This is a genomic window from Streptomyces sp. NPDC056600, from assembly GCF_042792855.1.
GTDB lineage: Bacteria > Actinomycetota > Actinomycetes > Streptomycetales > Streptomycetaceae > Streptomyces.
The window spans coordinates 1-56,262 of the sequence record NZ_JBHTVQ010000007.1 but is presented as its reverse complement, the minus strand read 5'-3'; the positions used below and the strand labels follow the sequence as shown (position 1 = coordinate 56,262).

The 56,262-nt window shown below is 72.5% G+C and carries 50 protein-coding genes, 1 other RNA gene and 2 pseudogenes; 26 read left to right on the top strand and 27 right to left on the bottom strand.

Translation table 11 applies throughout. The features are described from left to right. Positions 1-28: 28 nt before the first annotated feature. Positions 29-598: an NADPH-dependent FMN reductase gene (ssuE, locus tag ACFRAV_RS05820; protein WP_382551945.1), complete on the bottom strand. Its 570-nt coding sequence runs from the start codon at positions 596-598 to the stop codon at positions 29-31. A 490-nt stretch (positions 599-1,088) separates the two neighbouring features. On the opposite strand from ssuE, the gene ACFRAV_RS05815 reads away from it, so the two are divergent. Continuing rightward, positions 1,089-2,180 (top strand): magnesium and cobalt transport protein CorA, encoded by a 1,092-nt coding sequence (locus tag ACFRAV_RS05815; RefSeq protein ID WP_382551943.1) that lies wholly within the window; start codon positions 1,089-1,091, stop codon positions 2,178-2,180. Between the two features lie 57 nt (positions 2,181-2,237). Next, positions 2,238-3,890, top strand: coding sequence for a flavin-containing monooxygenase (locus tag ACFRAV_RS05810; RefSeq protein WP_382551941.1), 1,653 nt, complete (start codon positions 2,238-2,240; stop codon positions 3,888-3,890). Positions 3,891-4,027: 137 nt separating this feature from the next. On the opposite strand, the gene ACFRAV_RS05805 is transcribed toward ACFRAV_RS05810, so the two are convergent. Further along, a complete protein-coding gene (locus tag ACFRAV_RS05805) occupies positions 4,028-4,576 on the bottom strand; it encodes a DUF1360 domain-containing protein (protein ID WP_382551938.1) in 549 nt (182 codons plus the stop codon). Positions 4,577-4,697: 121 nt separating this feature from the next. Beyond that, positions 4,698-5,576 carry an SDR family oxidoreductase gene (locus ACFRAV_RS05800; RefSeq protein ID WP_382551936.1) on the bottom strand — a complete coding sequence of 293 codons (879 nt, stop codon included), beginning with the start codon at positions 5,574-5,576 and terminating at the stop codon, positions 4,698-4,700. Positions 5,577-5,822: 246 nt separating this feature from the next. Here ACFRAV_RS05800 and ACFRAV_RS05795 point away from each other — a divergent pair, with 246 nt between their 5' ends. Further along, positions 5,823-6,527 carry a DUF2267 domain-containing protein gene (locus tag ACFRAV_RS05795; protein ID WP_382551934.1) on the top strand — a complete coding sequence of 235 codons (705 nt, stop codon included), beginning with the start codon at positions 5,823-5,825 and terminating at the stop codon, positions 6,525-6,527. A gap of 172 nt (positions 6,528-6,699) precedes the next feature. After that, positions 6,700-8,220, top strand: coding sequence for an MFS transporter (locus tag ACFRAV_RS05790; RefSeq protein ID WP_382551932.1), 1,521 nt, complete (start codon positions 6,700-6,702; stop codon positions 8,218-8,220). A 98-nt stretch (positions 8,221-8,318) separates the two neighbouring features. Here ACFRAV_RS05790 and ACFRAV_RS05785 read toward each other — a convergent pair whose 3' ends face one another. After that, on the bottom strand, positions 8,319-10,652 hold the full coding sequence (locus ACFRAV_RS05785) for a M4 family metallopeptidase (protein ID WP_382552125.1): 2,334 nt from the start codon (positions 10,650-10,652) through the stop codon (positions 8,319-8,321). Positions 10,653-10,984: 332 nt separating this feature from the next. On the opposite strand from ACFRAV_RS05785, the gene ACFRAV_RS05780 reads away from it, so the two are divergent. Then, positions 10,985-11,773 carry a hypothetical protein gene (locus ACFRAV_RS05780; protein WP_382551930.1) on the top strand — a complete coding sequence of 263 codons (789 nt, stop codon included), beginning with the start codon at positions 10,985-10,987 and terminating at the stop codon, positions 11,771-11,773. A 24-nt stretch (positions 11,774-11,797) separates the two neighbouring features. Here ACFRAV_RS05780 and ACFRAV_RS05775 read toward each other — a convergent pair whose 3' ends face one another. Beyond that, positions 11,798-13,495, bottom strand: a complete 1,698-nt coding sequence (locus ACFRAV_RS05775) for a thiamine pyrophosphate-binding protein (protein ID WP_382551928.1) — start codon at positions 13,493-13,495, stop codon at positions 11,798-11,800. Next, on the bottom strand, positions 13,492-14,460 hold the full coding sequence (gene speB / locus ACFRAV_RS05770; protein ID WP_382551926.1) for an agmatinase: 969 nt from the start codon (positions 14,458-14,460) through the stop codon (positions 13,492-13,494). Before speB ends, ACFRAV_RS05775 begins: the two co-directional genes overlap by 4 nt. A gap of 163 nt (positions 14,461-14,623) precedes the next feature. On the opposite strand from speB, the gene ACFRAV_RS05765 reads away from it, so the two are divergent. From ACFRAV_RS05765 to ACFRAV_RS05755, 3 genes are all read left to right on the top strand, one after another. Continuing rightward, a complete protein-coding gene (locus ACFRAV_RS05765; RefSeq protein WP_382551924.1) occupies positions 14,624-16,294 on the top strand; it encodes a PucR family transcriptional regulator ligand-binding domain-containing protein in 1,671 nt (556 codons plus the stop codon). Positions 16,295-16,806: 512 nt separating this feature from the next. Beyond that, positions 16,807-18,420: a sensor histidine kinase gene (locus tag ACFRAV_RS05760; RefSeq protein WP_382551922.1), complete on the top strand. Its 1,614-nt coding sequence runs from the start codon at positions 16,807-16,809 to the stop codon at positions 18,418-18,420. A gap of 22 nt (positions 18,421-18,442) precedes the next feature. Next, positions 18,443-18,784 carry a DUF742 domain-containing protein gene (locus tag ACFRAV_RS05755; RefSeq protein ID WP_382551920.1) on the top strand — a complete coding sequence of 114 codons (342 nt, stop codon included), beginning with the start codon at positions 18,443-18,445 and terminating at the stop codon, positions 18,782-18,784. Positions 18,785-18,818: 34 nt separating this feature from the next. Here the strand turns inward: ACFRAV_RS05755 and ACFRAV_RS05750 are convergent, their stop codons facing one another. The 3 genes from ACFRAV_RS05750 to ACFRAV_RS05740 all read right to left on the bottom strand — a co-directional run bounded on the left by ACFRAV_RS05750 (position 18,819) and on the right by ACFRAV_RS05740 (position 20,980). Further along, positions 18,819-19,547: a hypothetical protein gene (locus tag ACFRAV_RS05750; protein WP_382551919.1), complete on the bottom strand. Its 729-nt coding sequence runs from the start codon at positions 19,545-19,547 to the stop codon at positions 18,819-18,821. A gap of 207 nt (positions 19,548-19,754) precedes the next feature. Continuing rightward, on the bottom strand, positions 19,755-20,366 hold the full coding sequence (locus ACFRAV_RS05745) for a GNAT family N-acetyltransferase (protein WP_382551918.1): 612 nt from the start codon (positions 20,364-20,366) through the stop codon (positions 19,755-19,757). Continuing rightward, positions 20,363-20,980: an HDIG domain-containing metalloprotein gene (locus ACFRAV_RS05740; RefSeq protein WP_382551917.1), complete on the bottom strand. Its 618-nt coding sequence runs from the start codon at positions 20,978-20,980 to the stop codon at positions 20,363-20,365. Before ACFRAV_RS05740 ends, ACFRAV_RS05745 begins: the two co-directional genes overlap by 4 nt. Positions 20,981-21,181: 201 nt before the next feature. On the opposite strand from ACFRAV_RS05740, the gene ACFRAV_RS05735 reads away from it, so the two are divergent. Beyond that, positions 21,182-21,313 carry a hypothetical protein gene (locus tag ACFRAV_RS05735; protein WP_382551915.1) on the top strand — a complete coding sequence of 44 codons (132 nt, stop codon included), beginning with the start codon at positions 21,182-21,184 and terminating at the stop codon, positions 21,311-21,313. A 324-nt stretch (positions 21,314-21,637) separates the two neighbouring features. Here ACFRAV_RS05735 and ACFRAV_RS05730 read toward each other — a convergent pair whose 3' ends face one another. Beyond that, positions 21,638-22,066 (bottom strand): response regulator, encoded by a 429-nt coding sequence (locus tag ACFRAV_RS05730; RefSeq protein ID WP_382551914.1) that lies wholly within the window; start codon positions 22,064-22,066, stop codon positions 21,638-21,640. A gap of 3 nt (positions 22,067-22,069) precedes the next feature. Further along, on the bottom strand, positions 22,070-22,396 hold the full coding sequence (locus tag ACFRAV_RS05725) for a hypothetical protein (RefSeq protein ID WP_382551912.1): 327 nt from the start codon (positions 22,394-22,396) through the stop codon (positions 22,070-22,072). Positions 22,397-22,567: 171 nt separating this feature from the next. On the opposite strand from ACFRAV_RS05725, the gene ACFRAV_RS05720 reads away from it, so the two are divergent. The 3 genes and pseudogenes from ACFRAV_RS05720 to ACFRAV_RS05710 all read left to right on the top strand — a co-directional run. Next, positions 22,568-24,145, top strand: a complete 1,578-nt coding sequence (locus tag ACFRAV_RS05720) for an ATP-binding protein (RefSeq protein ID WP_382551910.1) — start codon at positions 22,568-22,570, stop codon at positions 24,143-24,145. Next, positions 24,142-25,320 carry a PP2C family protein-serine/threonine phosphatase gene (locus tag ACFRAV_RS05715; RefSeq protein ID WP_382551908.1) on the top strand — a complete coding sequence of 393 codons (1,179 nt, stop codon included), beginning with the start codon at positions 24,142-24,144 and terminating at the stop codon, positions 25,318-25,320. The genes ACFRAV_RS05720 and ACFRAV_RS05715 overlap by 4 nt, the downstream gene beginning before the upstream one ends. A gap of 196 nt (positions 25,321-25,516) precedes the next feature. Beyond that, positions 25,517-25,726: pseudogene (locus ACFRAV_RS05710) on the top strand (iron chelate uptake ABC transporter family permease subunit); the annotation flags it as partial. A gap of 72 nt (positions 25,727-25,798) precedes the next feature. Here the strand turns inward: ACFRAV_RS05710 and ACFRAV_RS05705 are convergent. Further along, positions 25,799-26,296 carry a hypothetical protein gene (locus ACFRAV_RS05705; RefSeq protein ID WP_382551907.1) on the bottom strand — a complete coding sequence of 166 codons (498 nt, stop codon included), beginning with the start codon at positions 26,294-26,296 and terminating at the stop codon, positions 25,799-25,801. A gap of 67 nt (positions 26,297-26,363) precedes the next feature. Between ACFRAV_RS05705 and ACFRAV_RS05700 the strand changes: the two are divergent. The 3 genes and pseudogenes from ACFRAV_RS05700 to ACFRAV_RS05690 all read left to right on the top strand — a co-directional run. Continuing rightward, positions 26,364-27,101: pseudogene (locus ACFRAV_RS05700) on the top strand (tRNA (adenosine(37)-N6)-threonylcarbamoyltransferase complex transferase subunit TsaD); the annotation flags it as partial. A gap of 49 nt (positions 27,102-27,150) precedes the next feature. After that, on the top strand, positions 27,151-27,660 hold the full coding sequence (locus ACFRAV_RS05695) for an SUKH-4 family immunity protein (RefSeq protein WP_382551905.1): 510 nt from the start codon (positions 27,151-27,153) through the stop codon (positions 27,658-27,660). 330 nt (positions 27,661-27,990) lie between these two features. Then, positions 27,991-30,426, top strand: a complete 2,436-nt coding sequence (locus tag ACFRAV_RS05690) for a glycosyl hydrolase family 8 (RefSeq protein ID WP_382551903.1) — start codon at positions 27,991-27,993, stop codon at positions 30,424-30,426. 152 nt (positions 30,427-30,578) lie between these two features. Here ACFRAV_RS05690 and ACFRAV_RS05685 read toward each other — a convergent pair whose 3' ends face one another. Both ACFRAV_RS05685 and ACFRAV_RS05680 read right to left on the bottom strand, forming a co-directional pair. After that, the gene (locus ACFRAV_RS05685) at positions 30,579-30,917 is read right to left on the bottom strand and encodes a thioredoxin family protein (protein WP_382551901.1); all 339 of its coding nucleotides are present in this window, start codon (positions 30,915-30,917) and stop codon (positions 30,579-30,581) included. 115 nt (positions 30,918-31,032) lie between these two features. Further along, on the bottom strand, positions 31,033-32,175 hold the full coding sequence (locus tag ACFRAV_RS05680) for a PucR family transcriptional regulator (protein ID WP_382551899.1): 1,143 nt from the start codon (positions 32,173-32,175) through the stop codon (positions 31,033-31,035). Positions 32,176-32,260: 85 nt separating this feature from the next. Here ACFRAV_RS05680 and ACFRAV_RS05675 point away from each other — a divergent pair, with 85 nt between their 5' ends. Together ACFRAV_RS05675 and ACFRAV_RS05670 are read left to right on the top strand one after the other, a co-directional pair. Further along, positions 32,261-33,316 (top strand): ferredoxin reductase, encoded by a 1,056-nt coding sequence (locus ACFRAV_RS05675; RefSeq protein WP_382551897.1) that lies wholly within the window; start codon positions 32,261-32,263, stop codon positions 33,314-33,316. Positions 33,317-33,323: 7 nt separating this feature from the next. Then, on the top strand, positions 33,324-34,442 hold the full coding sequence (locus tag ACFRAV_RS05670) for a fatty acid desaturase family protein (RefSeq protein ID WP_382551895.1): 1,119 nt from the start codon (positions 33,324-33,326) through the stop codon (positions 34,440-34,442). 113 nt (positions 34,443-34,555) lie between these two features. Here the strand turns inward: ACFRAV_RS05670 and ACFRAV_RS05665 are convergent, their stop codons facing one another. The 4 genes from ACFRAV_RS05665 to ACFRAV_RS05650 form a co-directional block, all read right to left on the bottom strand. Continuing rightward, entirely contained in the window at positions 34,556-35,320 is a 765-nt protein-coding gene (locus tag ACFRAV_RS05665; RefSeq protein WP_382551893.1) for an RNA ligase family protein, read from the bottom strand. Between the two features lie 599 nt (positions 35,321-35,919). Beyond that, positions 35,920-37,227, bottom strand: coding sequence for an MFS transporter (locus tag ACFRAV_RS05660; protein WP_382551892.1), 1,308 nt, complete (start codon positions 37,225-37,227; stop codon positions 35,920-35,922). Beyond that, positions 37,224-37,802: an ArsR/SmtB family transcription factor gene (locus ACFRAV_RS05655; RefSeq protein ID WP_382551891.1), complete on the bottom strand. Its 579-nt coding sequence runs from the start codon at positions 37,800-37,802 to the stop codon at positions 37,224-37,226. Before ACFRAV_RS05655 ends, ACFRAV_RS05660 begins: the two co-directional genes overlap by 4 nt. A gap of 196 nt (positions 37,803-37,998) precedes the next feature. After that, a complete protein-coding gene (locus ACFRAV_RS05650) occupies positions 37,999-39,669 on the bottom strand; it encodes a TlrC/CarA/OleB/SrmB family ABC-F type ribosomal protection protein (protein ID WP_382551890.1) in 1,671 nt (556 codons plus the stop codon). Between the two features lie 454 nt (positions 39,670-40,123). On the opposite strand from ACFRAV_RS05650, the gene ACFRAV_RS05645 reads away from it, so the two are divergent. The 3 genes from ACFRAV_RS05645 to ACFRAV_RS05635 all read left to right on the top strand — a co-directional run bounded on the left by ACFRAV_RS05645 (position 40,124) and on the right by ACFRAV_RS05635 (position 42,203). Continuing rightward, positions 40,124-40,876: a class I SAM-dependent methyltransferase gene (locus ACFRAV_RS05645; RefSeq protein ID WP_382551889.1), complete on the top strand. Its 753-nt coding sequence runs from the start codon at positions 40,124-40,126 to the stop codon at positions 40,874-40,876. A 62-nt stretch (positions 40,877-40,938) separates the two neighbouring features. Further along, on the top strand, positions 40,939-41,298 hold the full coding sequence (locus tag ACFRAV_RS05640; protein WP_382551887.1) for a MazG-like family protein: 360 nt from the start codon (positions 40,939-40,941) through the stop codon (positions 41,296-41,298). 65 nt (positions 41,299-41,363) lie between these two features. Next, positions 41,364-42,203 (top strand): PIG-L deacetylase family protein, encoded by an 840-nt coding sequence (locus ACFRAV_RS05635; RefSeq protein WP_382551885.1) that lies wholly within the window; start codon positions 41,364-41,366, stop codon positions 42,201-42,203. A gap of 39 nt (positions 42,204-42,242) precedes the next feature. Here ACFRAV_RS05635 and ACFRAV_RS05630 read toward each other — a convergent pair whose 3' ends face one another. Next, entirely contained in the window at positions 42,243-44,333 is a 2,091-nt protein-coding gene (locus ACFRAV_RS05630) for a SpoIIE family protein phosphatase (protein ID WP_382551883.1), read from the bottom strand. Positions 44,334-44,458: 125 nt separating this feature from the next. Continuing rightward, complete coding sequence (thrC, locus tag ACFRAV_RS05625) at positions 44,459-45,523, bottom strand: threonine synthase (RefSeq protein WP_382551882.1); 1,065 nt, start codon at positions 45,521-45,523, stop codon at positions 44,459-44,461. Positions 45,524-45,588: 65 nt separating this feature from the next. On the opposite strand from thrC, the gene ACFRAV_RS05620 reads away from it, so the two are divergent. Continuing rightward, on the top strand, positions 45,589-46,416 hold the full coding sequence (locus ACFRAV_RS05620; RefSeq protein ID WP_382551880.1) for a MurR/RpiR family transcriptional regulator: 828 nt from the start codon (positions 45,589-45,591) through the stop codon (positions 46,414-46,416). Between the two features lie 34 nt (positions 46,417-46,450). Here the strand turns inward: ACFRAV_RS05620 and ACFRAV_RS05615 are convergent, their stop codons facing one another. Continuing rightward, positions 46,451-47,140 carry a class I SAM-dependent methyltransferase gene (locus ACFRAV_RS05615; RefSeq protein WP_382551878.1) on the bottom strand — a complete coding sequence of 230 codons (690 nt, stop codon included), beginning with the start codon at positions 47,138-47,140 and terminating at the stop codon, positions 46,451-46,453. A gap of 340 nt (positions 47,141-47,480) precedes the next feature. On the opposite strand from ACFRAV_RS05615, the gene ACFRAV_RS05610 reads away from it, so the two are divergent. From ACFRAV_RS05610 to ACFRAV_RS05595, 4 genes are all read left to right on the top strand, one after another. Beyond that, on the top strand, positions 47,481-47,999 hold the full coding sequence (locus ACFRAV_RS05610) for a toxin-antitoxin system HicB family antitoxin (protein ID WP_382551876.1): 519 nt from the start codon (positions 47,481-47,483) through the stop codon (positions 47,997-47,999). Positions 48,000-48,096: 97 nt separating this feature from the next. Further along, positions 48,097-48,936 carry a DUF4097 domain-containing protein gene (locus ACFRAV_RS05605; protein WP_382551874.1) on the top strand — a complete coding sequence of 280 codons (840 nt, stop codon included), beginning with the start codon at positions 48,097-48,099 and terminating at the stop codon, positions 48,934-48,936. A gap of 186 nt (positions 48,937-49,122) precedes the next feature. Then, a complete protein-coding gene (locus ACFRAV_RS05600) occupies positions 49,123-50,145 on the top strand; it encodes an ATP-binding cassette domain-containing protein (RefSeq protein ID WP_382551872.1) in 1,023 nt (340 codons plus the stop codon). Further along, positions 50,142-50,939, top strand: a complete 798-nt coding sequence (locus ACFRAV_RS05595; RefSeq protein ID WP_382551870.1) for an ABC transporter permease — start codon at positions 50,142-50,144, stop codon at positions 50,937-50,939. Before ACFRAV_RS05600 ends, ACFRAV_RS05595 begins: the two co-directional genes overlap by 4 nt. A 64-nt stretch (positions 50,940-51,003) precedes the next feature. Here ACFRAV_RS05595 and ACFRAV_RS05590 read toward each other — a convergent pair whose 3' ends face one another. From ACFRAV_RS05590 to ftsE, 6 genes are all read right to left on the bottom strand, one after another. Beyond that, positions 51,004-51,591 carry a Uma2 family endonuclease gene (locus tag ACFRAV_RS05590; protein ID WP_382551868.1) on the bottom strand — a complete coding sequence of 196 codons (588 nt, stop codon included), beginning with the start codon at positions 51,589-51,591 and terminating at the stop codon, positions 51,004-51,006. A 173-nt stretch (positions 51,592-51,764) separates the two neighbouring features. Beyond that, positions 51,765-52,166, bottom strand: a transfer-messenger RNA (tmRNA) gene (gene ssrA, locus ACFRAV_RS05585). A 126-nt stretch (positions 52,167-52,292) separates the two neighbouring features. Further along, on the bottom strand, positions 52,293-52,772 hold the full coding sequence (gene smpB / locus ACFRAV_RS05580; protein WP_351117725.1) for an SsrA-binding protein SmpB: 480 nt from the start codon (positions 52,770-52,772) through the stop codon (positions 52,293-52,295). A 19-nt stretch (positions 52,773-52,791) separates the two neighbouring features. Beyond that, entirely contained in the window at positions 52,792-53,985 is a 1,194-nt protein-coding gene (locus ACFRAV_RS05575) for a S41 family peptidase (protein ID WP_382551866.1), read from the bottom strand. A gap of 68 nt (positions 53,986-54,053) precedes the next feature. Continuing rightward, positions 54,054-54,971, bottom strand: a complete 918-nt coding sequence (ftsX, locus tag ACFRAV_RS05570) for a permease-like cell division protein FtsX (protein ID WP_351117700.1) — start codon at positions 54,969-54,971, stop codon at positions 54,054-54,056. Positions 54,972-55,002: 31 nt separating this feature from the next. Beyond that, entirely contained in the window at positions 55,003-55,692 is a 690-nt protein-coding gene (gene ftsE / locus ACFRAV_RS05565; RefSeq protein WP_351117699.1) for a cell division ATP-binding protein FtsE, read from the bottom strand. Positions 55,693-55,971: 279 nt separating this feature from the next. On the opposite strand from ftsE, the gene ACFRAV_RS05560 reads away from it, so the two are divergent. Then, a complete protein-coding gene (locus ACFRAV_RS05560; RefSeq protein WP_351117698.1) occupies positions 55,972-56,154 on the top strand; it encodes a hypothetical protein in 183 nt (60 codons plus the stop codon). Positions 56,155-56,262: the final 108 nt, after the last annotated feature.

The window sequence follows — 56,262 nt, the reverse complement described above, 5'->3', positions numbered from 1 at the left end:
GGAGCGGTCGGGGTGGCGGGGAGGCGGTTCACGCGGCGACGGCGCGGACGACGGTGCTGCGTCGGACGCGGTCGGTGAGGGCGGCGGAGAACTGGTCCACCACGCCCTCCAGGGCGCCTGCGGCGGGTTCGGCGACGGTCACCGTGCCGTCGTCGGCCACGGTGATGTCCTTGTCGAGGGTGAACCAGCCCTGGACGATGTGGCTTGCGCCCATGGAGCTCAGCACCGGGCGGAGGGCGTAGTCGATGGCGAGCACGTGTGCGGTGGACCCACCGGTGGCGAGCGGCAGCACCGTCTTGCCGGCCAGCGCGTACTGCGGGAGCAGGTCGAGGAGCGACTTGAGCAGCCCGGAGTAGGCGGCCTTGTAGACCGGCGTGCCGATCACCAGTCCGTCCGCCTCGGCGACCAGGGCCGTCGCCCGGGCGATCGCGGGGTGGCCGAAGTCCGCGCCGAGCAGCGCGTCGGCGGGCAGGGTGCGGACGTCCAGGGGGACGACCTGATGCCCCTGTGCGGTCAGGCGGGCGTCGAGGTGGCGCAGCAGGCGCGCGGTGCGGGAGGTCGGGGACGGGCTGCCGGAGAGGGAGAGGACGGTGGCCATGAGGCGGTCTCCTGGTACGGGAGGTGGGCTGCGGCGGTGGACTGCGGGCGCGGCGGGTCACGCCCCGCGCACACGGCGTCTCCCCCGTCCCTGCACGGCGGCCGGAGAGGGCCGGCTCAGGGACGAGGACGCCTGGTGGAAGGACGGACGAGGGCCCGGCGGGAAAGGCGGGCAGGGACGCCGGACGTGGGGCGCGAGCCGGGGGCCGACGGGTCGTCAGCTGTCCGACGGCTGCGCACCGTGCGGCGGGAAGGGAGGGAGCGACCGGGAAGGAACCGGTGTCAGGCCACGCGACACAGCGCTGCGGCGACACGGACCAGGTCGACGCAGCGGCGGCAGGTGAGAATCTGGCGCGGCATGTCCCGATGCAAGCACGGCGCTTTCGCGGCCGTCAACGCCGTGGCCGCCATGCGAGACGCCACCAGGCCGGCGGGCGAGGCACAATGAGCAGCGCTGAAGGCGTAGTAGGGCGAAGGAGCGTGGCCCCAACATGTCCATGGTCGGCAACCTGCGCAAGGTGGCGCGGCTGGCGCGGCGTACGCGCCGGGTGGATCTCAACCATCCCGCTCGCTCACCCCTGGGATCGACGGTGGTGAACTGCGTCGTCTACCGCGACGGTGTCCGGCAGGACGGAGCGGCGGGCGTGCGCGAGGCGGTGCGGCTCGCGGCCAAGCACCGTGACGGCTTCGTGTGGCTGGGGCTGCACGAGCCGACCGCCGAGCAGTTCACCGACGTGGCGGAGCTGTTCGGGCTGCACCCGCTGGCGGTGGAGGACGCGGTCCACGCCCATCAGCGGCCCAAGGTGGAGACCTACGGCGACGTGCTGTTCTCCGTCTTCAAGACGGTCACCTACGTCGAGCACGCCGAACTGACCGCGACCAGCGAGGTGGTGGACACCGGCGAGATCATGGTCTTCACCGGGCCGCGTTTCGTGGTCACCGTCCGCCACGGCAGCCACGGCTCGCTGGGCCCGCTGCGCGAGCAGCTGGAGTCGCAGCCGCGGCTGCTGGCCGAGGGCCCCTCGGCGGTGCTGCACGCGATCGCGGACCATGTCGTCGACGAGTTCCTGACGGTGGCGGCGGCCGTGCAGGACGACATCGACGCGGTGGAGACCCAGGTCTTCTCCCCCGCCGACCGCACCGCCGATCCCGGCCGCATCTACCAGCTCAAGCGCGAGGTGCTGGAGTTCAAGCGGGCCGCGGTGCCGCTGGCGCAGCCGCTGGCCCGGCTGGCGACGGAGCCGTCCGCGCCGGTCACCGAGGAGATACGGGCCTACTTCCGTGACGTCTCCGACCACCTGGCCCGCGTCACCGAGCAGATAACCGCCTCCGACGCGCTGCTGGACTCCGTGCTGCAGGCCCACCTGGCGCAGGTGACCGTGGCGCAGAACGAGGACATGCGGAAGATCACCGCGTGGGCCGCGATCATCGCCGTCCCGACGATGGTCTGCGGCGTGTACGGCATGAACTTCGAGCACATGCCCGAGCTGGGCTGGCGGTACGGGTACGCCTACGCGATCGGCCTGATCGTGGTCGCCTGCTTCTTCATCCACCGCGGGTTCAAGCGCAACGGCTGGTTGTGACGGCCCTTTTGCCGCATAGTCGGAGCACCTTGATCGGAGCGGGAGTGGAGTGACGCTGTGAGCCGAACCGAGACGCCCCTCGAGCAACTGGACGTCCTCGTCGTCGGGGCCGGCCTGTCCGGCATCGGCGCGGGGCGGTACCTGCGGACCGAGCACCCGGCGAAGTCCTTCGCCGTCCTGGAGGCCCGCGGCGCCTCGGGCGGCACCTGGGACCTCTTCCGGTACCCGGGCGTCCGCTCGGACTCCGACCTCCACACCTTCGGCTACGAGTTCAAGCCGTGGCGGGACCGGCAGGCCATCGCCGACGCGCCGCGCATCCTGGCCTACCTGCGCGAGACGGCGACGGAGAACGGTCTCGACGCCCACATCCGCTACCACCACCGGGTGGCCGCGCTCTCCTGGTCGAGCGAGGAGGCGCGCTGGCTGGCCGAGGTGGAGCGCACCGACACCGGTGAGCGCCTCCGGCTGAGCGCCCGCTGGGTGTTCTGCGCCAGCGGCTACTACCGCTACGACCGGGGTCACACCCCGCGCTTCGAGGGCCTGGAGGACTTCCGGGGCACCGTGGTGCACCCGCAGCGGTGGCCCGAGGACCTGGACCACGCCGGCCGTCGGGTGGTGGTGATCGGCAGCGGCGCGACCGCCGTCACCCTGGTCCCGGCGCTGGCGGAGACGGCCTCGCACGTCACCATGCTCCAGCGGACGCCGACGTACGTCATGCCGGTGCCCCGTGAGGACGCGATCGCCGCCGCGCTGAGCAAGTGGTGCGGCGAGGAACGCGGTTACGCCCTCACCCGCCGCAAGAACATCGCGCAGCAGCGCGCCATCTGGTCGTTCGCCCAGCGGTTCCCGAGGACCGCGCGGAAGCTGATCCGGTGGATCAACACCAAGCAGCTGCCCGAGGGTTATCCGGTCGACGAGCACTTCAACCCGCCGTACGACCCGTGGGACCAGCGGCTGTGCGCGGTGCCGGACGGGGACCTGTTCAAGGCGATCGGCCGGGGCGCCGCCGAGGTGGTCACCGACCGGATCGCCCGGTTCACCGAGCGGGGCGTCCTGCTCGAGTCGGGCCGGGAGCTGGAGGCGGACATCGTGGTCACCGCCACCGGCCTCACCGTGCAGGCACTGGGCGGCGTCGCGCTGACCGTCGACGGCGAGCCCGTCCAGCTGTCCAGGACCGTCGCCTACAAGGGCATGATGCTCTCCGGTGTGCCGAACCTGGTGATGGCCATCGGATACACCAACTCGTCCTGGACGCTGAAGATCGGCCTGCTGTGCGAGCACTTCTGCCGCCTGCTGTCCCACCTGGACGCCCACGGCTACGACGCGGCCTGTCCCGAGCCGGGCGACCCGGCCATGCCCACCCGGCCCTTCCTGGACTTCGCGGCGGGCTACATCCTGCGGGCGGTGGACCAACTGCCCCGCCAGGGGAACCGGATGCCGTGGCTGACGTCGATGAGCTACCACTCCGACGTCAAGCTGCTCCGCTCCGACGACGTGACCGACCCCGAACTGCGCCTGTTCCGGGCGTCGAAGCCGGGTGGCGCGGCCGCACCGGGCGAGGCCGCCGAGCCGGCCGGGGCGGACGCACCGTACGAGACCGCCACGCAGGGCGGGACCGACGCACCGGACACCTCGGCCGCACCGCACGGGACGACGGTGCCGGGCGCCGCGGAGCCGCTCACACGTCCCGTCGCCGGGCGAGAGGAGTGACCCCGGCCGCCGCCACCCGACGCGGTCGCCGTCCGAGCTGGACGCCCGCGACCGGGTGCGGCCGGTGACCGTCGCCTACGAGGCGGGGCTGGTGGCGCCGTCGGAGTGAGGGGCGGGAGCGGCGCGGGCCGTCCGTCTCAGTCCTCGCCAGTGGCCTTGCGCACCAGGGCGGCGTAGCCGAGCTGGAGGGCGTCGGCGCCGGCCAGCGCGGTCAGGGCGCCCATGGCGGTGCGGGTGGCGCGCGGGGCCAGCAGCAGTCCGGCGGTCAGGCTGGAGGTCACCCAGACGCTGGTGCAGAACGGGCAGGTCATCAGCTCGCCGACGGTTTCCCGGCCGCTCTCCGGGCGGGCCTCCTCGTGCAGTTCGGCGGGGCCTTCCGGGCCGACGTACCGGGTGAACGGCGCGCGCAGCGGGCTGGTCACCGCGGCCTTGCTGAGGAGCCGGCTGAGCCGGAAGGTGGCCACCGAGGTGAGCGCCACGTCCCAGGGGTCGGGGCGCTCGGGGAGCGGGCGTCCGCGGAGCCGGACGGCGGTGGCCCAGGCCGCGGTGTACGCGCCGAAGGCCGTCATCGCCGCCAGGTAGCCGCCCAGCGGCCGGTCCCCGCCGTCGGCGTACGCGCCGTGGGTGCGGTGGAGCGCCGCCCGCACGCGCTGTGCGAGGCCGCCGCCTTCGGGGGTGTGTGCCATGTTCCGTGTCCGCTCTTGTCCGTGCCGTGTGGTGCGGTGTCCGGTTTCCGCCGAACAGCGTCCGTTTCGGTACCTGTGCCCGCCCGCCCCGACGGCACGCCTGCGGGGCGGGCGGCTGCGGCTACGGCAGCGGGGTGCCGCCGGTGGCGTTGACGATCTCGCCGGTGATGAACGAGGCGTCCTCGGAGGCCAGGAAGACGTACGCGGGCGCCATCTCGGCGGGCTGGGCCGGACGTCCGAGCGGCGACTGCTTGCCGAACTCGCTGGTGTCCGGCATGGTCGCCGGGATCAGCGGGGTCCACACCGGGCCGGGGGCGACGGCGTTGACGCGCACGCCGCGCTCGGCCAGCATCTGCGCCATCCCCTGCGTGAAGTTGACGATGGCCGCCTTGGTCATCGCGTAGTCGAGCAGGTGCGGGCTGGGCTGGTAGCCCTGCACGGAGCTGGTGTTGACGATCGAGCCGCCCTCCTGGATGTGCGGCAGGGCGAACTTCGACAGCCAGAACATGCCGTAGAGGTTGGTGCGCATCACCCTGTCGAACTGCTCGGTGGTGATCGCCTCGATGCCGTCCGGCTGCGACATCTGGTAGGCGGCGTTGTTGACCAGGACGTCGATCCGGCCGAACTCCTCCACCGCCCGGTCGATCAGGGCGCGGCAGGCGGCCTCCTCGCGGATGTCGCAGGAGACGGCGACCGCGCGCCGTCCGGCGTCCTCCACCAGCCGGGCGGTCTCCCGGGCGTCTTCCTTCTCCTCCTCGAGGTACGTGAAGAGCACGTCGGCCCCCTCGCGGGCGAAGGCCAGCGCGACGGCCCGGCCGATGCCGGAGTCGCCGCCGGTGATCACCGCCTTGCGCCCCTCCAGCTTCCCGCTGCCCTTGTAGGACTCCTCGCCGTGGTCGGGCGGCGGGTCCATGGGCGCGGTCCGGCCGGGGTGCGGCTGGTCCTGGGAGGAGAACTCGGGGGTGGGGTGCTTCTCGCCCGGGTGCTGGGGCTGGTTCACGTCGGTGACTCTCCTTGTCGGGCCGTGTGCTCTCTGCGAGGGTTCGACCGGGAACGACGGCGGTTCGACCGGTTCGGCCCCGGTGTCGACCCAGCCCGAGGTACCCGCGCGCCGACCGCCTACACCGCACCGCCCGTGGTCCCCGCGGTCCGGGCGCCGCTCGAGGCCCCGTCGCGCATCCTCGGCGAAACCGCTGGGTACTCGGCCCGGCGACCCCCGCCCCCAGCATCCGCCGCGGGAGACGACATGATCACTCACCGACGCCTGGTCGAGGACGCCGCCGCACGCACCCGCCTGCCCTCCGAGCGGGCGGGCCGCGCGGTCAAGGTGACGCTCGCGGTCCTCGCCCTCCATCTCGACGTGCCGACGCGGCAACGGCTGAGGCAGGCGGTGCCCGGTCCCGACCGGGACGCCGCCTACGCGACCGTCCCCCGCTCCGGCGGTACGGTCACCGACTTCTACGGCGAGGTCGCGGCCCATCTGCCGGCGGCGCCGGAGCAGGGCCGCCGCGTGGCGCGCGCGGTGCTGTCGCTGATCGCCCGCGACGACCCCGCCCTGGCACGTCACCTGGTGGAAAACCTGCCGCCCGGCTTCGCGGAGGCGTTCACCGCACCCGACGCCCATCCCGAGCGGCTGCCCGGCGAGGACGCCCCGCTCACCGACCGCGAACTGCGCGACGCGCTGCGCCGCCGCCCGTCGTGGAGCGGGGACGGCCACCGTCTCACCCGCACCGTCGGGCTGCCCCGCGACCGTGTCCCGCCGCTGCTGCACCAGGTGGAGAGCGACGCCCGGCAACTGCACCGCCGGGTCGGCCACTCGCTCTCGGAGGACGGCATCACCTTCACCGTGCGCACCCGTTCGGTGGACGCCGTCACCACCGCCGACCTGGAGCTGGCCGACCGGATCGACGCCGCGGTCGTCGCGGTGGGCTCCGGCGGACGCCCCGGCTGAGGGGCCCGCGCCACCCGGCCGACGGCCCCGGAGAAGGGAACCGGCGGGGGAAACGCGGGGCGGAACCGGTGCGGCGCACCGGTGACCCGCCCCGTTGCGGGCAGATTGTCCGGTGCGGGCAGTCGTACGGAACCCGCCGTCGCGGCCGCCGTCCTGGTGAGAGGAGCACTTCGTGACATCGTCGACGTCGGCGTCCGGCGGACGGTCCCCGGCCGGGAGGGAGACCGGGGAGGGCCGGGACCCGAACCGGTGGCGGGCCCTGTGGGTCACGCTGGTGGCCGGGTTCATGAGCCTGCTGGACGTGACGATCGTCGCCGTGGCCCTGCCGACCATCCAGCGCGACCTGGGCGCGACCCCGGCTGAGGTGCAGTGGGTGGTGTCGGGGTACGCGCTGACCTTCGCCCTCGCCCTGGTCACCGCCGGCCGCCTGGGCGACGCGCTCAACCGGCGGCGGATCTTCCTGTTGGCGCTGAGCGCCTTCGTGCTGTGCAGCGCCCTCGCCGGGGCGGCCCCGAGCAGCGGCTGGCTGGTGGTCGCCCGGCTCGCGCAGGGGCTGGCGGCGGGCTGCATGGCCCCGCAGAACTCGGCGCTGATCCAGCAGATGTTCCGCGGCCCCGAACGCGGCCGCGCCTTCGGCTTCTTCGGCGCCACGGTCGGCATCTCCAGCGCGGTGGGTCCCATCACCGGAGGACTGATCCTGGCGCTGGCCTCCGGCGGCGAGGGCTGGCGGTGGATCTTCTACGTCAACGTCCCGATCGGCGTCGTCGCCGTGCTGCTCGGCCGGCGGCTGCTCCCGCGCACCCGCCCGACCGGCAAGGGGCAGGTCGACGTCCCGGGCGTGCTGCTGCTCGGCGCGGGCGTGCTGGCCGTCATGCTGCCGCTGGTGCAGGCCGAGGCCGGCGGGCTGGGCCGGCTGTGGTGGCTGTTCCTGGTCGGGGCGGCGCTGCTCGGCGTCTTCACCCTCTGGCAGCGCCGGCTCCTGGCCCGCGGCGCCCAACCGCTGCTGGACCTGCGGCTGTTCACCCAGACCCGCGGGTACGCGGTCGGCGCGGCGGTGGGCACGCTGTACTTCGTCGGCTTCAGCGGGGTCTGGCTGGTGTTCGCGCTCTTCTTCCAGCACGGTCTGGACTACTCCCCGCTCCGGTCGGGCCTGGCCGTGACTCCCTTCGCGGTCGGTTCGGCGGGAGCGGCGGTGGTGTCCGGGCGTCTGGTGGACCGGCTGGGCAGGCTGCTGACGGTCTGCGGGCTCAGCGCGGTGATCGTCGGCATGAGCGCCACGGCGCTGCTGCTGCGGTTCGCGCCGGAGTCCTCGGCGACCTGGCTCGCGGCCCCGGCCCTCTTCGTGGCCGGCATGGGCAGCGGTTCCGTCATCTCGCCCAACATCACGATGACCCTGCGCGACGTCCCGGTGCGCATGGCCGGAGCGGCGGGCGGCGCGCTGCAGACCGGCCAGCGGCTGGGCGCGGCGGTGGGCACGGCGGCGCTGCCGGGCCTGTTCTACCTGGTACTGGCCGGCCGGGACGACAACTTCCGCAACGCGCTGGCCATCGCGCTCGGCGCCGCGCTGCTCGGCATGACGGCGGCACTCGCGCTGGCGGTGGCCGACTGGCGCCGCGACCGGCGGGACCGCCGGGACCGGTCCGGCGCCTCCGGTGAGGCTGTGGGGGCGCCGGTCCGCTCCGGCCGGGCGTGAGGCCGGTGCGGGGCGCACACAGGAGCGCGGGCCACCCCGGGGAGGGGCGGCCCGCGCCGCGCGTCACTCCCGGCCCGAGGGCCGGGGGCGGGCGGTGACTAGCTCACGTTCAGAGCGGTGTCGTCGATCACGAAGCTCGTCTGCAGCGTGGTGTCCTCCACGCCGTTGAACTTCAGGGCGACGGTCTGACCGGCCAGCGAGGACAGGTCGAAGGACTTCTGGACGTACCCGGTGGCCGCGTTCAGGTTGCTGTAGCTGGCCAGGGTGGTCGAACCGGCGGTGACCGTCAGCTTGTCGTACGCCGAGGAGGTGGTGGTCTCCGCGGTGTCGATGTGCAGCCAGAAGCTGAGGGTGGCCTTGCAGCCGGCGGGGATGGTCACCGACTGCGAGAGCGTGTCGGTGTGCGAGGAGCCGTAGCCGTCCAGCCAGGCCTTGTAGGAGCCGCCGTGCGCCGCCTGGCCGGTGTCGGTGGTGATGACGCCGCTGCTGGCGGTCCAGGTGGTGTTGCCCGACTCGAAGCCGGGGTTGCCCAGCAGCTGCTTGGCGGTGCAGGTGCTGCTGCCGGCCGGGTTCACGGTCCAGGTGAACGAGGCGGTGCCGGTCTGCGCGGCGCTGTCCTTGACCGTGACGACGGTGCTGTAGGTGCCCGCCGTGGTCGGCGTGCCGGAGATCAGACCGGTGGAGGCGTTGATGGTCAGCCCGGCCGGCAGCCCGGTGGCGCTGTAGGTGAGCGCGCCGGCGTTGCTGCTGCTCGCGCTGATCTGCAGGCTGGTGGCGGTGCCGACGGTGGCCGTGCGGCTGCCCGGGTTGGTGACGGTGACGCCGTTGCCCGGCACGGTCGCGTGGGCGCCGACGCCGATGCCCGCGAAGGCGTTGGCCACACCGGCGTACTGCGCGGAGTTCGCGCCGTACAGGGCGGTGGCCGCGTTGAGCGCCGCGGTGCGGGCGCCCGCGTAGTTGGTGCTGGACGTCATGTAGGTCGTCAGCGCCTTGTACCAGATCTGCAGGGCGGCCGCGCGGCCGATGCCCTGGACGGCGATGCCGTCGCTGGTGGGGCTGTTGTACGTGACGCCGTTGATCGTCTTGGTGCCGCTGCCCTCGGAGAGCAGGTAGAACATGTGGTTCGCGGGACCCGAGGAGTAGTGGACGTCGATGCTGCCGATGCCCGAGTACCAGGAGTCCTTGGAGCCACCGTCCTTGCTCGGCTTGTCCATGTAGCGCAGCGGGGTGCCGTCGCCGTTGATGTCGATCTTCTCGCCGACCATGTAGTCGCCGACGTCGGTGGAGTTGCCCGCGGCGAACTCGGCACCGGCCGCGAAGATGTCCGAGGTGGCCTCGTTGAGGCCGCCGGACTCGCCGCTGTAGGTGAGGTTGGCGGTCGCCGAGGTGACGCCGTGGCTCATCTCGTGGGCGGCCACGTCCAGCGAGGTCAGCGGGTGGGTGTTGCCCGAGCCGTCGCCGTAGGTCATGCAGAAGCAGCTGTCGTCCCAGAAGGCGTTGACGTACGCGCTGCCGTAGTGGACCCGCGAGTAGGCGCCCTGGCCGTTGTTCTCGATGCCGCTGCGGTTGAACGTGTTCTTGAAGAAGTCCCAGGTCACCGCGGCGCCGTAGGCGGCGTCGACGGCGGCGGTCTGGTCGGTCGACGAGCTGGAGGCGGTGCCGGTGCCCCAGGTGTCGTCGGCGTCGGTGAACAGGGTGCCGGTGCCGGAGGTGGCGCGGGCCAGGTTGTACGTCTTGTGGCCGCCGCGGGTGCCGTCCGTCAGCTGGTAGGTGGACCCGGAGAGCGTGGTGCCCAGGGTGACCGTGCCGCTGTAGAGGCTCTTGCCGGTGCCGGTCTTGATGTCCTCGGACTCGTGCAGCTTCTCGCCGGTCAGGGCGTCGGTGACGACGCGCAGACGGCTGGGGGTGCCGTCGTGCTGGAAGCCCTCGACGAGGGTCTCCCACGCCAGACGCGGGGTGCCCGAGCCGGCCCAGACGACCTTGCGGGTGTTGTCGGCCGCCGGCGTGGCGTTGCCGTCGTGCGCCTTGGCGGCCTTGACCGCCTTGGTCTCGGCGGCGCTCTTCGCGACCTTCTCGGTGGTGTCCACCGCGATGGCGCGCTTGTTGTTGAACGTGGCGTTCAGCCCGTCGCCCTTGCCGGACTCCGGGGCGTCGTGCACGACGAGGTCGCCGCCGAGGACCGGCAGACCGGCGTAGGTCCGCTCGTAACGGGTGTGCGTCGTCCCGTCGTTGTCCTGGACGACGTCCTTGACGAGCAGCTTCTCCTTGCCGCCGAGCTTGAGCTTCTTGGCGTGGCCGTCCGCCTTGGTCTCGGCGGACTTGATCAGCGCGGTGCGCTCGGAGGCCGTGATGTCGGCGGCGAGTCCGCCGGTGCGCAGCTGGGCGGCCTTGGGGGCGGCGTCCGGCTGGGCGGCGGCCGGGAGGGCGGGCATTCCGACGGCGACCAGCGCCGCCGCGGCCAGCAGGCCGGTGGAGGCGGCCCGTCGGCGGAGGGTTGTGTGTCTCACGCGGTGTCCTGTCCGTTCGCGGCCACTGTGGCGGCCGGGGGGCTAGCCGGGCGGGCGGTGGACCGCCGGTGACCGGCAGGGGTAACGGTCAGGGGTGAGGATGGCAGCGTTGACTCGGCCATGTCACGAGTGCAGAGGGTCCCGGGCACCGCTTCGAGGGATAACCCTCGGTGGACAGGGGGGACATGCGCGTACGAATCAGCCCCGGCCCCCCCGGCGCCCCCTCGGTGACCACGACCACCCCCTACGCTGCGGGCATGACGCAGCGCCCGGAGTTCGCCGCCACCGCCGGACGGCTGCTGGAGTACCGCGGGCTGCGCCCGGCCCGGCTGGCCGCACGGGCCGGGGTGGACGAGCGTGAGATCACGGCCCTGCTCGCCGGCAGCGCCCCCGAAGGGGAACTGCTGCGCCGGTTGGCGGGCCCGCTGCGGCTGCACGCCGTCGACCTGTTCGTCCTCGCCGGACTGCCGGTCCCCGGTGACCTGGCGCCGCTGAGTTGCGACGCGGGTCAGTGGGCGGCGTCCCTGGTGATGCACGGGGTGCACCTCGCGGCCGAGGAGAGGCGTGAACTCCTGGACACGGTCCGCTCGTTGCCGCAGGAGGCCCGGCCCGGCCCGCGGTTCGCACCGCCGGGGATCGCCCCGCGCGCGGACCTGCCGGGCGGCCGGGTGGTCCGCATGTTCCGGTACCGCAACCTCGGCTGGTCCCACCTGGCGAAGGTCATGGCGGTGGTCACCCCGACGTACCTCTCGGCCTCCACCTACGGCGTGATCGGGGACGGCCGCAAGGAGCTCACGCCGCGCCTGGTCACGGACTTCGCCGCGCTGCTGGGGATGGAGGCCGTGGAGCTCGCGGGCCTGGTGGGCGTCGTCCTGGCCGAGGCCCCGCCGCCGGCCCCGGAGGCCGTGGACGCCGCGGCGCTGCTGTGGGAGGCACGGCGCCTGTCGGTCGCCCAGGCGCGGCGGGCCGCCGAACTGGCCCTGGCCATGCGCGGGGAGGACACCGGGTACTGCCTGACGAATCTCCGGGCCCGTCGCACGGGCTGACGCCGCCCGCTCCCGAACCGGACGTCAGCTCTCCAGGTGGGTCGGCGCGAACATGCGCAGGGTCGCCGGGAGCACCACCACCGAGGGGCCCGGTGTGGCGAGCGCCTCGGACAGGTCGGCCCTCAGCTGCTCAGGGCCGGTCCGGACGGCGGGGACCCCGAAGGACTCGGCCAGGGCGACGAAGTCGGGCCCCGCGAGTTCCGTCCCGTGCGGCTCGCCGTAGGCGTCGGTCATGTACTCGCGGAGGATGCCGTACCCGCCGTCATCGACGATCAGCCAGGTGACGTCGAGCTGGTGCCGGCGTGCCGTGGCGAGTTCGGCGACCGAGTACAGCGCGCCGCCGTCGCCGGACACGGCGAGGACCGGCAGGCCCGGCTCGGCGACGGCCGCCCCCAGGGCGGAGGGGAAGGCGTAGCCGAGACCGCCGGCGCCCTGCGCCGAGTGCATGGTGTTGGGCCTGCGGGGGTCGAAGGCCGACCAGGCCCAGTACGAGAGGATCGTCATGTCCCAGAAGGAGGGCGATCCGGCGGGCAGGGCCGCGCGCACCGACGCCAGCACCTCCTGCTCCAGGTCGAGTCCCTGCGCGGCGATCCGGGCGCCGACCCGGTCGAGGAGTTCCCGAACCCTGCGGGCGGCCTCGTCGTCGTCCCGCGCGGGGACCGGTTCCAGGGTCTCCAGCAGGGCCTGCAGCGCGAGCCGCGCGTCCGCGTGGATGCCGAGGGCGGGGTGGTTGGCCTCGAGCTTCCCGGCGTCCGCGTCGATCTGCACGATCGTGCCGCGCGGCGCGAACGTGTGGTAGTTCGAGGAGAGTTCGCCCAGCCCGGAGCCCACGACCAGCAGGACGTCGGCGTCCTCGAGGAGGTCGGTGGTGTGCCGGTCCTCCATCCAGGACCGCAGCGAGAGCGGGTGGGTCCAGGGGAAGGCGCCCTTGCCGCCGAAGGTGGTGACGACCGGGACGGCCAGCTTCTCGGCGAGCTGCCGCAGCTTGCCGGAGGCGTCCGAGCGGACGACGCCGCCTCCCGCGACGATCACCGGGCGCTCGGCGCGGGCCAGCAGGTCCGCCGCGACGGCGGTCAGTTCGGGCCGCGGCGGCAGTTCCTCCGGGGTGGCGTCCGCCGCGGTGACCACCGGGACACGGGCCGGCTCCCGCAGCACGTCGTAGGGGATCTCCACGTAGACGGGTCCGAAGGGGACGGTCAGCGCCGAGCGCCAGGCCTCGGCGATCGCGGTGGGGATCTGCGACTGGGTCCGGGCGCTGTGCACGGACTTGACGATCCCGCGGAAGGCGGCGGCCTGGTCCTCCAGCTCGTGGAGGTGCCCGCGGCGACGGCCGCCGAGTCCGTCGGCCGGGACCTGGCCGCAGATCGCCAGCACGGGCGAGGAGGCGGCGGCCGCCTCCTGCAGCGCGGCCAGCGCGGTCAGCGCGCCCGGCCCGGTGGACAGCAGCAGCGGGGCGGCCTCACCGGTGATCCGGCCGTACGCGTCCGCCGCGAAGGCGGCGTTGTTCTCGACCCGCAGGCCGACGGTGCGCAGGTCGGACCTGCGCAGCGCGTCGAGGACCGGCAGGACGTGCTGGCCGGGCAGGGTGAAGACGGTGGTCGCGCCCAGCCCGGCGAGCGTCTCCACGACCATGTCCCCGCCGTGGCGGCCGGGAGGCGGGTTCAGGGCCGCCTCCGTCTGCGCGGCCGTCGGACGGAGCACCAGGTCGTGGTCGTGGGTCACTGCGTACGCGCCTTCGCGATCTGCCGGGACATGATGGTGGTGAGCTCGTAGGCGGTGTGCGAGGCGGCGACGGAGGTGATCTCCGCGTGGTCGTAGGCCGGGGCGACCTCCACCACGTCCGCCGACACCAGGTTGCAGCCGGCCAGGCCGCGCAGGATCTCCAGCAGCTCCCGCGAGGTCATCCCGCCGGCCTCGGGCGTGCCGGTGCCGGGCGCGTGCGCCGGGTCCAGGCAGTCGATGTCGATGGAGATGTACAGCGGCCGGTCGCCGATCCGCTGCCGCAGCTGGTCGGCGACCTCGTCCGCGCCGCGGCGGTAGACGTCCGCCGAGGTGACGATGCCGAAGCCCATCTTCTCGTCGTCCTTGAGGTCCTGCTTGCCGTACAGCGGGCCGCGGGTGCCGACGTGGGAGAGCGCCTCGGTGTCGAGGATGCCTTCCTCGACCGCCCGCCGGAACGGGGTGCCGTGCGTGTACTCGGCGCCGAAGTAGGTGTCCCAGGTGTCCAGGTGCGCGTCGAAGTGCAGGAGTGCGACCGGGCCGTGCTTCTTCGCCACGGAGCGCAGCAGCGGCAGCGCGATGGTGTGGTCGCCGCCGAGCGTCATCAGGCGGGCGCCGGTGCCGAGCAGGTCGTCCGCCGCGGCCTCGATCGTCTCGACGGCCTCGTCGATGTTGAACGGATTGACCGCGATGTCCCCGCCGTCGGCCACCTGCGCCAGCGCGAACGGCGAGGCGTCCTGGGCCGGGTTGTAGGGGCGCAGCAGCCGGGAGGCCTCACGGATGGCGTTGCCGCCGAAGCGGGCGCCGGGCCGGTAGGAGACGCCCGAGTCGAAGGGGACGCCGATCACCGCGACGTCGGCCGCGCCGACCTCGTCCAGTCGCGGCAGCCGGGCGAAGGTCGCCGGTCCCGCGTACCTCGGGATCCGCGAGGAGTCGACGGGGCCGCGGGGCGTTCCGCTGTTGCTCATGGAGGTCATGGAGGTGATGCCTTCCTCTCACCGGTACCGAGGGTACGCGGCGCCGGGATCACCCGCCGGAGCGCACCACGGACCGACCCTAGATGGCTCCCGGGCGGCTGCGAAGTGTACGTTTCCTCCACCGGGCCGGAGAAGAACAGAGGAAACGTCCATCATGCCGTCCGCCCCCGCCTCCCTTCCCGCACCGCCGCCCACTCCCCCGGTGCCGCTCTCGGCCCTGCTGGCGCGCGGCGACCTGGGTCTGGTCCGCCTCGCCGGGCCCGAGGAGGCGGACGTCCACTGGGCCCAGGTCTCGGAGATGGCCGACCCCCTGCCGTACCTGCTGGGCGGCGAACTGCTGCTGACGGCGGGGGTGCAGGTGCCGCCCTCGGCCGGCGCCGCCTGGTTCGACGCCTACGTGGAGCGGATCCTGGCGGCGGGCGGCGCGGCACTGGGCTTCGGCGTCGCCCCGGTGCACGACACGGTGCCCGGGGAGCTGGTCGCCGCCTGCGAGGCGCACGGACTGCCGCTGCTGGAGGTGCCGCGGCGCACCACCTTCTCCGCGGTGGCCCGCGCGGTCGGCGAACTCGTCGCCCGGGCCCGGCTGGCGGACCTCCGACGGGTCGCCGAGGCGCAGCGGAGCCTGGCGTCGGCGGCGTCGCGGCCCGACCCGGTGCCGTCCGTGCTGCGGCAGCTGGCGGCGGCGATGGAGGGCTGGGCGGTGCTGTTCGGGCCATCGCGGGCTGCGGGGGGCGGGGCGGCGGACGCGTGGGCGAGCGAGGCGGCGGGCGGGCCGGCGGACCCGTCGGGGGGCGGGGCGGGAGTCGGGGCGGCGGACCCGGCCGCGGGCGGGTCGGTGGGCGGGCCGTCGGTGGGCGGGCCGTCGGGTGGATGGGGGAACCTCACTGCCGGGCGCGATCCGGGACCCCGTGTGCGGGCGGCTCTGACCGAGCTGGCCCGGGTGGTGCGGCCCGCCCCGGCGGGGAGCACCGCGCCAGGCGGCACCGCGCCGGCGCCGTCGTCGGCCACCGACACGGCCGACGGCCTGCACCTGTCGGCGTACGCGCTGGGGACCACGCCCGGGTACGTGCTCGGGCTGGCGACGGGCCGCCGTGAGGCCGGCGACCACACCATCGCCTCGGCGGCCTCCGTACTGCTGACCCTGCTCACCGGGGAGCGCGGCGGCGGCCCGGAGGCCTCCTGGTCGGCCGCCCTGGTGCGCCTGCTGCTGGGCGCCGGCCCCCAGGAGGTGGCGCCGCTGCTCGGCGGGGAGCGCTGGACGCTGGTGCACGCCCGCCCGGGGGCCGGGGCTTCGGACGCGGCGTCCGCGGCGGCGCTGGGCGAGGCGCTGGGCTCCCCGCTGATCGACCTGGTCGACCCGGCGGGCCGGGTGGACCGGGTCGTGCGGGTGCTCGTGCCCGACGGGCGGCCCGTGGAGCGGCAGACCGGCTGGACGCTGGGGGTCGCCGAGGTGACCGGCCCGGACGACTGGCCGGCCGTCGACGACCGGGCCGCCCGTGCCCTGGGCCGAGCCCTCGCCACCCGTTCCCCGCTGGTCCGGCACGGCTCCGGCGGGCGTCTGGTCGACCTCCTGCCGCCGCACGAGGCCGAGGAGCACGCCCGGGCCCTGCTGGCGCCGATCACCGGCACCCCCGCGCTGCCGCGGACCCTGCGCGCCTGGCTCTCCCTGCACGGCAGCTGGGACCGCACCGCCGTGGCGCTCTCGGTGCACCGCAACACCGTCCGGCAGCGGATCGCCCGGTGCGCGGCGCTGCTGGAGACCGACCTGGACGACCCGGACGTCCGCATGGAGCTCTGGTTCGCCCTGCGGCGACTGCCGGACTGACCTGGCCGGGGAGGGCCGGGGCGGAGTCGGTGGCGGGATCGGATCAGGTCGGGGCCGGACCGAGGGCCGGGGTCGGGCTCGCGCCGGAGGAGCGGCACTGCCGGTCCCTCGGGACGGGGCGCGGACGGCGTCCGGGGGCGCGAACAGGCGCGTGCGGGGGCGCGGAGGACGGCGTCCGCGTGTGCGGGAACGATTCGGCCAATGTGGGCGAAGTGGAACGCGTTCCCGTCCCGTGCGCCCTCCTCCGGGGAGGGGGGCGACGTCACCGCCGCGAGGTGCGAGAACCCGGTACCGCGCGGCTGCGGCCGCGCCGGGCGACGGGGGTGGAAGTCGGCCATCTCCGGATATCCGGCGACCGCCCCTCCACCGATGTCAGGTCGGCGTCGAGCCTCCCCGGGCATAATCCGGCGTGGTCTGGTCCACTCGTTCCACCACTCCTGCCCGCCGCCACCTACGCGCGTCGCTTCGCCGACGCCCGCGGGCCGACCGGGCAGTGGTGAGGAGGGTTCCGCATGACAACGCGCCCGCAGCGGCACCGGTCGGCATCCGCCACGCCCGCGTCGGATCCGCCGGAGGGCGACCGCGCGTCGCTGCGCTCGGCGACCCTCCTCGGGGCGTTACCGGCAGCGTCGGCCACCCTGCTGGCGGGCGCCGCCTACGCCGCCGCCCTGTCCCCGCTGCCGACCTCGGCCGCGGTCGGCGCGGGCATCTGCGCGGCCATCGGCTGCGCCGCGGTCACCACGACGGCCACCGTCGCGGCCCGCCGCGACGCCGCCCGGAGCGCCGCCCGGTCCGCCACCCGTGAGGAGGCGGTGGCTGCCGCGACGGCCGCGGTGCCCGCCCTGCTGGAGGAGGGCCTGCGCCAGATCGCCTCGGCCGCCCGGCGGGTCCGGAAGGGCGAGACCCCCGAGCCGCTGGAACTGCCGGCTTCCCGGGCGATCCCGACGGGACAGCCGGCCGGCCCCGCCGACGGCCTGGAGGACGCCGTCCGGCGTGCCCTGACCGCGGCGCACACCGCCGTGCTGACCGCGGGCTCGCGTCGGCACACCGACGCCTCCCTCGCCATCGTCCGCAAGATCCAGGCGCTGGTCCTGCGGGCTCTGGAACTCCTCGACGACGCCCACGACCGCACCGAGGACCCCGAACTGCTCGAGGTGCTCTTCCGGATCGACCACCTGGTCACGCGCACCCAGCGTGCCGTGGAGAGCGCGGCCGTCCTCGACGGCCGGCTGCCCCGTGCCGTCCGCCGCCCCGTGCCGCTGGCCACGGTGCTGCGGCAGGCCGCGGCGGAGACCGAGGACTACACGCGGATCGAGGTCGCGCCGCCGCCGGCGGGCTACGCGCTGGTGGGTCCGGCGGCCGCCGAGGTCATCCACCTGATCGCCGAACTCGCCGAGAACGGGGCCCGGTTCTCTCCTGCCGGCACGAAGGTGACGGTGCGCGCGGCGCTGGCCCGGGAGGGACTGGTCGTCGAGATCGACGACCGGGGGCCCGGTCTCACCGGCGACCAGCTCGAGGAGATGAACCAGCTCGTCTCCCTGGTCCGCGAGCCGGGTGGGGACGACGGCCGCACCGGCCTGGCGGTGGTGGCCAGGGTGGCCCAGCGGCTGGGGCTCGCGGTGCGCTTCCAGACCAACCTCTACGGCGGCCTGCAGGCGCTGGTCCGGCTGCCTGCCACGCTGCTGCACCTGGCCGACGAGGACGCGGCCGGCCACGACCGGCAGGAGCATCGCCGGACCGCCCCGGCCACGGCACACGCGGCGGACACGCTGCCTCTGGGACAACTGGGCCAGCTGGGACAACCGGGTCAGGTGGGCCAGGTCCGGCCGGAGTTCCGCACCGTTCCGGCCACCGGTCTGCGGCGCACCGCCGGGGAACGATCCGTCACCGAGCGGGAGGCCTCTCAGCAGGAGGTCACGCAGCGGGAGGTCACGCAGCGGGAAGCCGTACAACGGGCCGTCGGCGATCGGGGCGCTCGGCGGAGGGTCTCCGGCCGGGCGACGGGCACGCCCGGACCCGTGCCGCGTCCCGCGTCGCACTCCGGGCCGCTCGGCGACGACGCCTTGTTCGGCCCACTCGGCCAGGGCGCCTGGCGCGCCGACGACGACCGGACGGGCGGGCGCTGAGGTGACCCGGTCCCGCGCGTGGGTGACCCAGGAGACGGCGACGGTCCGCGCCTACGCCGTGACCCTGGGCCGGACCCGTCCTGCCGTTCCGGTGGAACCGGACTCACTGGTGCGGGCGGCCGCCCGGCCTCCGTACGACGCGGTCTCCTCGGAGGCGCTGGCCGCGGTGCGGCTCTGCGCCGGGCAGGCGTTGTCGGTGGCCGAGCTGGCAACCCTCCTGCAGTTGCCGCTCCAGGTGACCAAGGTGGTCGTCGCGGACCTGCTGGGCGGCGGTTTCCTGATTCACGCCATGCCCGACCGCTCCGCCGACGGCAGTGACCCCACGTTGTTGGAGGCCGTCCTGGACGGCCTGCGCAACCTCTGAGCCGGCCGTCGGCGAAGGGACCGCTCGGGGTACGTCAGTCGTCGAAGTCGACCGTGGAGCACACGGCGGCGTAGGTCGAGTAGCTGCCGTACGGGGACGCCCACTGGGTGCCGGCGAAGACGAAGTCGCCGCCGGAGCAGTGACGGCCGTTGTGGTCACCACGGTGGTCGCCGCGGTGGTCGCCGTGACGGCCGTTGTCGTCGCCGCGGTGGTCACCACGGTGGTCGCCCTGACGGTTCTTGCCGTCACTCTGGTGGTCGTTCTGGTGACGGCCCTGGTCGTGGCCCTTGTGGTGACCCTTGTCATGACCCTTGTCATGACCGTACTGGTCACGCTGGTGGTCGTCCTGCTGACGGCCCTTGTCGTGGCCGTTCTGGTGGCCCTTGTCCTGCTTCTTGCCCTTCTCGTGGGCCTTCTCGTGGCCCTTGTCGTGCCCCTTGCCCTTGTCCTTGTCCTGGGCCTTGCCCTTGTCCTTGTCCTTGTCCTTGTCCTGGGCCTTCCCCTTGCCCTTCTCGTGGCCCTTGCCCTTGTCCTTGGACTTGTCCTCGGCCTTCTCCTCAGCCTTCTCCTGGGCCTTGTCCTCAGCCTTGTGGTCACGCTGGTGATCGCCCTGGTGCTGACCCTGCTCGTGGCTCTGGTGCTGAGCCTGGTTGCCGTCGTGGTTGTCGTGGGGGTTGTCCCCCGCGAACGCGCTGCCCGCGCCCAGCGCGGCGCTCAGGGCGAAGGCGGCCAGGACGGTGGTGGTGACGCGACGTACGCGCATCTGTTCCTCCGGATGGGAAAGGGTTCGGAGCATGGCCGGCGGAGCGCCGGCGCACATACCCGTCTCCCCCGCCGGCCGGTCCGCCCGGCGCTCCAGGGGCCGCTTTCACCCGTGCGGGCCGGAACATTGCCCCGGTCGCCGCGCCCCGGCACCGCACCAAGCCCTCGCGCTCACCGCCGGCAGGCCGAAGCCGCACGTTCGTCCGGCTCAGCCGGAGGCCGTACCCCGGCCGCGCTGCCACTCGTCGGCAAGCAGCGCGTAACCGATCCCGTCGATCCACCCCAGCTCCCGGTGCAGGGACTCCCGGACCGTGTGCTGCTCACGACGCATCCCCAGTCGTTCCATCAGCCGCCAGGACGCCTCGTTGTCGGCGAAGGCGTTCGCGCACACCCGCCGCAGCTTCAGCTCCTCGAAGCAGACCCGCAGCAACTCGCGGCACCCCTCGGTGGCGTATCCGCGGCCGCCCACGGCGGGGTGGAACACCCAGCCGAGCTCCGCCTGGACGCCCCGGGCCTGGTCGGCGACCTCGCGCTGCGCCCAGGCGTCCTCCACCCGCACGTAGAGGTCTCCGACGACACGGCCGTCGAGCTCCGCCACCAGCGAGGTGGCCAGGCGTTCCGGCGTGGTCAGCCGCTCCCGCCAGTCGTCGAGGTCCCGCGGCGCGAACGTCAGCCAGTACGACACCTCCGGCAGCCGCCGGTACTCCCACATGGCCTCGGCATCCTCGGGGCTCACCCGCCGCAGGGTGAGCCGCTCGGTGGTGACCGGCCAGGTGAGGCCGGACAGGGGGTCCGCGGCGGGGTCGGTCGAGGTCGTCACACCGGCCGCCCCGGCGACTCCACGGGCACCGGCATACCGGAGCCGAGGTCGAGCCCCAGGTCGGGATCGCCGAAAACCGCGCGCAGCTCCTGGAAGGCGGTGACCTTCCCCTCCCCGAACCGGCGGACGTGGGCGGCGTACTCCTCGGGAGTCAGCAGCGACGACGGCCGGGACTTGCTGTGGAACTTGTCCGCGTACATCACCAGCTTCTCCTCCAGTGTCTCCGCCACGTAGTCCCCGGGCGGCAGCGGAAGTCCCTGCCGCTCGATGTCCTCACGGGTGACGCCGACCCCGGTGTGGTGGGAGCAGAACCGCCGCAGCGTCTCCGGCAGCCCGGCCTCCTCCAACGCCTCGTGACCGAGCACTCCGTGCCGGATGTAGTTCTTGTGGTCCAGCACGCCCTCGTCCGAGTAGAGCCGGTAGACCCCGATGTCGTGGAGCAGGCAACCCGCTCTGACCAGCTCGAAGTCCACATCGAGCCGCTTTGATTCGATCAGGTGCTCGGCGATCCGCCACACGATCTCGCAGTGCGTGTGGACCGACCTGAACGCCTCGGGGGTGGGCGCCCACTCCTCGTGCAGGGCGCGGATCTCTTCGGGCGACGGGATGCTCATCCGGGGAGGTTAACAACGCGTCCCGGCGGCCTGCCATCCGGTTCGCCGCGCGGCTCGCCCCTCCCCCAGCCGGCCGGGAGACACGGTCCCGGAGGCCCCAAAATCGCCCCGACCTTCGCGGCCATGGGCCCGGACGACCCGGAGCGCGGTCTCGGCCGGCCGGTCTGGGACGTCCCACCGGAGGGCACGACACGGAAACCGGTGCATATCACCACCGAGGTGCTCCGCCGTGAGGGCATCAGAGCCGTCGTCCGGGCCACGTGTGCCCTCGCTTTGGTGGACGCCAAGACGACCCCGGCCGGAGGCGGCACGATCACGACCTACCTCGTGTGAGCAGCAGCCGGACGGCACGTGGCTCGTCAACAGGGAGACCCCTGACCTCGCGCCCTGAGGAGTCACCGCCGGGGAGAGGACCACGGCGGTGACCTACGGCGCCGCCTCTTCGCCAAGAGCCTCGCCGGCGGCTGCGACAGCGGATGTCGCGGCGACTTCCACCTCAGCGAGGAGTGCCGCGCGGGCACAGAGGAGTGCCGCGCGGGCACAAGTGAGCGATCCTGCGGCTGCCGGACTGCGACGGGGACGTTCATCACCCGGTAATGAAGGAGGAGCCATGGGCGTGGTCGTCCATCGCACCGTTCCTGTGGGCGATGCCCGGCTCTACTGCTTCGGCGGCTTGGCCGCGATGTCGAGGTAGAAGCGGTCGATGCTGCGGACCGCCGCTTCGAACTCCTCGAGGTTCACCGGCTTGGTGACGTAGGCGTTGGCGTACTGCTGGTAGGCGCCGGAGACGTCGTCGGGGGCGGTGGAGGTGGTCAGGACGACCACGGGGATGGTGCGAAGACCGAGGTCCTCCTTCACCACCGTGAGGAACTCCCGTCCGTTCATGCGCGGCATGTTCAGATCCAGGACGATGAGGTCGGGGCGCTCGTTCGCCGGATCGCGCAGGTAGTCCAGGGCCTCGATGCCGTCGGAGACCTGGGTGAGGTTACGTGCACCGCGTTCGGCGAGGGCGTCCTGGATGAGCATCGCGTCGGCGAGGTCGTCCTCGACCAGCAGGACGTCGTACGGGCGGGCGGCGGCAGCCATGATTCACGAGCTCCGGAAGGTGGAAGGGGTGGAAGGGTCGGTCGGTCGATCGGTTCCGCCGGTGATCAGCCCGGGCCAGCGGCGCCGGGCTCCTTGGCGGGTCATGCTCACCGCCTGCCCGATTTCGGGATAGCCGGCTCCACTTGAGGCTGCCGTGTGCGCCGCCCGGTCCTCCAGGTGTCGCACGGCCAGCTTGATGCCGACGAGTACCCGCAACTGCGCCAGCGCATGCCGACGCGCCTCACCGGCCGGGTTGCGGGCAGGCTCTGCCGACGGAGTGCCCGCTGCCTCGATGAGCTGGCGGACGAGCTCCTCCACTGCCTCGATCACCGGTACCGCGGGCTCCCGCGGTTCCTGTGGAGCAGAGTGTGAGCCGAACATGACCTCACTGTACGTCGCCGATCACCCGACGGACAACATGCGTTGTCAGGGAGTAGCATGGTGCGGTCGTTCACCCTGTCCGGGCCGGGCCGGACCGTAGAAGGAGACGTTCGAACCGCGATGAAGAGCAAGCCGTCCGGGGTTGAGCGGGTGTTCTCCGGCTGGACCACACACAGCTGGCTGCGCGCAGGAGTGACCACCACACTGCTGGTCCTGGCGGCCCTGGGCTCGCTGAGTACCTGGGCCATGGTGCGCACCTCAGATCTCACGACCGAGCTCACCGACAGGCGGTCGCCCGCCCTGATCGCGTCGATCCAGGTCGAGAAAGCCCTGGTCAATCAGGAGACCGGCCTGCGGGGCTACGGTCTGACAGGTAACGCGGAGTTCCTGGAGCCCTACACGGAGGGCGTCGCCGACGAGAAGGACGCACTTAGGAGTCTCCGTCCGCTGGTCAAGAACGACGTCCAGGCCCAGACCGACCTCGACGAGATCGAGCGACTGTCCTCGCGGTGGAAGCAGCGCATGGGCGACCCCGTCTCCTCCGTAGCTCCCGAGGAAGCCGTGAAGCTCGCCTCCGCCCGTGCGAGTGAAGGAAAGCGCACCTTCGACCTGCTGCGTGAGGCCATGGAGGACCAGCAGACCCACTTGCAGGCGGAGCGGAAGGCGACCACGCACGCCCTGAGGAACTCGGTCACGTTGCGGAACTGGACGCTGGGGATCTGCGCGCTGGTCATCGTCGCGGTGGCCGGCCTCATGTTCGAAGCGTTGCGCCGCGGCGTCACCGGCCCGCTGACCCGCCTCGGCACGGCTGCCCGCGACGTCGCCGAGGGCCGCTTCGACCGCAGCCTCGACGGCGCCGGCCCTGCCGACCTGCGTCAGCTCGCCGACGACCTCGAGTCGATGCGCCGCAGGCTCGTGCAGGAACTGGAGTTCACCGAGTCGGCCCGCCGACGCCTGGACGACCAGGCGGCCGACCTCAAGCGGTCCAACGCGGAACTGGAGCAGTTCGCCTACGTCGCCTCCCACGACCTGCAGGAACCGCTGCGCAAGGTGTCCAGCTTCACCCAGCTCCTCCAGCGGCGGTACGGCGGCCAACTGGACGAGAGGGCGGACCAATACATCGGGTTCGCCGTCGACGGGGCCAACCGTATGCAGAAACTGATCAACGACCTTCTCGCCTTCTCGCGCGTCGGCCGCCTCCACAACGACCACCGCCCCGCCGACCTGGACGAGATCCTGGAGGACACCCTCGGCAACCTCAGCGTCGCCGTCGAGGAAAGCGGAGCCGAGATCACCCGCGACCCGCTGCCCACCGTGCTGGGCGACACCGCCCAGCTGGGCATGCTCTGGCAGAACCTGCTGTCCAACGCGATCAAGTTCCGCAGCCCCGACCGGACCCCGCGCATCAACATCAGCACCAGCCGGACCGGTGACACCTGGACGTTCGCGGTGACCGACAACGGCATCGGCATCGCCCCGGAGTTCCAGGAGAAGGTCTTCGTGATCTTCCAGCGCCTGCACACCAAGGACGCCTATCCCGGCACCGGCATCGGTCTGGCCATGTGCAAGAAGATCGTCGAATTCCACGGTGGCACCATCAAGATCGACCCCGAGTACACGCTCGGCACCCGCGTCGTCTTCACGCTCCCCGCCGCCGAAACGGACCCCGCGGCCCCCGACGAAGCAGGACAGCCGTGACCGAGCGCGCGCCCGCGGAGCACTACCGCATCCTGCTGGTCGAGGACGACGACGGAGACGCCCTCCTCGTCGAAGAACTGCTCTTCGACACCGATCTCCCTCACACCCTCAAGCGCTGCAGCACCGCGGCCGAGGCCCGCCGGGCACTGGCCTCGGACACCGTCGACTGCGTCCTGCTCGACCTGCACCTGCCCGACGCCTCCGGACTCGACACCGTCCAGGCCATCCACAACGACACGCACGCCGCCATCATCGTCCTGACCGGACTCCAGGAGCCCCGTTCCGGAGTCGCCGCCCTCGCGGTCGGCGCCCAGGACTACCTCATCAAGGGCAAGGTCGAACCCGACCTGATCCAGCGCGCCGTCCGCTACGCCGTCCAGCGCAAGCAGGCCGAACGCGCCAGCGCGGACCTGCAGATCGGCAGGCTTCGCGCCGAGGAGAACGCACGCCTGGAAAGAGGCCTGCTGCCCGACCCTCTCCTGACCTCCTCCGCTGTCACCGCCACCAGCCGCTACTACCCCGGCCGCCCCCAGGCCCTGCTCGGCGGCGACTTCCTGGACGTCGTCCAGACGAGCGATGGACAGGTCCACGCCGTCATCGGGGACGTGAGCGGACACGGACCCGACGCCGCCGCACTCGGTGTCTGCCTCCGCATCGCCTGGCGCGCCCTGACCCTCGCAGGTCACCGCCGGCACCAGCTGCTGCGCCTGCTCGAACAGATCCACATCGCCGAACGCTCGGGCAGCGACCTGTTCACCACCTGCACCCTGCTGACCCTGGACCCTTCAACAGCCACCCTCACCCTTCAGCTGGCGGGTCACCACGCCCCCCTCCTCCTCACCTCCGACGGCGCCCGAGAGGTCCCGGCCTCCCACGGAACCGCACTCGGCGTCGTCCCCGGCCTCGACCGCTGGCCCGCCACCACACTGACGCTTCCCGCCCGAGGCGCCCTCATCGCCTACACCGACGGCCTCATCGAGGGCCACACCGGCGAAGCCGGCCACCGTCTGGGCACCGAGGGCCTGCTCCGCATCATGGACGAGATCCACACCCCGGAACCCGGAGCTCACCTCGACCACGTCATCGCAAAGACCCGCACCCTCAACGCCGGCCAGCACACCGACGACCTCGCCGTGCTGCGCCTGGACTGGGACTCCACCACCGGCCCTCGGTGAAGCTGGCCGTGCCCATGGGGCGGGGAGGTGGCGTCCGGTGTGCCCGCGGCCGACTCTTCTCGCGTGCACCGCGTGCACCGCGTGCACCGCGTGCACCGCGTGCCGAAGGGGAGAGGCTCCTCGGCCTGTCTCCGCGGGGATGTAGTTGCAGAACATGCCGCCTGGCGGTCGAGTGAATGAGCGGCCTCTTCAGGTCGTCGGCCTGGTCCTTTCCCACGCGACCCGCGCCCTCACCGGCTCCAGCCATGCCCGGCTCCACCCCGCCACGGCACTGACCGGAGCCGTCTTCCTGGTGTGGGTGGACACCGCCGCCCGCGCCGTCCTCGCCCCTCAGGAGGTCCCGGTGGGCGTGCTGACGTCCCTCGTCGGAGTGCCGGCCTTCGTGGCCGTGCTCTACCGCGGACGAGAGGGGCTCGGATCCTCTGCCGCAACCGGCCCACGGCCCTCGGGCAGCGCGAGGCCGGACCGTCCACACGGGTCAACTACCGCGCTGATCGTTCCTGGGGACAGGCACGCCAAGCGCGCCGGCTTCCGAGAAGTTGTCCGGTAGCACCCCCATCAGGCTGGGCCACCAGGTGGGATGCGCCTGCAGCAGACGGCGCACGACTGGGCTGTTCTCCACCGTGTGGCGGCAGAACTCGGCCCAAGGGCCGGAGCTCCCGCTGTCAGGGATCTGGGCATGCACGCGAACCCCACTGCTCATCACGTCGTTCAGGAGCTCCCCCAACGTGAGGACGGTCTCCCGTTCCTCGCCGGTGTCGGGCAGCTGCCTGCCGCCGTAGAAGTAGTCCCGCGTGACCTGCCGCTCGAGCATCAGGACGTGCACTTCACGCAGGGACCGCAGCACCGCGTCGTTTGCCGACGCTGCCGCCACCGCATTGCTCACCTTCGTCTGCCTGGCGAGATAGAACATGGACCATGCGTTGATGATGAACGCCAGTGCCGCCACTGACGCGCTGACCGCTTCCGCTGACACAACGCCTCCCCCGTCTGGAACGTCTGTGCCGCGACGGTAGCGTGATGCCCGGAAACTCCGGCAGTGCGGAATTCGCCAGCAGAGGCGGGCGGCCCAAGAGCCAGGCCCCAGCGCCCTGCAGGTCGGTCCGGCCGGCGCGAAGACCCTCGCCTACGCGGCCGGCGTGCCGCTGTACGGGGTGCACACCACCTGGCCGGGCACGTCGCCCCGGACACACCACCTGGGCGACACCCTGGGCGACGCGGCCGGCGAGTGCTTCGACAAGGTCGCCCGCATCCTCGGCCTGCCGTACCCCGGCGGACCCGCCATCGGCCGCGCCGCGCGCGACGGCGATCCGCAGGCCGTGACCTTCCCCCGGCCACTGAGCCGAACAGGTGACCACCCAGGCGCGTTCTCGTTCTCCGGCCTGGAGACGGCCGCTGCCCGCCGGGTGGAGCAGCACCGGCTGCGCGGCTCGCGACCGCCGGTGGCGGACGGGGCCGCGGCACTGCAGGAGGCCGTCGCCGACATCCTCACGCGCAAGGCGCTGCGGGCCTGCCTCGACCACGACGTGAAGACACTGATCGTCGTCGGAGGGGTCGCGGCGAGCTCCCGCGTACGGGCACTGGCCGAGCAGCGCTGCCGGACCGCGGGCGTCGAACTGCGGGTCCCGCCCCTGACGTTGTGCACCGACAACGGAGCGATGATCGCCGCCGTCGGCGACCTCCTGGTCCGCGCCGGGGCCGAGCCCGCACCGCTGGACGTGTCGGTCGACCCGTCGGCGCCGCTGGAGTACGCGTCCCTGACACCGCTGCCCGCCCCCGCCGGACGAGTCGTGCAATGCCGCCGTCGGAGCAGGCGGATGATTTCGCGTGATGCGAGACCGTCCGCCGCTGCCGTTGCCCGAGTACGCCGTGGCCCGTATCGGCTGCTCACCGGACGTGCCCGGCGAGATCGCCGCCGATCTGCGGGAGATCGGCGTCCCAGCAGGGCTGATCGGTGCCGAGTACCAACCCCTGACCGAGGCGACGCTCCTGGGCGGGATCGGCGAGAGCGGGTTGGTCGTCTTCGGGACCAGCGGCCTGTTCGGGCTGCTCGGCATCGACGTGGCCTCGCGTCGCGTCGTGCAGGTCCCCACGACCGAGTCCGCGACCGCCTGGCATGTGAACAGGGACCTGGGAACTTTCCACCGGTGCGTGGCGGCCACCATTGCCCGCTTCCCGTTCTACGAGGAAGACGAGGAGGACAGAGGCCAGGAGGTCGCGGACGAGCTTCGTCACCTCCTCACCAGCCTGGATGACTCCGCACTCGCGGACAACGGGTTCTGGGGGACCCTGTGTGACGACGTGGCGATGGGTGACTATCCGAACTGGGTGGAGGACTGAGTCACCTCAGCCCCCAGCGTCGGGCCGGTGGTGGCGAAGCCGCAAGTCCGCTGGGGCCAGGATGGTGGACATCGGCGAAATTTTCGAAGCGCTCCTGTAGGAGTTTTCGCTCAGATGTCGGACGGGTCTCCATTCTGAGCTGATCACGCTGGACACGAAGTCATCGAAAGTTTCGGCAACTTCTTCGAACGCGGCTATTGACCGTGCTCGCGGCCGCAACCAAGAATCGCCCAACATCCCTGCATCAGCCGTGGGCTGACGTGACGTGATCACGCGCTCGCTCCCCCCCTCCCCCCCATCCCCCACTCCCCCACCGCCAAGGAGCCCCAGTTGCGTTCGCTTCCCCGCCCCGGCCCACGCTCCGTCCGCACCCGCACCCGCACCCGCACCCGCACCACCGTGTCCGTCGCGCTGGTGGCACTGTTCGCCGGGTTCCTCACGTCCGCCGCGCTCCCCGCGCCGGAGGCGCAGGCGGCCACCCTGGTGTCCACCACGCAGGCGGAGGCCACCACCAGGAGCGGCTGCACGAGCTTCGCGGCCACGCACGCCGTCTACTACTGCAACAACGACGCGACCTACACCAGCCACGCCTTCGACAAGGCCGGCCGGTACCGGATCGACGTGACCGGTTCCTCCAGCGCCTCCAACGCCGCCGGGATCACCGTCTCCGTGGGCGGACAGAAGACCGCGACGCTCAGCTTCTCCGGCACGTCCTGGACCACGAAGCAGGCCGTGTTCGACGTCGCCAAGGCAGGGTCGTCGGAGGTCCGGTTCACCCTGGAGACCGACAACGGCAGCAACGACACCCTGATCGACCAGTACCAGCTGTACTACGAGGGCGCGACTCCGCCCCCTCCCCCCGCTCCTGTGCCGCCCACCACCGGCGCCTTCGCCAGCGGCAAGTACCGCAACCTGTTCGAGGAGTGGGACTCCGGCATCACCGACGCCGCCGTGAAGGCCAAGCTCGACAGCTACTGGGCCTCCTTCTTCACCAGCACGGACGACACCAAGCGGCTGTACTACCCGGCCGGTTCGGACTCCGAGGGCGCGCTCGCCTACATCAAGGACACCGGCAACGACGACGTCCGGTCCGAAGGCATCAGCTACGGCATGATGATCGCGGTCCAGATGGACAAGAAGGCCGAGTTCAACGCCCTGTGGAACTGGGCCACCACCTACATGCGGCACAAGAGCGGGCCCCGCACCGGCTACTTCTGCTGGGAGGCCTCGACGGCCGGCTCCTGCCAGGACAACAACCCCGCCACCGACGGCGAGGAGTACATGGCCACGGCGCTGTTCTTCGCAGGCCACCGCTGGGGCGACGGGTCCGGCATCTACGACTACACCGCCGAGGCCAACGGCATCCTGAACACGATGCTGCACAAGGAGGACATGAACGGCGGCGTCGTCGACAGCGTCACCAACATGTTCGACCGTTCGCAGAAGATGCCGGTCTTCGTGCCCTACGCCAGTTCCGCCAAGTTCTCCGACCCGTCCTACCACCTGCCCGCCTTCTACGAGCTGTGGGCCCGCTGGGCCGACGGCTACCAGGGTCAGCAGGCCGCGGACCGGCAGTTCTGGCGGGAGGCCGCCCAGACCAGCCGTTCCTACTTCACCAAGGCCACCCACGCCACCACCGGCCTGAACCCGGACTACGCCGAGTTCAGCGGCAGCCCCAACAACACGGGCAATCACGGCGACTTCCGCTTCGACGCCTGGCGCACCTCGGTCAACTGGTCGGTGGACCACGCCTGGTGGGCCGCCGACTCCGCCGCCGTCGCCCGGACCGACCGCATGCAGAGCTTCTTCGAGTCCCAGGGCATGGGCGCCTACGTCAACCAGTACTCGCTGTCCGGCAGCGGCCTGTCCTCCGACCGCTCCCCCGGCCTGATCGCCTCGAACGGCGCCGCCTCCCTGGCGGCCGGCAACCCGCGGGCCTGGAAGTTCGTCGAGGCCCTGTGGAACCTGGAGCCCCCGACCGGCCAGTACCGCTACTACGACGGCCTGCTCACCTACATGGCACTGCTGCACGCGAGCGGCACCTTCCGCATCCACCAGCCGAGCGGCACCACGCCCACCGACCCGCCGCCGGCCACCGGCGCCCCGGCCGCCCCTTCCGCGCTGACCGCGAACCCGAGCGGCGCCGGGAAGATCACCCTGACCTGGGCGGACAACGCCACCAACGAGTCGGGCTTCCGCGTCGAGCGTCGCGTGGGGAGCGGCTCCTGGACCGCGCTCACCACCCTCGCGGCCGACGCCAGGACGCACACCGACACCGGCCTGACCGCCGGCACCGCCTACACCTACCGGGTTCGCGCCACCAACGCCTCCGGTGACTCCGCCTGGTCCGCCGAAGCCACCGCCACCGCGGCCGGCACCGACACCCCGCGCAACCGTGACGCCTTCGCCGTGATCGAGGCCGAGTCCTACGACTCGGCGACCGGCGCCACCACCAGGACCGCGGACGGCGGCACCGTCGTCGACCTCACCGGCAGCGGCAGCCGCCTCGTCCTCGACGGCGTCGCCTTCGGCACCGTGGGGGCCTCCGGCGTGAAGTTCCGGGCGGCCACCTCCGCCTCGGGTGTCAACCTCCAGGTCCGGCTGGACAGCGCCACCTCGGGTCCCGCCTGCACCGTCTACCCGGACGGCAACGGCGCCTGGCACCTCAAGAGCAACACCTGCTGGCCCAAGCCCACCGGCACCCACACCGTGTACATCACCACCACGGGCGCGGTCAGCATCAACCACCTGACGTTCACCAGCTGACCCCACCTGAACGCGCTCACTACGGAGCCCGGGCATCGACCCGGGCTCCGGTGTCCGCGGTCACCGCCCTCGATCCGGACCCGTCCGGTCCCGCGCCGAACCAGAACCACCGCAGGGCCGCTGGGAGCCCCCGGGAATGAGCCCTCACACCGTCACAGGTGACCCTCCAGGAGCGTGCGGACCTCGGCACTGGTCATGGGCCCCGTGCCCTGCGCCACCGCCGCTCCGTCCTCGATCAGGACGCAGGAAGGGGCGCCGGTGATCCCGTAACGCTCGGTCGCGGCGGGACAGCGCGTGATGTCGACGCGGACGGCGGTCAGGCGGCCCGTGAACTCATCGGCGATGCCGCCCACGACGAGGTCCATCACGCGGCAGGGCTCGATCGCCTTGGGCCAGGTCCCGGTGAAGTAGGCGAGGACCGGAGTCCCGCTCCTGCCCAGGACGAAGTCGAACTCCGCGTCCTCACGGGGTCGGTGCACCCGGTTCGTCATGGCAGCTCCTGACCTCACGTCCGTTGTTCCGTCCCCATCATCCCCCGCGCGGTGTGCCGGGCCGACCCGGGTCGAACGGTGGGGCGCACCGTCATCCGCCCCGAAGACCGAGCGGTCATCCGCCTCGAAGCCCGAGCGCGAGCGTCAGTTCGAGGACCTGCTGCGGCGACGCGAGGTCCGGGAACAGTTCCCGCAGCTGCGCCATCCGGTACCGGACCGTCTGGGGATGGACGAACAACGCCGCCGCCACCTCGTCCCGCCTGCCCTGGTGCAGGAGCCATTCCCGCAACGTCTCCTCCAGGCGCTGCGCGGTCGCGCCGGGCAGGGTCCGCAACGGTGCGAGGGCTCGGGCGCGCAGGTCGGCGAACGCGTCCGAGTCGGCGCTCAGCACCAGCTCGGGCAGGTGGTTCTCGGTGTCGCGGATGTCGCAGGAGAGGGAGCGCGCGCGGAGGGCCCGTGCGTACGAGGCGGAGACGCGGGTCCATGGCCGGGCCGGACCGACCACGGCGGTGCGGTCGGTCAGCTGCCGCGCGAGATGTGAACGGTCCGCATCGGGGACGAGCAGCACGCCGGTGGCGTCCGGGAGGTCGTCGAGGACGAGGGTGCTCGGGTCGTCGAGCGTGCGGTAGGCGGGCCGGGCCTGGGCGGCGGGCAGCAGGACCGCCGTCAGCGAGACCGGAGGCTGCCACCCGGCCCGCTGCGCGGAGGCCAGCAGTACGTCCGGGCTCGCCCCGGCCAGGAGGTCGCGGGCCAGGTGTTCCAGGTGGCGCTCCTGGGCCCGGCCCCGGGCCGCCAGTTCGTCGGCGTGGCCCGCGGCGCTCGCGGCGGAGAGCTCGTCGATGTAGGCGAACGTCAGCTCCGCGAACTTGGCGACCTCGGCGGCGGGCAGACCCGCCGGTACGGCACCGGCCGCCAGGCAGCGCCAGGCCACACGGGCGCCGACGCGGTAGGCGCTGAGCAGGGCGTCCATCGAACGGCCGTCGCGCACCTCGCCGCGGCCCAGTTCGTAGGCCGCGTCACCGGCGTTGCCGCCCGTGGCGTTCCCGCTCGCCAGGTCCAGGTAGTGCCCCAGGGCGGTGCGGACGGCGCGGCGGATGATGCCGCCCATGTGACCCGACAGGGCGTTGGCGTAAGGAGGCACCTCGTCGATGATCGCCTGGACGCACTCGTCGGCGGTGTCCTTCAGCCCCGCCCTAAGTGCCGCGACCGTGGTCTCGTCCAGAGCCAGTTCGCTGACTCTCCGGATTGCTTGGTTCACGTTTTGTTCCCTGCGAACAATTCTGTCGGCCAGATTTACGTGCTGCGGTCAGGACTTTACGCCTTGAGGCCAGCAAGCTGGAGCCATGACGAGTACAGCCCTCCACAGCAGGGCGTGGAAACTGCTGGAAATGGTGACGACGCCGCTGCTGCCGTCGGACTACCTCGACCTGGTCAGCCCGCTGCGTGCGGGTGCGGATCTGCGAGGGCGCATCGAGGCCGTGCGTCCCGAGACGGGTGACGCCGCGACGGTCGTGATCAGGCCGGGCCGGGGCTGGCGCGGCCACACGGCCGGCCAGTACGTGCGGATCGGCATCGACGTCGACGGGGTGCGCCTGTGGCGCGCCTATTCGATCACCTCACCGACGAACCGCCAGGACGGCCGCATCACGATCACCGTGAAGGCGATCCCGGACGGCAAGGTCAGCAACCACCTGGTCCGCAGAGTGAAGCCGGGCACGCTGATCCAGCTCGACCAGGCGACCGGTGACTTCGTGCTGCCGCCGGCCAGGCCCGCCAAGGTGCTCTACCTGACGGCCGGCAGCGGCATCACGCCCGTGATGGGCATGCTGCGCGACACCGAGTTCGACGACGTCGTCATGGTCCACTGCGCGCCACGGCCGCAGGACGTGATCTTCCGCGGCGATCTGCACGACCTGGTCGCGGCCGGGAAGCTGCGGCTCACCGAGGTGCACACCGACACGGACGGCACGCTCGACGTCGCCCGTCTCGACGAGCTGGTGCCCGACTGGGCCGAGCGCGAGACCTGGGCGTGCGGGCCCGCCGGCCTCCTCGACGCCGCCGAGGAGCACTGGGCCGGGCACGGCGTGCCGGAGCGCCTGCACACCGAACGCTTCCGCCCCACCGTCGTCGTGGCCGGCGCCGGCGGCGAGGTTACGTTCAGCACGACGGGCAAGACCGTAGAGGCGGACGGCGCCACGCCGTTGCTGGACGTCGGCGAGGAGGCCGGCGTGCTCATGCCCTCCGGGTGCCGTATGGGCATCTGCTTCGGCTGCGTCACGCCGCTCAAGGCGGGCGCCGTCCGTGACCTGCGCACCGGCGAGATCACCGAGGCCGAGCCGGGCGTCCTCATCCAGACCTGCGTGTCCGCCGCTGCGGGCCCCTGCGACATCGAACGGTAGGAGCAACTTGACCGCCATCGACCCCACCGCCCACCTGACCGCGGAGCAGATCGAGGAGCTCGGCCGCGAGCTGGACGCGATCCGCGACGAGGTGATCGCGAGCCGCGGCGAGAAGGATGCCGCCTACATCCGCAAGGTCATCTCGGCGCAGCGCAAGCTCGAGCTGGCCAGCCGGGGCGTGCTGCTGTTCTCGTTCTTCCCGCCGGCGTGGGTGCTCGGCACCGCCGGTCTGTCCGTGGCGAAGATCATGGACAACATGGAGATCGGCCACAACATCCTGCACGGCCAGTGGGACTGGATGCGTGACCCGAAGATCCACTCCACCACCTGGGACTGGGACCACGTCTCGCCGGCCGACCAGTGGAAGCACTCGCACAACGAGCTGCACCACACGTACACCAACGTGATCGGCAAGGACAACGACCTCGGCTACGGCATCATGCGCGTCGACGAGGACCAGAAGTGGCACCCGTTCCACCTCGGCCAGCCGCTGTGGAACTTCATCAACGCCTGCTTCTTCGAGTACGGCATCGCGGCGTACGACCTGGAGCTCGGCAAGAACCTGCACAAGCGCCGCCGCAAGAACCCCGAGTTCCGCGTGCGGGCCAGGGCCGTGGGCCGCAAGATCCGCAAGCAGGTGCTCAAGGACTACGTGATCCACCCGCTGCTGTCGGGCCCGTCGTTCCTCACCACCCTCGCCGCCACCTTCACCGCCAACCTGGTCCGCAACCTCTGGACCCACTCGGTGATCATGTGCGGGCACTTCCCCGAGGGCGTGCAGGTCTTCGAGCGCCGGTCGATCAACGGCGAGACGCGCGGCCAGTGGTACCTGCGCCAGATGATGGGTTCGGCGAACATCAGCGGCAGCAAGGCCATGCACTTCATGACCGGCAACCTGTCGCACCAGATCGAGCACCACCTGTTCCCGGACCTGCCGAGCAACCGGTACGCCGAGGTCGCGGTGAAGGTGCGCGCGCTGTTCGAGAAGTACGAGCTGGAGTACGTCACCGGGCCGCTGCCGGTCCAGGTGTTCTCCGCGTGGCGCAAGGTCTTCCGGCTCTCGCTGCCGAACAGGAAGCCGAAGGTCGACACCCCGGACCGCGAGCGGGAGCTCGTCGCGGCCTGATTCCCGGTCGCGGTGCGGATCTCTCCGCCGTACCAGTGGCACGCCGGGTCCGGTGAGGTCAGATGCGGACGGCACGGGGTGCGGCCGGCGGCCGCACCCCGTGATCTTTCGGGTCAGCGACGCGCGCGGCGCTTCAGGGTGCGCGCGTAGTCCTGGAAGCGGGCCTTGGCGATGACGGACCGGTCGGGCGTACGCAGCACGATGCCCTCGGGGCTGCCGCCCGCGCCGTCGTCGAGGGCGACCCGGGTGGCCGGCAGTCGCTCGGCGAGGAGGGCCGCCATGTCGTCCACGGCTGCGGGCAGCAGCTCGCCGGGGACCGTGGCGAGCCGCGGGACGAGGGGGATGTCCTCAGAGGCAGCGATCCGCCGGAGAGCGGCCTCGTCGCCGAAGTCCTGGCCGCCGCCGTCACGCCAGGACGATATCTGTTCGAGGCTCCGGTCGAGGTCCTCGGGCCGCAGGAACGCGACGTCGAAGAGCCGGTGACCGACACCGCTCCCTCCGGTGTACTGCTTGGCCGCACCACCGATCTTGCGGCCGTACACCTCGAGGTAGAACACCGTGACGCCGCCCTGGGCGTCGTCGGCCCGGAGCCGGTCGGCGAGCGGCTTCAGCTCGTCGACGATACCGAGGGCCGGGTTGTGGACCCGGTCGCCCCTCGCGTGCAGGAGTTCCTCGCGCGAACCGATGACATAGTCGCCGTCGGGGAGCAGGACGATCCGCCCGTTGGTGCCGTCGACCTTCTCGGTCAGGAGCACGTCACCGGTGAACCGGGTCGGCTCCTCGATGAGGCCGCCGTTCCGGGGGTCGAGGCGGTGGTAGGTGGGGATGCTCGGGTACTTCGTCGCGCTGTTGAGTGCGGCAAGGCCGGGTGCGGTCACGGCGGGTGGCTCCAGGTCGCTTCACGGGACGGACGGCCGCCGGCCGGCACGCGGGCACGGCGACCGGCCTCGCCCGGCGCGGGCACCGCGGTGGAAGGCAAGTGTCCTGCCGACGGCGACCTGCGGGGAAGCGATTTATTCGCACGCGGCACACGGCACACGGCTCGCGACACACGCCCACGGCGGCCGCGCGCGGAGAAACGCGACGGACTGGCCGGCCCGGGCCGCGGACCCGCCACCGGGTTCGGCCCGCCTTCCACGAACCGGGCCGAACCGGGAGCACGATCTCGGCGTGTCGGCCACCTCTCGGCATCAGGCGGCCCCGTACGCCGCAAGGGTCCGTGCACACCACATCTTCGAGCGGCGGCTCAAGCTCGGGGCCCATGGTCCGTCCGAAAGACATGCGTTCGAGGTCCCAGGACGCCTCGTTGAACCTGACGCACCGCCCGTTCGCCGCAGTACTGCCCTCCTCCCGCCGGCGGGCCGAGGCCAACCGTCTTGAGGGCCGCGGGGGCCGTGGCGCGAGGGCTACCGCGTCCGCAGGGCCGCCGCGGCGGAGGGGCATCCTGAGCGCGACGGCCGGGCGGGGGCGCGGGGCGTCACGACGGCGCGGGGGCGCTCTCCTGGGCGGGAGTCCGAGGCTTCGGGTCGCCCTCGGGCGTGCCGGCCGGGGCGGCGGCGCGCAGGGCGGCCTCGACCCGGCGGTTGCTGGTCATGGTCGCTGTGACGGCCGTCATCGTCAGGAGGAGACCGGATGCGGCGTAGAGCGGGGTGCGGAGGTCGAAGGCGGTGGCCAGCCAGCCGCCGAGGAAGGCGCCGAGCGGGGCGGCGCACATGGCCAGCATCCGGGAGGTGGAGGCGACCCGGCCGATGAGGTGCGGTGGGACGATCGCCTGCCGCAGGGACGGCCCGAGCACCATCGTCGCGCCCATGCCGGCCCCGCAGGCGGCGAGAGCGAGCCCGGCCACGTAGGGGTCGGGGGCGGCGGCGAGGCCCAGGATGGCGAGTCCTTCGACGGCGGCCGTGCAGGTCAGCGCGGTGCCGGTGCCGAGTCGACGGCCGAGGGCGGAGGCGACGGCCGCACCGAGCAGACCGCCGGTGGCCTCGGCCGTGAGGAGCAGGCCGAAGCCGTAGGCGTCCATGCCGAGACGCTCGCGCGCGAAGAGGGCGAGGACGGTCTCCACGGCGAGGAAGGCGACGTTGCCGACCGCCGGGCGCATGGCGAGACCGAGCAGCAACCGGTCCCGGAAGACGTAGGAGGCCCCGGCCCGCGCCTGCCGGAGCAGCGACTCGCGGGCCTCCGGCACGGGGCCGGATGCGGCCGGCGGGGCGGGCAGTGAACGGACGAGCAGGGCGGAGACCAGGAACGACACGGCGTCGGCGAGCAGCGGTACCGCCCGCCCGAGCGCGAGCAGCGCACTGCCCGCCGGTGGTCCCGCGAAGCCGGACATGGCGGTCTGGGCGCCGCGCAGCCGGGAGTTGGCCCGCTCCAGGAGGGCGGGGTCGCGGCCGAGGAGGTCCGGCAGGTAGGCCGTGGCGGCGGTGTCGAAGAAGAGTCCGCCGAGGCCGAGCAGGAAGGCGGCGGCCGCGAGCAGCGGAATGCTCAGCACGTCCAGCGCGGCAGCCACCGCGGGGACGGCGAGCAGCACCGCACGCACCGTGTCCGCGACCCACATCGTGCGCCGGCGGTCCCAGCGGTCCACCAGCGCACCGCCGAGCACCCCGAAGAGCAGCCACGGCAGCGTCCCGGCGGCCGTGACGACGGCGAGCGCCATGGGGTCGTGCGTCAGGGTCAGCGCGAGCAGGGGCAGCGCGGCGTGCGACACGCCGTCACCGAGCGAGGACACCGTCTGCGCGGTCCACAGCCGCCCGAACCCGGTCGGCAACTTCGCGACGTTCGTGGTCACTTGGCGTCCTCCTCGGTCTGTGCGCGTGCCGGCGTCCGCGTATGTGATGCCGGCGTCCGTGCGCGGGTCGCCGGGCGGAACAGGGCGAACATGAAGGACGCGTCCGGCAGCGACGGGTCGGAGAGCTCCCGGTACTCGTCGGCGAGTGCCTGAAGCCGGGCGCCCAGTTCCGCGAACTGCTTCTCGTCGAGCCGCAGGTGTGTCATCCGCACCTGCCGGTCGCTGTCCGCGGGCGCCGCTTCCAGGTCCGCCACCGCGTGCCGCATCAGGACGTCCGGCGCCCCGTCGCCCGGGTCCGGCAGCACGAGGGTCCGGGCCGCCATGGCGTAGTACCGCTCGGTGACGCCCCGGACCTTCCGGGTCCGCACCACCTTCACCAGGCCGGCCCGCTCCAGCAGCCGCACGTGATAGCTGGAGCTCCCCTTCGCGAGGCCCACCCGCTCGGCGATCTGCGTGATGGTCGCCGGCTCGAAGCGGAGCACGGCCATGATCCGGTGGCGCGTGAGGTTGGAGACGGCGCGCAGTTGTTCGTCCGTGGTGACGTGGAACGTCTCGGGCAGGTCGTCGGAAGGCATACCGGCAATGGTCAACGTTTCTTGACCATTGGGCAAGGGATTTCGCGCCAACCTGCCGCGTGCGCTGTCCGGTTCGCATGGCGTGACGCCGTGGCGTGACGCCGTGGCGTGACGCCAAGACTCCCCGGCCCGCTGCCGGGCCGGGGAGCTGCCTATCGGGAGACGGGCCGGACGCGCCGGCCCGGCCGGTGTCGCGTCACCGGCAGGCGACGGGACGGTCGAGCAGGCGCAACTCGCCGCCGTCCAGTTCCATGCGGGAGCCGGTGAAGCGCTCGCGCATGCGCCGGTCGTGGGTGACCAGGACGACGGCTCCGGCGTAGTCGGCCAGGGCCTCCTCCAGCTCCTCGACCAGCGCGGGAGAGAGGTGGTTGGTCGGTTCGTCGAGCAGCAGCAGATCGACCCGCTCGACGACCAGGCGGGCCAGTTCGATCCGTCGCCGCTGCCCGTAGGACAGTTCGGCCACGCGCAGCCGCAGTGCCGACGGTTCGAACAGTCCCAGGGACAGCAGCCGGTCGGCGTGTTCCTCCCGGTCACCCGGCCGGCCGTACGCGAAGGCGGCCAGGGTGGTGGCGGTGGGGGGCCACGGCGCCTCCTCCTGCCGCAGGTGCCCGACCGTGCCGGTCGTCGTCACGGTGCCGGCGTCCGGCTCGAGTTCACCGGCGAGCACCCGCAGCAGGGTGCTCTTTCCCGCGCCGTTGGGCCCGGTGACCAGTAGCCTCTCGCCCGGTTCGATCCGCAGTTCCGGCAGTCGCAGCCGCCCGTCCACCGCCACGTCGCACAGCTCGGCGGCGGGCCGGGCGCCGGCCTCCGCACCGCACGTGGTGGCAAGGCGCGCCCGCAGTGACAGCGGCTCCGGCGGTGGCGCGACCGGCGAGGCGGTGAGCCGTTCCATCCGCTCCTTGGCGCTGCGGATGCGGCCCGTCGCGCCGTGGGAGCGTCCACGGGCGCGGAAGGCGGCGGCGCCGAAGATGGCCTTCTCCATCTTCCGGGGGATCGCGTCCAGCCGGGCAGCGCCCGTCGCCGCCAGCCGCCTGGCACGGGCCAGTTCCTCCCGCCACTCCTCGTACCGCTGTCGGCGGCGCCTGCGTTCGGCCGCCTTGGCGGCCAGGTAACCGGCGTAGCCGTGGCCGTGCCGGGTGACATGCCCCTCCGCCACCTCCAGCACCGTGGAGGTCAGCCGTTCCAGGAACACCCGGTCGTGGGTCACCGCCACCACCGTGCCGCGGTGGCGGCGCAGGCGCTCCTCCAGCCGGGTCACCGCCCGGTCGTCCAGGTCGTTGGTCGGCTCGTCGAGCAGCAGCAGTTCGGGCTGCGACGCCAGGGTGGCGGCCAGCGTCAGCCGTGACCGCTCACCGCCGGACAGCGTGTCCAGCGGGCGTGCGCGGTCAAGCCCCGGCAGCCCCAGGTCGTCGAGGGTAACGTTCACCCGCACGTCGGCGTCGTAGCCCTCGCGGGCCTCGTACCGGGCCCTGAGGCCGGCATAGGCCGCCAGCGCCGCGTCGAGTTCGGGGCCGGGAGGAAGGGCGGCCATCGTGGCCTCCTCCCGGCGCAACCGGGCTTCCATGGAACGGAGTTCGGCCAGGGCGAGGTCCACCGCGTCCTGGACGGTCGCCCCGGGCGGCAGGGAGAGGGCCTGCGGCAGGTACCCGACGCCGCCGGGGGCCACGACCGTGACCTCCCCGGCGTCGGGGCTTTCCGCCCCCGCCAGCAGCCGCAGCAGGGTGGACTTGCCGGCCCCGTTGTCGCCGACGATGCCGGCCTTCTCGCCCGGGGCGAGCGAGAAGGAGACCTGATCGAGCACGGTGCGGTCGTCGTACCGACGGGTGACGCCGTGCAGGGAGAGCTGGGATGGGAATGACGCGCGCATGGGCAGCCCCTCGCCTCTCGGCATGCCGAGATCTGGAGTCCGGGAAATGGAGGCGGGCAGCACGGGCCAGCGGCGGAGCAGAGCTCAGACGCCGTGGCGTGCGGGGGCTGTCACAGAGATCCCATGGGCACGACGGTAGCGCCGTGCGGCGCATGCCGCCACGGGTTTACGAAAGGCTCGTTCGAACAGGGTCACCGGTCGGGGCGACACCCGGCGGGCGGTGCGAGGCGGTCGCATCGGTGCGCCGCGGGCGGGCCGGCGGGCGGCACCGTCGGCGTTTCGGCCATCGCCGCGCATCGGCCGCCCCCGGTGCCGTAAGGGGCCAGGTGCCCCACACCTTCGGCGAACCGCTCAGGCTCGGGGCGCGCACTCCGTCCGAAAGACATGTGTTCGACGGAGGGGGCCCCGTCGTTGAACCCGGTGCACGCCTGTCCGTAAGGGAAGGGAGCGAGCTGTGGAATCCGCCCACGCCGACCGGTCCGGTACGCCTCCGTCGCGTCCGCCGGAGCCGTCGGAGCCGTCGGAGCCGGAGCGACGGAACCTCGATCTGTGGAACGACTACGGCACCCACCATCTCTCCCGGGGGACGGAGATCGCCGAGCCCGACAGCCTGTACTGGGGCTACTGGGAGGGCGTCGGTCCCGGCGAGGAGATCCTCGGTGACCTGACGGGCCGACGGGTCCTCGACCTGTGTTCCGGCATGGGACGGTACGCGGCGTACCTGGCGCGCGGGGGCGCCCGCGTGGACGCGGTCGAAGGGGCCCGCTCCCAGCACGAACGCGCCGTCGCCCGCTTCGGCGGAACGCCCGGGCTGCGGCTGGTCCACGCGGACGCCGTGACCCATCTCCGTGGGGCCGAGCCGTACGACGTCGTCCTCTCCGCCCACGGTCTCGCCTTCCTGGACCCGCACCGGGTCCTCCCGGCACTCGCCTCGGCGCTCGCTCCCGGCGGCCGGCTGGCCTTCTCCGTGCTCCACACCAGCACCGCCGGCGACGGCCCGTGGGACACGGTGGCGGCCCGGCCCGAGGCACTGCGCCTGGGGGACCTCGGCCCCCGCCCCGTCGAGATGTGGGTGCTCACGCCCTCCCGCTGGCAGGCGCTGCTCGGCGAACACGGGCTGATCGTCGATCAGGTCGAGATCCTCGCCGCCCCCGGTGCGGGCGATCGGACCTGCTGCACCCTCCTGCGCGCCCACCGACCCGACTGACACCGGCGGTTCCACTCGCACCTCCCGCCGTCCGGCAGCCACTCCGAAGGAGATCACCCGTCATGGAGCAGTTCGTGTGGCGCACCATCGAGGCGCTCGCCCGCCGTTTCGACGACCACGACCAGGGCCGCGGTCTCAGCCCCGAGGAGCAGTGGACGTTGCAGGTCCTGAAGATCTCCGAGGAGACCGGTGAGGCGTCCCAGGCCGTGATCGGCGCACGCGGCACCAACCCGCGCAAGGGGGACAGTCACGGCTGGGAGGACGTCCACGCCGAGGTCGCCGACGTGGTCGTCACCGCCCTGGTGGCGCTCCGGCGGATGCGGCCCGACGACGCCGCGCTCTTCCTCCGCGGTCACCTGGCCGCCAAGGCGGAGAAGTTCCTGCCGTCCACGCCCGCCGGCCAGGAGTCCGGGACGGCCTGACCACCGCGACCGGAACGCCGGAAAGGGCTCCCGGTCCGTCCACCCCTCGACGAAGGGCCGCTTCGATGCCCCTCTCACCGCCTCCCTCGCTGCTGGGCGTGTTCGCGCACCCGGACGACGAGTCCCTGCTCGCCGGCGGCGTGCTCGCCCGGCAACACGCCGCGGGTGCCCGCACCGCCGTGGTCACCGCGACTCGGAGCAAGGACACGGCCCGGGCACGGGAACTCGCCGAGGCCCTCTCCGTCCTCGGCGCCGGTGCACCTCTGCTGCTCGGCTACCGGGACTTCCGCAACCCCGAGTCCGCCCCGCACCGCGAGCGACTGGTCGACGCGCCGCTCGACGAGGCGGTCGGACGGCTGGTGGCCCACATCCGTGCGTTCAAGCCCGACCTCGTCGTCGGACACGACGCGTTGGGTCAGCTGACCGGCCACCCGGATCACGTCCGCGCCCACCAGATCGCCCTGCTCGCCGTCGAGGCCGCCGGGCTCGCCCACCGGCGTCCCGAGGCGGGCGCCCCCTGGCAGCCCGCCGCGCTGTACGCGGCCACGCATCCGGAATCGGGCGTGGGCCTCCTCGGCCCGCTGATGCGAGGAGCCGGCAAGACCGTGACGGCGGTGCCGGACGGGTATGTGACCACGCGCGTCGACGTCGCCCCCTGGGCGGACGTGAAGTGGCGGGCCGTTCTCGCGCACCGCACCGAGGTCGCTCGTGAGCGTGCGCTGCCGGACATCCTGGCCCGCCTCCCGGAAGCGGACCGCCACGGGATCATCGGCACGGGGTACTTCACCCGCCTCAGCCCGCGTCCCCTCCCGGCCCTGGACGCTCCGGTCCCCGGGGCTCCGGGCCCCGATGTCCCGGGCCCCGATGCCCCTGGCCCCGGCCCCTCAGGCCTGCTCACCCTGTGACGCGCGCGGTGAGCCGCCGCGCGCCGGCGTCGGGGCCCGTCACAGTTCCGGCACGTCGTCCAGGTCGAACACCTTGTCCGGGTCCACCACTTCCGGAGGCGGGCCGTCGAGGCGCTGCTCGCACCAGATGGTCTTGTCCTGGCGGCTGTGCCGGACGCCCCAGCGGGTGCTGAGCCGCATGACGATGAAGAGGCCCCGGCCGCCCTCGTCGCTCTCCCGCGCGCGGCGCATGTGGGGGCTGGCGCTGTTGGCGTCGGTGACCTCGCTCAGCAGCCGGTTCTGGTCATGGATGAGCCGCAGGCGCACGGGTTCGTTGCCGTAGCGGATGGCGTTGGTGAACAGTTCGCTGACCACCAGGGCGGTGGTGAAGGCGAACTCGTCCAGGTGCCAGGCTGCGAGCTGGCGGTCCACCAGGCGGCGTGCCGTGCCGACCACGGACGCGTCGGCGGGCAGCGTCCAGTCCGCGATCCGGTCGCGGGGCATGGCGCGGGTGCGCGCGAGCAGCAGCACGGCGTCGTCGTCGTAGGACGAGGCCATGCGGTACACGGCGGTGTCGCACAGTTCTCGCAGCGGCCCGCTGGAGGACGCGAGGACGTCGGTGAGGCGGCGCGCGGCGGTCTCACGGTCGGGGCCCCCGGCGTCGAGCAGGCCGTTGGTGTAGTGGGCCAGCACCGTGCCCGGCTCCACCTCGATCTCCACGGGGGCGAAGGCGTGTCCGCCACCCCGGCCCAGCGGTGGGCCCTCGGGGACGTCCACATCGAGCTTGAAGCCGTGCGGGTCGACGAGGAGGGGGGCGGGGTGTCCCGCGCGGACCATCGAGCACTGCCGGGAGAGCGGGTCGTAGACGGTGAGCGCGCAGGTGGCGAGGTGGGAGTTCCCGGTCGGCGCCGCCTCGCCCGCGAGCTGGGCTGCCACCTCGTACAGGTGGCTGAGCATCTCGTCCGTCTCGAGGTCCTGCAGGGCGAGCGCGCGCAGGGCCGTCCGCAGCTGTCCCATGGTAGCGGCCGCCTCGATGCCCTGCCCGACGACGTCGCCGACGACCAGACCGACCCGGGTGCCGGAGAGGGGGATGACGTCGAACCAGTCGCCGCCGGCCGTCTCGGGCAGGTACACGTTGGCGGTCTCCACCGCCGAGAGGTCGGGGGCCGCGGTCGGCTGGAGCCATCGGTGCAGGGTCGTGGCCACCGTGTGCTCGCGGTGGTAGCTGCGCGCGTTGTCCAGGTGGGCGGACGCGGCGGAGGCCGCCTGCACGGCGACGCCCAGGTCGGCCTCGGAGAACGGGTCGGACCGGTGGCGGTAGAGCGTCAGCAGCCCGAGGACGGTGTCACGGACGGTGAGCGGAGCGACGATCATCGAGTGCACGCCCGCCCGGACCAGCAGGGCGAACTCCTCGGGGGCGGCGGTCAGCCACGGCGTCTCCGGCGTGACCGTCAGCAGCCGGGCCTCCCGGTCGTTGAGCGCCTGCGCGTAAGGGGTGGCGAAGGGGAACGTGCGGCTTTCCTGGTCCCGCCAGATCCGTTCGGCGGACGACGGGGCGAAGGCCACCCGGCGCACCGGGGCGCCCGTCGGGGAGGTGCCCGTCGACTGGGCGGCCACGTCCGATTCCTCCAGCAGGTCCACGGCGGCCGCGTCCGCGGAACCGGGGACCAGGGCCCGCACCAGTTCCTCGGCGGTGGACCGCGTGTCCAGGGTGGTGCCGACGGTCGCGTGCACCGAAGCGAGCACCCCCAGCCGGTCGGCGGCGGCCCGCGCCTCGGTCACGTCCTCCACCACGCACAACAGCGGTGCCGGACTCCCGTCCGCACTTTCCAGGGGGAACAGGGAGAGCTGGACCGTGACCGTCCGCCGGGGGTCCGACGGGGGGTGGCCCTTCACCAGCCTGCCGCGCAGGGGCTCGCCGCTCGACCGTGCCTCGTCGATCAGGGCGTCGAGGATCTTCGGGTCGAAGCCGGGGGCGAAGTCGTCGACGCTGTGCCCGATGACGTCGTCGGGAGCCAGTCCCTGCACCCCGCGTCCGGACGTGTTGTAGCGGCTCACCCGGCGCTCGGCGTCGAGGACGAAGAGACCCTGGGGCGAGTTGGCGAACAGGGCGTTCAGCACGGCAGTGTCGTCGACGGAACCGTCTGCCACAGCACGCTCCCTTCGTGCGGCTGCCCCCTCTCACCATCTCGTATCGGCCGCCCCCCGCAACTCGGGCAGGGCGGGGGGCGGCAGCGCGCGGCACGATCGCGGCGTCCTCGCCCCGCAGGCGCCTCTCAGGCGGTGAGCCGCAGCGCGTCGGCGACCTCGGCGGTGGAGGAGCCGGTCGCGATCGAGTCGTAGCCGTCCCGGAGGGACGCGTCCTGGTCCTTGAGGCCGTTGCCGGTGAGGGTGACGACGACCGTCTGTCCTGGGCCGAGCAGTCCACGGCGGTGTCGGTCGAGGAGGCCGGCGACTCCTGCGGCCGAGGCGGGTTCCACGAAAACGCCGTCGTGACGGGCCAGCAGCCGGTAGGCCTCGAAGATCTGCTCGTCGGTGACGGCCGCGAACATCCCGCCGGACGCGTCACGGGCGGCGACGGCGCCCTGCCAGGTCGCCGGGTGTCCGACACGGATCGCGCTCGCCGCCGTCTCCGGCCGGGCGACGGGTTCCCCGTGCACGAGGGGCGCCGCACCGGCCGCCTGGAAGCCCCACATCCGCGGCACGCGGGTGGCGGCCCCTTCCTGCCGGTAGGTCCGGTAGCCCTGCCAGGTGGCGGTGATGTTCCCACCGTTGCCCACCGGGAGGCAGTGGATGTCGGGGGCGTCGCCCAGCGCGTCGACGATCTCGTAGGCGACGGTGCGCTGGCCGGACAGGCGCAGTTCGTTGCCGACGCTGTTGACGAGGGCGACCGGGTGCCGGTCGGCGAGTTCGCGGGCGATGCGCAGGCAGTCGTCGAAGCCGCCGTCCACCTCGACGACGCGGGCTCCGTGACGCACGGCCTGGCCGAGCTTGCCGAGCGCCACGCGGCCCCTGGGCACCAGGACCACGGAGGTGATGCCGGCGCGGGCGGCGTAGGCGGCCGCCGAGGCGCTGGTGTTGCCCGTCGAGGCGCAGATGACCGCTTCGGCCCCGTCCTCGGCGGCCTTGCTGAGGGCCACCGTCATCCCCCGGTCCTTGAACGAGCCGGTGGGATTCGCGCCCTCGTTCTTGAGGTGGACGTCGCAGCCCGTCAGCTCCGACAGGTGCCGGGAACGCAGCAACGGCGTGTTGCCCTCGTGGAGCGAGACGGCCGGGGTGCGGTCGGTGACCGGGAGCAGGCGCCGGTAACCGCTGTCGATCAGTCCTTGCCAGGGAGTCATGCGGCGAACGTAACATACGTTTCATCGAGACGCGTGAAGAGCATTCTCATGTAACGTTCGACATCATGGAACCTGTGGTGTCGCAGCTCGAAGAGATCTATCCGCGGCTCGCCCCCGGCGAGCGCGCCGTGGCCCGGCTGCTGCTGGACGACTATCCGTTCGCGGCGCTCGGCTCGCTCCGGTCGCTGGCCGAGCGGGCCGGGGTGAGCGCGCCCACCGCGTCACGCCTGGTCGATCGCCTCGGCTACCCGGGTTTCGCCCAGTTCCAGGCCGCCGTGCGCACGGCGGCGCAGGAGGACAGGTCGCGGTTGCGCGCCTTCGCCGCCGAGGGCGCCGACCCCCGGAGCGCGGCGGCCGACCTCCACAACGGCCTGGCCGAGACGATCACCGCGGTGAACGCGCCGCTGCTGGACGCCGCGGCCGACGCGCTCGTCTCGGCGAGGACGGTATGGACGCTGGGCGGCCCGTTGAGCGAGCTCGCGGCGGACTACCTCACCCGGCAGCTGGGCGCGCTGCGGCCCGCGGTCCGCTTCGTCACGGGTCCGGCGGCGGAGCGGGCCCGCTCGTTGCTGGAGGTGACCCCGGCCGATCTCGTGGTGGCGTACGACTTCCGGCGCTACTCGGCGGAGACCGCCGCCTTCGTGCGGGCGGCCCTCGGCCGTGGGGCTCGGCTCCTGCTGGTCACCGACGCCTGGGGATCCCCGCTGGCCGGCGAGGCGCAGATCCTGGTCCCGCTCCCCCGCGAGGCCGCCGGCCCCATCGCTCCGCTCACGCACGAGATCGCGGTGACCGAGCTCCTGCTCGTCGCGACCGCGTCCCGGCTCGAGGCGTCCGGGCGGCTCGACGAACTGGACGCGCTGACCAGGTCGCTCCAGCCCACCGAGAAGGCTTGACCCGCCACCCTGCGCGTGTGTCGCGGGCGCCCCGTCAACGGTGCGACGGCTCCTGGGCCCGGTCCAGGGCCTGGGTGACGCGCCAGAGGCGGCGGGGCAGGTCGCCCTCCTCGAAGGGGTGGACCTCCCGCAGGGTCCAGCCTTCGGCGAGGGCGTCGACCAGGTCGCGGGAGAAGAAGTGGACGGCGAAGCCGCCGTGCTCGAAGATGTCGTCGCCGTGGGCGACGCCGGTGCCGTGATGCGCGTCGCCGGTGTGGCGCACCGTGAAGACGAGGAGGCCGCCGGGCCGCAGGACACGGCGGACCTCGGCCACCACGGCGTGGATCTCCGCGGTCGAGAGCGCCATGCACAGCAGCATGTGGGCGAAGACCGTGTCCACGGAGGCGTCCGGCAGCGGGAGCGGGTCGCGCACGTCGTGCACGAAGGTGGTGACAGTGCGGTCGACGCCCTGCGCCCGGGCCGCCTCCCGCAACTGGCCGAGCGCCGTGGCGGAGAAGTCGGCGGCCTGGACCGTGAACCCCTCGCGCGCGAAGTACAGGGAGTCGCGACCGTGCCCGGCGCCGAGTTCCAGCACGTCCGCCGCGCCCGCCGCCCGGAACACCTGGGCCGCGTGGAGGGCGGGGTCGGAAGGGAGGTCGCCGTACATGCCGGGGTGAGCCGTGTAGGTGCCCTGCCAGTGCCGCCGCTGCGCGTCGGCCAGGCCGTCCCGCCCCTGGTCCTTCATGGTGCCGCCGCCCTTTCCCGCTTCCGGCCGGCCGCTTCGGCCTCCTCCACGTCAGCGTAGGCGCCTGGGGCCGGAGCGCCGCCGCGGCGACCGGAACCCGCGCAGAGCCTCCCCCGACTGCCGCTGGGCACGTGGTCCCGCACGGCACGGCGCGGCACCTCTCTGGCACCGCATGGCACCGCATGGCGTCACGTGACACCACTTTGCATCACCAGGCACCACGTCGGCACAGGACGACAATCACGCGAACGTGCAGATCAGAGGCGTGCGCGCACAGATTCGCCAAGCGGCGCCAACAAGGCGCTTGCGCATGACGCCAATGTGGTGCCATTATGGCGTCATGGACCTCACCCCCTATGTCGACACCCTCCGCCGCGAACTCGCGGTGGCCGCCGAGGCCGGCGGCGTGGAAGCCCGGGAACTGGCCGACCGGCTCACCGCTCCGCTGGAGTCGGCGACCCGCCTGGTCATGCTCAACGTGCTCTCCGCCGCGATGAGCGAGGTCACCCGCGACCTCGCGCCGGGTTCGGTCGACGTACGACTGCGGGGGCTGGACCCCGACTTCGTGGTGACCCCGCCGCCCTCCGACGGCGTCGACCCCACCGAGCCGGCTCCGGCCCCGGAGCCCCTCAAGGCCCCGGCGGCCGCCGAGGGCGACGAGGGGGGCACCGCTCGCGTCAATCTGCGACTGCCGGCCCACCTGAAGGCGCGCGCCGAGGAGGCCGCGAACCAGGAGGGCCTGTCGGTCAACGCCTGGCTGGTGCGCGCCGTGTCCGCCGCGGTCGAGGGCGGCGCCCGGCCGCGCACGCCGGAGCGGACCCGGACCGTCGGCCAGAGCTTCACCGGCTGGGTGCGCTGACCGCCCCGGATCGGCCCGCACGGCACCTCACATCCGACCCCATTCATCACGTCCCCACGGCGGGGACGCCCTGCAGAGCCAAGAGGACGGGACAGCCATGCCTTCTTTCGACACTCCCGCGCCCATCTCGGTCACGGCGACCGTGGAGGCCGGTTCACTCCAGCTCACCGCGACCGACCGCTCCGACACGGTCGTCGAGGTGCGGCCCCGGGACCCGAAGCGGGACCTGGACGTGCGGGCCGCCGACCAGACCGAGGTCCGCTTCGCCGGCGGCACGCTGACGGTGCGGACACCCAGGTCCGGCCTGTTCGGCCGCACCGGCGTGGTGGACGTGACGGTCGAACTGCCCACCGGATCGCACGTCGACGCGAACGGCTCGTGGACCCAGGTGCTCGGCGAGGGCCGGCTCGGCGAGGTGCGCGTCAAGACCTCGGCCGGCGACGTCCGCATGGACGCCACCGGTCCGCTGAAGCTGATCGCCTCGCACGGCTCCATCACCGTGGACCGGGTCGACGGCACGGCGGAGATCACCACCAGCTCCGGAAGCCTGCGCGCCGGTGTCCTCGACGGCGCCGCCGTCCTCAAGAACTCGCACGGCGGCACCACCGTGGAGGTGGCGACCGGTGAACTGCGGGTGAGCGGCGCCAACGGCGACATCGACGTCCGCCGCGCCGAGGGCTCGGTCACCGCCACCACCGCGCACGGCACCCTGCGCATCGGCGAGGTCGTCCGGGGCTCCACGCAGCTCGAGACCTCCTACGGCGCGATCGAGGTCGGCGTCCGCGAGGGAACGGCCGCCTGGCTGGACGTCACCTCCACCTCCGGCCAGGTCCGGAACTCGCTGACCTCCTCCGACTCGCCGGAGGAGGCGGCGGAGACGGTCAAGATCCGCGCACGCACCCGGTACGGGAACATCGACGTCCGCCGCGCCCGCTGATCACCGCCGGCCTCCGGGAGTCGTCCGGAGTCGCCCTCCGGAAGTCGCCCCCCCTTCGCACCACCGCGCCCGTGAACGCCGCCGGGCCACCGGCACCCCAGGCCCGGCGGCGGCCACCGCACCACTCGAACTCGTCCTCGTTCGCGCCCACACCCTCGTCACTTCACCTTCGGACCGGAGGGTCCCATGCCTGTTTCTGTCATGCCCACGCCCAGCAGCGGGAGGGGCGCCCCGTCCCCCGCCGCGGTGTCCGCCGTCGGCCTGCGCAAGTCCTACGGCGACAAGCACGTCCTCGACGGCATCGACCTGCACATCCCGGCGGGTTCCGTGTTCGCGTTGCTCGGCCCGAACGGCGCCGGCAAGACGACCGTCGTCAAGATCCTCTCGACGCTCATCTCCGCAGACGGCGGCCAGGCCCAGGTCGCGGGCCACGACCTCGCCGCGTCGCCCCAGGCCGTGCGGGCGCAGATCGGGGTGACGGGGCAGTTCTCGGCGGTGGACGGTCTGATCACCGGGGAGGAGAACATGCTCCTGATGGCCGACCTGCACCACCTGTCCAAGGCGGAGGGCCGGAGGGTCACCGCGGACCTGCTGGAGCGGTTCGACCTGGTGGAGGCGGCCGGCAAGCCCGCCTCCACCTACTCGGGCGGCATGAAACGGCGGCTCGACATCGCGATGACCCTGGTCGGCAGCCCCCGCGTCATCTTCCTCGACGAACCCACCACCGGCCTCGACCCCCGCTCCCGCCACACCATGTGGCAGATCATCAGGGACCTCGTCACCGGCGGCGTCACCGTCTTCCTCACCACCCAGTACCTCGAGGAGGCCGACCAGCTCGCCGACCGCATCGCCGTCCTCCACAACGGCGTCATCGCCGCCGAAGGCACCGCCGACGAACTCAAGCGCATCATCCCCGGCGGCCACGTCCAGCTCCGCTTCACCGACCCCGCCACCTACCGCCGCGCCACCGCCCAGCTCACCGACGCCACGAACGACGAGGACTCCCTCACCCTGCGCGTCCCCGGCGACGGCAGCCAACGCGCCCTGCGCACCCTCCTCGACCGCCTCGACACCGCCGGCATCGAAGCCACCGAACTCACCGTCCACACCCCCGACCTCGACGACGTCTTCTTCGCCCTCACCGACGACACCACCACCGCCACCGCCGCCGCCACCACCACCACCACCGACAAGGAGACCGCGCGATGAGCAGCACCCTCTCCCTCGCCCTCCGCGACAGCGGAACCATGCTCCGCCGCAACCTCCTCCACGCCCGCCGCTACCCCTCCCTCACCCTCAACCTCCTGCTCACGCCGGTGATGCTGCTCCTGCTCTTCGTCTACATCTTCGGCGACGTGATGAGCGCGGGCATGGGTGGCGGTGCGGCCGACCGGTCGGAATACGTCGCGTTCCTGGTCCCGGGCATCCTGATGATGACCATCGGCTCCACCACCGTCGGCACCGCGGTCTCCGTCTCGATGGACATGAGCGAGGGCATCATCGCCCGCTTCCGCACCATGGCCATCCACCGCGGTTCGGTGCTCGTCGGCCACCTGCTGGGGAGCGTCGTCCAGTGCCTGGCGAGCGTGCTGCTCGTCACGGCCGTCGGTGTCGCCATCGGCTTCCGCTCCACGGGCGCCACCGTCGTCGAGTGGGTCCTGGCCGCGGTGCTGCTGGCGTTCTTCTCGCTCGCCCTCACCTGGATCGCGATCGGCATGGGCCTGATCAGCCCCAACGCCGAGGCTGCCAGCAACAACGCCCTGCCGCTGGTCTTCCTGCCGCTGATCTCGAGCACCTTCGTGCCCATCGACTCGATGCCGGGCTGGTTCCAGCCGATCGCCGAGTACCAGCCCTTCACCCCGGCCATCGAGACCCTGCGCGGCCTGCTCCTCGGCACCGAGATCGGCCACAACGGCTGGCTCGCCGCCGCCTGGTGCGCCGGCCTCGCGGTCCTCGGCTACTTCTGGGCCACCGCCAAGTTCAACGCGGACCCCCAGCGGTGACCCCGGCCGCACCCAGGGCAGCGCCCCCGACACCACGTCGGGGGCGCCGCCCTTTCCACGCCGTTCACGCGAACCGCGACGTGTCCAGCAGAAATCCCAGCGGGTCGGGCAACGGCAGATCCTCACCGAAGTCCGCCTTGCCGTGCGGCGGCCCGTACGAGTCCGCCCCCGCCGCCAGCCGGTACAACCGGCAGATCCGCTCCTGGCGGTCGATGATCAGGTAGTACGGAACACGCCCGGCCGCATAGGCGCGCATCTTGTCCCGGTAGTCCCGCTCCCGTGTACTCGGCGAGGTCACCTCGACGACCAGATCGATCGGCTCCCCCTCGACCGGGGTGTACTCGGCCTGACTCTCGCAGAACGCGTCCTCGTCGGTGACGACGATGTCCGGCTTCAGCCCCGCACCCGGCCCGATACGCAGACCGGTGCCGCCGGACCAGTAAGTGAGCGTGTCGTCCGGATCGTTCCGGGCCAGCTGCTTGGTCACCGCGGTGACGATGCGCTCGTGTTCCGGCGCAGGCTGCGGGGTCAAGGAGATCTGCCCTTCGACGAGCTCGGCACGCCAGCACTCCAGGGCAGGATCACGATCGAGGTGCGCCAACACGGCCCAGGGGTCGACCGGTGCGAAGTACTCGACAGGCTGAGCACTCACGATGCATCCCTTCCGACGGCATGTGCGTCCGACGCTAGTCCCAGCGTTCGGCCGGCGCCCGCGGATCCGCGGCGGTCCCCCCTCACGTGGGGCAGCGTACCGCCGGTTGACGGCGATGCGCCGGAACGCACGAAAGCCCCCGACCTGTCCGGTCGAGGGCCTCGCTCATGGGGTGGTGGAGATGGCGGGAATCGAACCCGCGTCCAACGGTGCAGAATCAGGGCTTCTCCGTGTGCAGTCCGCTTCGCTTTTCTCAGCCCCGGAGATCACGCGGACAAGTCTCCGACGGGCTCAGTCACTGTTTGGTTTCCCTCTTCACCCCGTGACCGGGATCAAGGTTTAGTCCCCTAGCTGATGCCAGGATCCGGGTCGGGAACACCCCCGGGCTGACACTCCCCTAAGTAGAGAGCTGCTTCACGCTACCTGAAGATCAGGCGGCGAGAGCGAGCTGGCTCTGGGAGATATCGCGCTTGGAATTGGCGATTATTTTTTCGGCCTGTGGTTTACGAGATCATGGCCGCTTCCTCGACACGCTTCCCCTGCTTCGACAGCCGCTGTCGAAACCGATCATCCCCATGTGGTGTTTTCAATCCTCGCCCCCCGCGTGGGGAGGCAAGTGCCATCGTACTGAGCAACGCCGCCGGACGCCACCTTGTTCCCCGCGGGGGCGGCGCCGACGCCGTGCCGCGAGGAGAACCAGGTCACGCCCGCTGCTTGCGGCGCACCGCCGAGATCGCCCGCTCCGTCTCGCGGCGGTCCTGCTTCTCCCGCAGCGTCTGGCGCTTGTCGTACTCCTTCTTGCCCTTGGCCAGCGCGATCTCGACCTTCGCCCGGCCGTCCTTGAAGTAGAGGGCGAGCGGCACGATCGTGTGACCGGTCTCCTGCGACTTCGCGGAGAGCTTGTCGATCTCCTCCCGGTGCAGCAGCAGCTTGCGCTTGCGGCGCGCCGAGTGGTTGGTCCAGGTGCCCTGGCTGTACTCGGGCACGTGCACGTTGTGCAGCCACGCCTCGCCGCCGTCGAGCTGGACGAAGCCGTCGACCAGGGACGCCCGCCCCTGGCGCAGCGACTTCACCTCCGTCCCGGTCAGGACCAGGCCGGCCTCGTAGGTGTCGATGACGAGATAGTCGTGCCGCGCCTTCTTGTTCTGCGCGATGAGCTTGCGCCCTTTTTCCTTGGCCATAGTGCCGCCCATTTTGGCACTAGGAGGGGCCCCCGAGGCCACCCAATACCTTCTCGGCCCGCTGCTCGGCGTTCTGCCCGGCCGCCAGGTCGGGCACGATGCCCTCGCCGTCCACCCCGCGGCCCGAGGGCGTGCGGTAGTGGCCGACGGTCAGCTCGGCGACCGAGCCGCCGGGCAGCTCGGTGGGCATCTGCACGGCGCCCTTGCCGAAGGTGCGGGAGCCGACGACCACCGCGCGCCCCCGGTCCTGCAGGGCCCCGGTGACCATCTCGGCGGCGCTCATGGTCCCGGAGTCGACCAGCACCACCAGCGGACGCGAGGTGCTGCCGCCCCGCCCGGCGTGCAGCGCCCGCTGCTCGCCCCGCAGGTCGTAGGTGGCGACCAGGCCTCCGTCGAGGAAGGCGGAGGCGGCGTCCACGGCCTCGGTGACCAGGCCGCCGGAGTTGCCGCGCAGGTCGAGCAGTATGCCGCCGGGGGACCCCGCGGCGGCCGCGCGGACCTTGTCGCCGGCGCCCTTGGTGAAGGCGCTCACCTTGATCAGCGTCGCCCCGCCGGCGGTCCGCCGCACGGTGACCGGGTCGGTGGACAGGCGGGCCCGGCGCAGCGTCTCCGTCCATCGCCGTCCGTCGCGCTCGAGCCCCACCCGCAGGGTGCTGCCGGCGTCCTGCGGCTCCTCGCCGGGCGTGGCGCCGCGCAGCCGGGCCAGCACCTCGGTGACCGGCACGTCCGCCGTGGGCCTGCCGTCCACCGCCAGGATCCGGTCCCCGGCGCGCAGCCCGGCCCGGTCGGCGGGCGACCCGTCGCGGACCCGGGTGAGCGTGACGCCGCCGTCCCGCTCCCGGGCCGCCCAGACACCGATGCCGGTGTAGCGGCCGTCCAGCGCCTCCTCGAACTCCTGGTACTCCCCCGGCGTGTACACGGCGCCCCAGCGGTCCCCGCTGCGGCTGACGGCGCGCTCCGCGGCCTCCTCGGGGGACGTGCCGTCGACCAGCGCCTCGGCGGCGGCCTCCCGGGCCGCGGCGGCGGCGTCGCCCTGCGGGGACCCGAGGTCCCCGATCCGGGTGGCGGCCTGCGCCTCGCCCTGCCCGTCGGAGAAGGCCCCGCCGGCCGCGGACGTCACCAGGACGCCCGCGAGGGCCAGCGACGTCAGGGCCGCCCCGCGACGAATGGGGCGGGTGGTGCGGGTCTGACAGAACGGGTCGGGGCCTGACATGAGGGGGAGTCTAGGACAACGCGAGAGGGCCGCAGGGGCGGTTGCTCCTGCGGCCCTCTTGGGATGCGTCACACCTTCAGGTACTTGCGCAGGGCGAAGAAGGCGGCCAGCGCGGGCATCAGGAAGCTGATGGCGAGGATCAGCGGAAGCTTCGTCAGGAGGGCGTCCCAGCCGACGAAGTTGATCAGCGTGAGCCGCTCGGAGAGCGCCATGCCGCTGTCGATGGTGAAGAACCGGCCGAGCACCAGGAAGACGCAGGCGAGCGCGCCGCCGATGAGGCCGGCGACCGCGGCCTCCATGATGAACGGCGCCTGGATGTAGAAGCCGGAGGCGCCGACCAGGCGCATGATCCCGGTCTCCCGGCGGCGGCTGAACGCCGAGACGCGCACCGTGTTGACGATCAGCAGCATCGCCACGATCAGCATGACCGCCATCAGCGCCAGCGCGGCCGTCGAGAGCATGCCGAGCATGGTGAAGAGGTTGTCCAGGATGCCCTTCTGGTCCTGCACCGACTGGACGCCCTCACGGCCGTCGAAGGCCGTGGCGATGACCTCGTACTTCTCCGGGTCCGTCAGCTTGATCCGGTAGGACTCCTGCATCTGGTCCGGCGTGAGGGTGGCGGCCAGCGGGGAGTCACCGAACTGCTCCTTGTAGTGCTTGTACGCGTCGTCCTGCGACTCGTGCACCACCCCGTCGACGATCTTCATCTCGTCGAGGTCGGCGACGATCTGCTTCTTCTGGTCGGCGGTGACGGCGCCCTTGGCGCAGTTCGGGTCCGACTCGGCGTCGCTCTTGTTGCAGAGGAAGATCGAGACGTTGACCTTGTCGTACCAGTAGCCCTTCATGGCGCTCACCTGGTCGCGCAGCAGGATGGCCCCGCCGAGCAGGGTGAGCGAGAGGGCGACGGACACGACGACCGCGAAGGTCATCGTGAGGTTGCGGCGGAGACCCACACGGATCTCCGACATGACGAACTGAAGCCGCATGGCTCTTGTCAGGCCTTTCCGTGGACGGGGATCAGTGCTGGTATCCGTAGACGCCGCGTGCCTGGTCGCGCACGAGGCGGCCCTTCTCCAGCTCGATGACGCGCTTGCGCATCTGGTCCACGATGTTCTGGTCGTGCGTCGCCATGACCACGGTGGTGCCCGTCCGGTTGATCCGGTCGAGCAGCTTCATGATGCCGACGGAGGTCTGCGGGTCCAGGTTGCCGGTGGGCTCGTCGCAGATGAGCAGCTTGGGCCGGTTGACGAAGGCCCTGGCGATCGCCACACGCTGCTGCTCACCGCCGGACAGCTCGCCCGGCATGCGCTCCTCCTTGCCGCCCAGACCGACCAGGTCGAGCACCTGGGGGACGGACTTGCGGATCTCGCCGCGGGACTTGCCGATCACCTCCTGCGCGAAGGCGACGTTCTCGCCGACCGTCTTGTTCGGCAGGAGACGGAAGTCCTGGAACACGTTCCCCAGCTGGCGGCGCATCTGGGGCACCTTCCAGTTGGAGAGCCGTGCGAGGTCCTTGCCCAGCACGTGGACCTGTCCCTGGGTGGCCCGCTCCTCGCGGAGGACCAGCCTCAGGAAGGTGGACTTTCCGGAGCCGGAGGAGCCCACCAGGAACACGAACTCGCCGCGCTCGACCTCGAGGGTGATGTCCCTCAGGGCGGGGCGGTTCTGCTTGGGGTAGACCTTGGTGACGTTGTCGAATCGGATCACGGAAACACCACGAGTCGCCGGGGGTAGATGTGCGTGACCATACGCGAATGCGGGTACCGGCCGCAGTCGCCGGACCTGGTTGCGCGCGCCTTGCCCCTTTTGTCGTCGCATTGGTGGGGGTACCTCCCCCGGGTCCGGCCGGGGTGGGGAAGGTTTGTGGAAGGGATGCGGGGGTACTGACAGCACCCTCTCGGCCCGGACCTGGCACAGTGGAAGAGGGAACGGCATCGTTCCCGTGAACGTTGGGCAAGGCGGAAACGGTGCGAGGAGGGCGAGCGCATGACCTATGACCGATTGGTGTGCGCCAACTGCGCGGCGCCGGTCGCCGAGGGGCGCTGCCCCGTCTGCCGCGCCAACCGCGAGCGGATGCAGCAGCAACAGCCGTTCGGCGGATTGACGCCGGGGGCACTACTGGTCCTCCTGGTGGTGCTGGCCACGGCGGCGGCCCTGCTGGCGCGCTGAGAGGGCCTTCGGGGCCCCGCACGCCCGGCGTGCGCGGGAGCCGGGACGGTTCCCTGGAGCGGACGACAAGGGGCGGGGGGGGGGGGGGTGGCGGTGTAGGCGGCGGTC

Excerpts from the sequence above, each read along its gene's own strand:
- ssuE (WP_382551945.1), bottom strand. The coding sequence starts at position 598 with ATGGCCACCGTCCTCTCCCTCTCCGGCAGCCCGTCCCCGACCTCCCGC.
- ACFRAV_RS05815 (WP_382551943.1), top strand. The coding sequence starts at position 1,089 with ATGTCCATGGTCGGCAACCTGCGCAAGGTGGCGCGGCTGGCGCGGCGT.
- ACFRAV_RS05805 (WP_382551938.1), bottom strand. The coding sequence starts at position 4,576 with ATGGCACACACCCCCGAAGGCGGCGGCCTCGCACAGCGCGTGCGGGCG.
- ACFRAV_RS05795 (WP_382551934.1), top strand. The coding sequence starts at position 5,823 with ATGATCACTCACCGACGCCTGGTCGAGGACGCCGCCGCACGCACCCGC.
- ACFRAV_RS05785 (WP_382552125.1), bottom strand. The coding sequence starts at position 10,652 with ATGCCCGCCCTCCCGGCCGCCGCCCAGCCGGACGCCGCCCCCAAGGCC.
- ACFRAV_RS05780 (WP_382551930.1), top strand. The coding sequence starts at position 10,985 with ATGACGCAGCGCCCGGAGTTCGCCGCCACCGCCGGACGGCTGCTGGAG.
- speB (WP_382551926.1), bottom strand. The coding sequence starts at position 14,460 with ATGAGCAACAGCGGAACGCCCCGCGGCCCCGTCGACTCCTCGCGGATC.
- ACFRAV_RS05765 (WP_382551924.1), top strand. The coding sequence starts at position 14,624 with ATGCCGTCCGCCCCCGCCTCCCTTCCCGCACCGCCGCCCACTCCCCCG.
- ACFRAV_RS05760 (WP_382551922.1), top strand. The coding sequence starts at position 16,807 with ATGACAACGCGCCCGCAGCGGCACCGGTCGGCATCCGCCACGCCCGCG.
- ACFRAV_RS05750 (WP_382551919.1), bottom strand. The coding sequence starts at position 19,547 with ATGCGCGTACGTCGCGTCACCACCACCGTCCTGGCCGCCTTCGCCCTG.
- ACFRAV_RS05740 (WP_382551917.1), bottom strand. The coding sequence starts at position 20,980 with ATGAGCATCCCGTCGCCCGAAGAGATCCGCGCCCTGCACGAGGAGTGG.
- ACFRAV_RS05730 (WP_382551914.1), bottom strand. The coding sequence starts at position 22,066 with ATGGCTGCCGCCGCCCGCCCGTACGACGTCCTGCTGGTCGAGGACGAC.
- ACFRAV_RS05720 (WP_382551910.1), top strand. The coding sequence starts at position 22,568 with ATGAAGAGCAAGCCGTCCGGGGTTGAGCGGGTGTTCTCCGGCTGGACC.
- ACFRAV_RS05695 (WP_382551905.1), top strand. The coding sequence starts at position 27,151 with ATGCGAGACCGTCCGCCGCTGCCGTTGCCCGAGTACGCCGTGGCCCGT.
- ACFRAV_RS05685 (WP_382551901.1), bottom strand. The coding sequence starts at position 30,917 with ATGACGAACCGGGTGCACCGACCCCGTGAGGACGCGGAGTTCGACTTC.
- ACFRAV_RS05675 (WP_382551897.1), top strand. The coding sequence starts at position 32,261 with ATGACGAGTACAGCCCTCCACAGCAGGGCGTGGAAACTGCTGGAAATG.
- ACFRAV_RS05655 (WP_382551891.1), bottom strand. The coding sequence starts at position 37,802 with ATGCCTTCCGACGACCTGCCCGAGACGTTCCACGTCACCACGGACGAA.
- ACFRAV_RS05650 (WP_382551890.1), bottom strand. The coding sequence starts at position 39,669 with ATGCGCGCGTCATTCCCATCCCAGCTCTCCCTGCACGGCGTCACCCGT.
- ACFRAV_RS05640 (WP_382551887.1), top strand. The coding sequence starts at position 40,939 with ATGGAGCAGTTCGTGTGGCGCACCATCGAGGCGCTCGCCCGCCGTTTC.
- ACFRAV_RS05635 (WP_382551885.1), top strand. The coding sequence starts at position 41,364 with ATGCCCCTCTCACCGCCTCCCTCGCTGCTGGGCGTGTTCGCGCACCCG.
- thrC (WP_382551882.1), bottom strand. The coding sequence starts at position 45,523 with ATGACTCCCTGGCAAGGACTGATCGACAGCGGTTACCGGCGCCTGCTC.
- ACFRAV_RS05620 (WP_382551880.1), top strand. The coding sequence starts at position 45,589 with ATGGAACCTGTGGTGTCGCAGCTCGAAGAGATCTATCCGCGGCTCGCC.
- ACFRAV_RS05615 (WP_382551878.1), bottom strand. The coding sequence starts at position 47,140 with ATGAAGGACCAGGGGCGGGACGGCCTGGCCGACGCGCAGCGGCGGCAC.
- ACFRAV_RS05610 (WP_382551876.1), top strand. The coding sequence starts at position 47,481 with ATGGACCTCACCCCCTATGTCGACACCCTCCGCCGCGAACTCGCGGTG.
- ACFRAV_RS05605 (WP_382551874.1), top strand. The coding sequence starts at position 48,097 with ATGCCTTCTTTCGACACTCCCGCGCCCATCTCGGTCACGGCGACCGTG.
- ACFRAV_RS05600 (WP_382551872.1), top strand. The coding sequence starts at position 49,123 with ATGCCTGTTTCTGTCATGCCCACGCCCAGCAGCGGGAGGGGCGCCCCG.
- ACFRAV_RS05595 (WP_382551870.1), top strand. The coding sequence starts at position 50,142 with ATGAGCAGCACCCTCTCCCTCGCCCTCCGCGACAGCGGAACCATGCTC.
- smpB (WP_351117725.1), bottom strand. The coding sequence starts at position 52,772 with ATGGCCAAGGAAAAAGGGCGCAAGCTCATCGCGCAGAACAAGAAGGCG.
- ACFRAV_RS05575 (WP_382551866.1), bottom strand. The coding sequence starts at position 53,985 with ATGTCAGGCCCCGACCCGTTCTGTCAGACCCGCACCACCCGCCCCATT.
- ftsX (WP_351117700.1), bottom strand. The coding sequence starts at position 54,971 with ATGCGGCTTCAGTTCGTCATGTCGGAGATCCGTGTGGGTCTCCGCCGC.
- ACFRAV_RS05560 (WP_351117698.1), top strand. The coding sequence starts at position 55,972 with ATGACCTATGACCGATTGGTGTGCGCCAACTGCGCGGCGCCGGTCGCC.